We start from the raw sequence: 55,675 nt of genomic DNA, 5'->3' as shown, positions 1-55,675 counted from the left end.
CCTGGTCGTCCGCGCCGCCGGCGGACGGCCCGAAGCGTTCCAGCCGGACGGCGGGGAACCGCTCCTGCACCGCCGCCATCAGCCCCTGCGGACCGCAGCAGTACACCAGCGCGCCGTCCGGCACCGTCAGCGCGTCCAGGTCCGGGCGGCCGTCCTCGTCCTCGGCGACGACCGTGACCCGCTCGTCCCCGGCCAGTTCCGCCACGAACGGCATCGACGCCCGGCTCCGCCCGCAGTACAGCAGCCGCCACCGCGCGCCCGGCGGCAGGGCCCGCACCATCGACAGGATCGGCGTGATGCCGATGCCGCCCGCGACGAAGACGTAGGAGTCGGCCCCGGCGAGCGGGAAACGGTTGCGCGGCCCGCGCACCTCCAGCTCCATGCCCTCGGTCACCCGCTCGTGCACCTCGCGGGAACCGCCGCGCCCGTCCGCGACCAGCCGGGCGGCGATCGTGTACGACGAGGCGTCCGCCGGGTCCCCGCACAGCGAGTACTGCCGGACCAGTCCCGATGGCAGCACCACGTCGAGGTGCGCGCCGGGCTCCCAGCCCGGCAACCGCTCGCCCTCCAGGCGCAGTTGCACGACACCGTCCGCGACCGTCTCGCGCGCGGCGACCCGCAGCCGCAGCGCCCGCGAGCGCGGCCGTCCGGAGGTCGGCGGGTCCAGGGCCGGCATGGGCCACAGCGGGGAGGCCTCGATGCGGCGTCGCACGGCCCGGTGGACGAGCAGCGCGGCGCCCGCGAGCGCGACGGCGGTCCGCAGCCGCGGCATCACCGGGCCCCGTTCTCTGCGTGCTCCGCGGCCAGCGCGGCGGGGGAGGAGGCGAGGTAGGCGACCGCCTGGGCGGTGGAGCCCTCCTGGGAGGGGTGGTAGTCGCGGCTCAGGTACCTCGGGATGGACCGGAGCATGTCGCCGGTGGCGGGCAGCGTGCCGTGCCGGCCGGCCCGGTGGAAGTCCCGGAACCGGGCGCGGCCGTCCGTGAGCGTCGGGTCGTTGGCCATGAAGAAGCGGGCGCCGCGCTGCCACAGGAACACGATCGCCGTGAACGCCGTCGCCCAGGTCCGCACCCGCCGCCGGTAGCCGCCGTCCAGGTGCTGGAACAGGTCGAAGGCGACCGACCGGTGTTCGACCTCCTCGGCGCCGTGCCAGCGCAGCAGGTCCAGCATGGTCGGATCGGCGCCGCGCCGGTCCAGTTCGCCGGCGTTGAGCACCCAGTCGCCGAGGAAGGCGGTGTAGTGCTCGATGGCCGCGATCAGCGCGACCCGTTCGAGGAGCCACCAGCGCCGGGCCCGGCCGGGCGGCAGCGTGCGGTCGCCCAGCAGCTTCTCGAAGAACCAGTCCACCTGCGCGGTGTACGGCGTCGGGTCGAGTCCCAGTTCCTTGAGGTGGGGCAGGACCTCGTCGTGGGCCTGGGAGTGCATCGCCTCCTGCCCGATGAACCCGACCACGTCGGCGCGCAGCCGTTCGTCGCGGATCAGCGGCAGCACCTGCTTGTAGACGTGCACGAACCAGCGCTCACCGGCGGGCAGCAGCAGGTGCAGCACGTTGATGGTGTGGGTGGCGAGCGGGTCGCCGGGCACCCAGTGCAGCGGGGTGTCCTGCCAGGCGAAGGACACGTTGCGGGCCGTGAGCGTGATGTGCTCGGACGCCACCGGGTGCGGCTGCTTGTTGGACATGGCGTCAATGTACTGACGGGTAAGCGGTGTGAGAAGACCTCTGGCGGTGCTTGTTTACGAATGTGTCAGCAAGGATCGGCGGCCGGACCGGGGACGGAGCGGCCGGGAACCCTCAGCGCAGGCCGCTGATCCCGCTCCCGTCCGCCAGCGTCCCCGTCAGGTCGGCCCGCGCCCCCTGCTCGGCCCTGGCCGTGAGCAGCGCGCCCTGGGCCGACGCGGTGACCCCGCCGGTGGCCCGCACCGACGCCGTGTCACGGCCGCCCGCGGCCAGCAGGTACCAGTGCCCGGCCCCGGACTTCCACAGCACCCCGGCCAGCACGTGCGGATCCCGCGGACCGCACGCCGTCACGTCGGACCCCTTCGCCGCCACCGCGCCGTACCGGCTGCCCGGTGTCCGGAACTGGGCCAGCGACACCGCGCCGTCGCCCCGCCAGGTCTCCGCGCGCGTGCACACCCAGGACCCGGAGCCGCTCCCGTCCGGCAGCGGCTGCTCCGCGAACGCCCAGGCGTTGACGGTGCGCACCCCCGCGGACCGCTCCGCGGACAGCGAGCAGGCGAACGGCGCCCAGTCCCGCAGCGCCCGCGCGCCCGAGGCGTCCTCGGTGTGTCCGGGCCGGCCCGAGGTGAGCAGGGCGGGCACCAGCTCGCCCAGATCGGTGGCGAGGTGCACGCCCTGCGCGTCGGTCAGCTGGAGCACGTTCCACGACGTGCACGACCCCTGCTGGAGCGCGGAGCCCGCCAGCGGAGCGGCCACCCCGTCCGTCAGTCCGAGGTCCATCGCGCCCGAGGTCGGCTTCAGCAGGTCCCGTTCCGCCACCTTGGTCACCCAGGGCGCCGTCAGGTAGCGGGTGTTGCCGTCGGAACGGCCGAGGACCAGCGCGTCCGCCTCGGCGCCGGACGCCCCGTCGACGCGGGCGAAGTCCAGGGCCGCGCCCGCGGTGCCGTCCTTCGGCTCCGCGTACCGGGCGATGCGCAGACCGTCGTAGAAGATCACCACCCGGGCGGCGTCGACGTCGCCCGCGTACAGCAGCTGGGGCGGTCCCGCCGGGCCGCCGGTCTGGGTGCCCGGGGTCGCCGAGACGCGGACGGTCCCGCCGGGGCGGGCCCAGACCGCGAGCGCCCGGCGCAGCAGCGCGGTGTCGCCGATGAGGGCGCCGCGGGCGGGCCAGGCGGAGAAGTCGGTGCGGGCGGCGGTCTTCCAGGCGCCGGCCGGCACCCTCGTGAGCTGGGCCGGGTCCAGGGCGGCCTGGGCGGCCGGGTTCTGCGCGTACACCGGCGCCGCCGCGCCGTCCGCGCCCCAGCCGCCGCCCGGCAGCGTGACCAGCGCCCCGCACACCGCGAGCGCGGCGGCGGCGGCGAGCGCGGCCTTGGTGTGCCGGCGGCGCCGCATCAGGTCGGTGGGCCGGGCCTGCAGGGCGCAGGGGTCGAACTCGGCGGAGTCGAGCAGCGGGTACTCGGCCGGTACGCCGTTGGCGTCGGCCAGCGCGCCGTCCGCGTGCTCGACGCCGACGGTCCGCAGGATCCTGCGGACGTCGCCGTCGGGGAGCTGTTCGAGCCCGCGCAGGGCGTAGGCGGCGCGGGCCGGGCCGGACAGGGCGGCGAGGCGCTGGTCCAGGGCGAGTTCGTCGGGGCCGCCGGAGCGCGGGAACAGCCGCAGGCCCCACACCTGGGGGAACAGGGACGGCAGCTGGGCGCGCCTGGGCCAGGCCGTGAGCTTCAGGGGCCGGCCCGCCTCCAGCGCCGTACGCACCACTTCGAGGCGGACCAGGGCGTATCCGGGGTCGGTGTTCCGGCCGGGGGTCTGGGCCGGGATCACCGGGGCGGGCCTGCGCCCGCGGGGCAGGGCCCGCTGGACCAGGGCGTGTGCGGTCAGGACGCGGCGGCCCCGGGGCAGGCCGGGGGGCAGTACCAGGTAGGCGAGCCGGACCAGACGCGGGTAGTGCTCGACGAGCGCGGCCTCGGCCTGCTCGACATCGACGGCCGGACCCGGGGCTCCGGTGGAGGCGGCTGCGTGACGCTGGGCTACATCCTGTGACTGCACGTCCTGGTGAACGAGCGAACCGTTGGTAGGTCACCGCCACACGGGTGACCGGGGCATCCTGGACCCCCGTTCGATTTGAGCGTCTCGCGCTCCGCGGCCGTATCGAAGGGGAGGGCCCCGAAGGCATGTCCGGGGCCGGCGACGCGACCGGAGGAACAGATGAGGGTGACCCGACCGATGCTCGCCGTGGCCGGCGCGGCGGCCGTACTGGCGCTGGCGGGCTGCGGCTCAGGTGACAGCACCGCGGAGGCGAGGATCCCGGTGGCCGCCACCGGCAGCCTGGAGAGCCTGGCCGCCAAGGTGAAGTGCGCGCCGGACATGCAGATCGACTCCGACGAGGTCCGCCAGGCCATCTGCAAGACCTCCGCGGGCAAGTTCGTCTTCGCCACCTTCGCCACCGACCGCGGCCAGCGCGAGTGGATCAACGACGCCAAGGACTACGGCGGTTTCTACCTCGTCGGCCGCAAGTGGGTAGCCGTCGGCGACGACGTGGTGGTCAAGACGCTGCAGACCACGCTGGGCGGCGAGGAGGAGATCGGCACCGACCACAGCAAGCACACCGGCTGAGACGGCGGGCACACGAAAGCGGGCGGTGGGAGAATCCCACCGCCCGCTTCCGTGCTATCGGCTGTCGGCTACCTGCCGCTCACTGGCAGCGGCGGCCGGAGTTGATGCAGTTGGCGATCTTCGCCGCCAGGTTGTTCTTGGTGACGCTGATGAAGTCGTCGTGGTCGGTCGCCGCCTTGTGCAGCTGCTCCGGGAAACCGTCCACCGCGTAGGCGTTCTTCACCTGGCCGTTCTGCAGGGTCGGCGGGGTGATCTTGTAGACCAGGCGCATCGTCAGCTGCGGGATGGCCTTGAAGCCGTTGCCGCAGACACCGCTCGCCGGGTCCGCGAAGGCCACGTGCGTACGGTGGTTGGCGCTGTCGATGTTGGTGCCGTCCCAGCAGCTCTGGAAGGCGAACGTCCGGACCACGTTGCTGCCCCGCGGGCAGATCGGGTACTGCTCGGTCAGCTGGACCTTGTTCTCGAAGCCGGTGCAGCTCCAGTGCGCGTTGGCGTTGGCCAGACCGTTGGTCGTGGTCTTGGCGTCACCGGTGATGATGCGCAGGAACTGCGGCATCGCGACGACCTTGGCGGCCGGGCTGCCGACGTACTTGATCTCGGCCGACTGCGGGGTCAGGATCTTGCCGACGTTGCCTTCCTTGCCACCGCCGTCCGAGTTCTGGTCGAAGTCCTGCGAGCCGTCCTGCACGCGCACGACCGGCCAGTAGTACGACGACAGGTCGCTCTGGTTCTGGCAGGAGCTCGGCGCCGCCAGCATCGAGTCGTTGGTGGCGAAGGCGTTGACCTTCTGGTTGCCGACGTAGTCGTGCAGGTGGTGCGCGCCGTTGGCCACGCCGGGCGCCACGATGACGTTGTCGGTGTTGTGGTTCTTGTTGGCGTTCACGCCGCAGCGGGTGGTGAAGGTGCCCGTCGAGGCGGTGCGCTGCTTCTGCGGCTTGGCCAGGACGTTCGGCGCGACCCTCGTGATGTCCACGAAGTCGGCCGCGACCGGGCCGTTGCCCGCCTGCCCGCCGATGTTGGCCGGCGCGCTGGCGCTGGCACTCGGCGCCGCGGTGGCCTGGCCGCCGTTGTTCTGGCCGCCGTTGTTCTGACCGCCGTTGTTCTGGCCGCCGTTGTTGTTGCCACCGCCGGCGGTGGTCTGGTTGGCGGCCTGGGTGGTGCAGGCGGCGAGCTGGGCCAGCGAGCTGTCGAACCTGCCGCCGACCCGGGTGATGTCGATCCGGATCCGGTCGATCGTGGCCGCCCGCTTCTCCTTCAGGGGGCCGACGATCGCGTTCTGCACGAAGTTCGCGTCGTTCGCCTGGGCCTGCCGGGTGGAGGCGAGACGGGCGTAGGCCTCGGTGATCTGCTTGTCGAGCTTCGCCAGTTCCATCGCCACCCCCTGCCTGGCCTTCCACGGCACGTTGGTCAGCTTCTGACCGACGTCCGGGCAGGAGATCGTCGCGACCGACGAGGCGGCGGCCTTGGTGTAGTTCTGGGCCGAGTTGTTCGACTCATGCGCAGAAGCGTTCATCTGTGCCCAAAGCAGCCCGCCCCCACCGAGCACTAGGGCCGCCGATGCGGCTATGGCCTTGGTGGCCAGCGGCGTACGGCGTTTGCGTGTGTTGCGTCCCATGGAACTCCTCTGACTTCCTTGGCGGGGCAGCATCGAGGCGCCCGACAGGAGTGAAGCGGCGCCCTCTCATACGCAGGCCGCCTCAGTGGTGTTCAGCCGTCTCATGAATTCATCAGAGACTTGTTACCGACTTGGGTCACAACTGCCGTTTGAGCAGGGCGACTTCTGGAAAATCAGCGGTCGCGGTCCAGATACGCGAGCACCGCCAGGACGCGCCGATTGTCATCGTCCGACACTTCGAGTCCCAGTTTGGTGAAGATGTTGGAGGTGTGCTTGGCGATGGCCCGTTCCGTCACCACGAGCTGGCCGGCGATCGCCGCGTTCGAACGGCCCTGCGCCATCAGCTCCATGACCTCCAGCTCCCGTCGTGTCAAGGCCTCCAGGGGCCGGTCGCCGGCCCGCCGGGACAGCAGCTGCTGGATCACCTGCGGATCCATCGCCGTACCGCCCGCCGCGACCCGCCGCACCGCGTCCACGAACTGCTCGGCGTCGAACACCCGGTCCTTCAGCAGATACCCCACCCCGCCGCTGCCGTCGGCCAGCAGCTCCCGCGCGTACAGCTGCTCCACGTGCTGGGAGAGCACCAGCACCGGCAGCCCCGGCCGGTCCCGGCGCGCGGTGAGCGCGCACTGCAGCCCCTCGTCGGTGTGCGTGGGCGGCAGCCGTACGTCGACCACGGCCACGTCCGGTTCCAGTTCGGCCAGGGCGCGGGCGAGTTCGGGGCCGGTCTCGACGGCGGCGGCGATCTCGAAGCCGTAGGCCTCCAGCAGCCGCACCAGCCCGTCGCGGAGCAGGAACAGGTCTTCGGCTAGGACAACGCGCACGGAATCTCCATGGTGACCATGGTGGGACCGCCCGCGGGGCTGCTGACGGCCAGGACGCCGTCGAATGTACCGAGCCGCCGCTCCACGCCGGCCAGGCCCGACCCGGCGCCGATCACCGCGCCGCCCCTGCCGTGGTCGGTGACCGAGATCCGCAGCATGCCCGTGCCGTCCGGGACGTGGTGCACGTCCACCCAGATCCGGTCGGCGCCGGAGTGCTTGACCGCGTTGGTCAGCACCTCGCTCACCGCGAAGTACGCGGCCGACTCCACCGGCGCGTCCGCCCGGCCGGGCAGGTCCACCGTCACCTCCGTGGGCACCGGCAGCCGCAGCGCCAACGCCCGTACGGCGTCCCCGAGTCCGCGCTCGGCGAGCACCGGCGGATGGATGCCCCGCACCAGGTCGCGCAGCTCGCCCAGGGCCTCCACGGACGCCTGCCGGGTCCGCGCGAGCAACTGCCGCGCCTGCTCGGGGTCCTTGTCCAGCAGCATCTCGACGGTCCCCAGGTCCATGCCCATGGCGACCAGCCGGGCCTGCGCGCCGTCGTGCAGGTCCCGCTCGATGCGCCGCAGTTCGGCCGCCGAGGTGTCCACCGCGTCCTTGCGGGTCTCGGTCAGCACCCGCACCCGCTCGGTGAGTTCGCCCTGGCCGGGCGCGAGGACCGCGCGGGTGAGCCTGAAGTGCGCGGTCAGCAGGGCCGGCGCCCAGCGGTATCCGGCGACGAGGATGACCGCGCCGAGCCCGGCGGCGGCGAACGCGGTGCCCTGACCGGTGACCGGCACGAAGCCGTACCAGTAGCCGTCCCCCAGCACCCGCCACAGCCCGGCGGCCACCGCGAACCCCTGCACCGGATAGAACACGAGCAGCGCCGGCAGCAGCGCGGTCGCGAACCCGGCCGTCATGTCCGCGAGCAGCCACAGCACGTCCCGCCCGACCTGCGGGTCCCGGAGCAGCGCGAGGGTGCGGGTCCACGGGTTGGCGCTCGCGGGCAGCGGCCGGTACGCGGACCTGATCCGCATCCCGCACCACTCGTCGGCGAGCCGCCGCCGCACGTCGGCCACCTCCCGCACGCCGCCAAGGACCGCCGGGGTGGTGAGGATGCCGAGGCCGGCCGGGATCAGCGCGACGGAGACCGCCGTCAGGACGAAGCAGATGATCGAGAGCGCCGGCATCACCAGCGCCAGCACCAGCCCCCGCACGGCGGCAAGCACGACCTCCCGCGTCCTGTCACGGAAGCCCCCGCTGTTCGTGTTCGTCGTCATGGCGCCAGTCTCTCCGACCCCCGCGCCACGGGTCACTGGCCCAAGGCCCCGTCCCGGGGGGTGGTGCCAGGTACACCCCCGGGGACCGCCGTGACCCGTCAGGGGCGCGGCGAACCGCGCGGCGGACCCGCACCGGGCCGCGGATCGGTCACGGCCCCTCCGCCGGCAGGCCGAGCACCCTCGCCTCGACGACGGGGTCCAGCCCGACGGCCGGCCAGTCCGGTCGCGTCGGCGCCTCGCCGCCGGTCTCGCGCAGCCACCGCCAGGTGTCCGCCACGGTCTCCTCGGCGGACCGGCACACCAGTCCCGTCCCGACCGCCCGCTCCACGTCCACGCGGTGCAGCGCGTCGTACGACTCGCTGCCCGGCGGCAGCCACACCGGCAGCTGGACCCACGGTTCGATCCCGGCGGCGAGGATCACGTCGGGGTCGGTCCAGCGCAGCTCCGCGGCCGAGCCGGTGACCCGGCGGCAGGCCTTCAGGAGCGCGCCCATCGTGGTCCGCCCGGCCGGCCCGACCAGGTTGTACGGCCCCGACAGGTCCCGCTCGACCGCGCTCAGCGTCCACTCGGCGAGATCACGCGCGTCCACGAACTGGACGGGCAGGTCGCGCGGGCCCGGTGCCAGCACCGGGCCGCCCCGGGCGATCCGGTTGAGCCACCACGGCAGCCGGCCGACGTTCTCGTACGGTCCGAGGATCAGCCCCGCCCGTACCAGCAGCGAGCCGTCCGCGCCGAAGGACTCCACGGCGGCCAGCTCGCCGCCGCGCTTGTCCCGTGCGTAGTCGGTCTGCCCGGCGTCCGGCGCGGCCCCGGTCACCAGGGCCGCGTCCTCGGCGGAGTCCGCGGGGCGCGGCCACGCGTAGACCGAGCAGCTCGACACGTACGCGTACCGTCCGGCGCGGCCGCGCAGCAGCCGTGCCGTCTCGCGCACCGCGCGGGGCGCGGCCGACCAGGTGTCGACGACCGCGTCCCACGTGGTGCCGTCGGCGAGCGCGGCGAGACCGCCGGGCACGGTCCGGTCTCCGGTCAGGGCCCGTACGCCCGGCGGGGGCCGGTGCCGTCCCCGGTTGAGGACGGTCACCTCCCAGCCGCGTCCCAGCGCCGCCGCCACCACGGCCCGCCCCACGAACTCCGAACCACCCAGCACCAGAAGTCTCATGCCGGTGATCGTGCCCGGAAGCGGCGCCAGGGGGAACGGGACTCTGCCGAGGGCAGAGCCGTCCGTCAGCGGCCGGCCGGCGGGGTGTACTTGTAGCCGACCCGGCGGACAGTCTGGATGGTCCTGCGGTGCTCCGCGCCGAGCTTGCGGCGCAGCCGGGCGACATGGACGTCGACGGTACGGCCGTCGCCGACGTGGCCGTAGCCCCAGACCGTGGTGACCAGCTGGTCGCGGGTGTGCACCCGGTTGGGGTGCGCGACCAGGTGGGCGAGCAGCTCGAACTCCAGGTAGGTGAGGTCGAGTTCGCGCCCGTCGACCTGTGCGGTGCGCTGCACGGGGTCGACGGTGACCAGCGGCCGGGTGCCGTCCGCGGCCGGGGCGCCGGGCAGGTCGGCCTCGTCCTCGGCGTCCGGCACCGCGACCGGCAGGAACGGCGGCCGCTGGTCCGCCGGGACCAGCACCAGGTAGCCGATCATCGGAGGCCGGCCCGGGAGGGCGGGCAGGGTGTGCTGCGGGGCGGGCAGCCAGGTGGCGCCCGGCGGCAGGAAGTCCGTCATGTCCACCACCTCGTCCCGGTCGACGGCACGCAGCCGGTGCCGGGCGGCGGAGGGGGCGGAGGCGGGGGAGAGGGAAGGAGTGGTCGCCATGAGACGTCAGCTCTTTCGCGCGAGGAGTTCGTCGGTCGGGACGACGGCCGCGATTCGTGGTCGGGCGCGCCGGGACGTTCTGCGTTCCGCGCTGGCCGAAGGCCGGGGTGTACGGCTTTAGAGGGCCCGCGCGTTCCTCACGCGGCAACACACCCGGTCGAAGTCGTGGTGCTGACGGGAAGGCCAGAAGGGCTCGAGGTCATGGCGCCCCGTCGCGCTGCACCTCTGATAGCCGGCCATGCGCCCATTGAAGCAGACACGGCCCGGAAACAGGACCCTCCTCTCACTGCTTGGACGCCTCCGTGACGGGATCCCGACCCCGCCCGTCTCAGCCGACCAGGCGTTTGTGCCAGGTCAGTGAGGTGAGTTCGATCGCCTTGGCCGGATCGCCGTCCCACACTGCGGACAGCCCGGCGGCGGTGAGGGCGGCGGTCACCTCGCGGCCGACCGCGGCGGTCGTCTCCGCGGAGCCGTCGAAGCCGCCGTAGTGGAGGCTCAGGCCGTGGCCCTCGGCGGCAGAGCGGGTGCTCTGTCGGTGGAAGAAGACGAAGCCCCGGGCGCCGCCCGCGTCCTCGGCCTCGGCGCCGATCTCCGCCGTGCCGCAGGACCGGCAGCAGGTGAAGTCCTCGCGGGCGACGACGCCTTCGCGCTCCAGCGCGGTGAACGCCCGGCTCAGCCGCTCCGGGTCGGTCGGCCCGGTCCAGGCCCGCTGCTCGGCCACCCGGGCCACCCAGAGCCGCTCCACGAGCTCGCGGGCCTGGGCCGCGGAGAGGGGTGCGGTGTCGTCCGGGCCCTCGTCCGCCATCAGTTCGACGGTCTCCCGGACCAGCCCGTCGATGCCCAGGTAACCGTCCCGCAGCAGGGCGCGCACCAGGTTCTCGGCGCGGGCCGCCACGTCGGCCGGGAGCGCGGGGGCCGGTGCGGTCGGCGGCAGCGGGACCGGTTCCCAGGCGATACCCGCGTCCCAGCCGTCGTCCCGGCGCGCCCAGCCGGCCAGCAGCCGGGCCACCCGGTCCGGGTCGTCGAGGTTCGTACCGGCGAACTCGTCGGCACCGCGCCGGTGTTCGAGGCGGTAGTCGCCGTCCTCCTCGTGCCAGACCTGCGCGAACTCCCGCGGCAGGTCCCGGACGCGCTGGACGACCAGGAAGCGGTTGCCGGCCGGGCCGAGCCCGCGCACCGCCTCGCGCAGCCCGTCCGGCGTGCTCCACAGATACCTCCGCCCGTCTTCCGTACGGGCGTTGACGGCGAGCTGCTCCTCGGTCTCCACGCGCCCACCATGACACGCGCCGCCGACAACGCCGTGGGGGGCGTCCACCGCCGGCGGTGGACGCCCCCCACGAGAACCGCGCGGATCAGACCTGGGCGGCCTTCTCCAGGGCGGTGCAGCAGGTGTCGACGATCAGCCGGGTCACCAGGTACGGGTCGACGTTGGCGTTCGGACGGCGGTCCTCGATGTAGCCCTTGCCGTCCTTCTCGACCTGCCACGGGATGCGGACCGAGGCGCCGCGGTTGGAGACGCCGTAGGAGTACTCGTTCCACGGGGCGGTCTCGTGCAGGCCGGTCAGGCGGTCGTCGATGCCGGCGCCGTAGTTCTTGACGTGGTCGAGCGGCTTGGAGCCCTCGCCGAGCGACTCGCACGCGGTGATGATCGCGTCGTAGCCTTCGCGCATCGCCTTGGTGGAGAAGTTGGTGTGCGCGCCGGCGCCGTTCCAGTCGCCCTTGACCGGCTTGGGGTCGAGGGTGGCGGAGATGCCGAAGTCCTCGGCGGTGCGGTAGAGCAGCCAGCGGGCCACCCACAGGTGGTCGGAGACCTCCAGCGGGGAGACCGGGCCGACCTGGAACTCCCACTGGCCGGGCATGACCTCGGCGTTGATGCCGGAGATCGCCAGGCCCGCCTTGAGGCAGTTGTCCAGGTGGGCCTCGACGATCTCGCGGCCGAAGATCTCGTCGGCGCCGACACCGCAGTAGTAGCCGCCCTGCGGGGCCGGGAAGCCGCCCTCGGGGAAGCCCAGCGGACGGGCGCCGTCGAAGAAGGTGTACTCCTGCTCGATGCCGAAGATCGGCTCCTGCGCGGCGAACTTCCCGGCGACCTCGGCCAGCGCGGCGCGGGTGTTGGAGGAGTGCGGGGTGAAGTCGATGTCCAGGACCTCGCACAGGACGAGGACGTCGTCGCCGCCGCGGATCGGGTCCGGGCAGGTGAAGACCGGCTTCAGTACACGGTCCGAGGAGTGCCCCTCGGCCTGGTTCGTGGAGGACCCGTCGAAGCCCCAGATCGGCAGCGCGTCGAGACCGGCGGGGGCGCCCGCGATGATCTTCGTCTTCGAACGCAGCTTGGCCGTCGGCTCGGTGCCGTCGATCCAGATGTACTCAGCCTTGAAGGTCACGGGCCACATCCTTCGGGTGGGTCGGGCGCACTTGCGGGTGCAGCGGCGCTACGGCACTGGGGCGCCTCGGTGTTGCCCGGCAGCCTGTCAACAGGCGATTTCCCGATCATTGCTCGAATGTGAACCCGGTGTTACCTGGCGGTTCTGTGGTGCGGCTCACGTTGTGAGGCGCGGTCCGGCGGGGTACGGAGCCCATTTCGGGCGCCGTGCGCGGCCCCGGTGCGGCGGCCGCCGGCTTTCCCTCCGTGAAAGCCGGCGGCCGGGCCGCGTCCCGCCGCGCCGGTCAGCCGACCTTCTGGATCAGCGCCCGGCGGATGAGGAACTTGCCGGGCTCCCTGACCTGTTCGAAGGCGGCGTTGTTGAGCAGCACGCAACTGCCCGACACCGAGGTGACCTTCACCGTCGTGGACTTGTTGTTGTCCAGGTTGGTGACCTTCAGCGTGGTTCCCGCGGGGAACTGGTTGCTGGAGGCGGCCGGGGCGCCGGCCTCGCCGGACAGCGTGACGGTGGAGCCGTTGCAGACCTGCTGGCCCGCGGCCGCGGCGCCGCCCTGGGCGTTCCCGGCGGCCGCGCCCTTCGAGGGCGCCGCCGGTGCGGCCTGCTGGCCGTTCTGGCCCGTCTGACCGGTCTGGCCCGTCTGCGCGCCGCCCGCCGCCTGGGAGCCCTGAGCCGACTCCCCAACGGCGCAGCCGGACGCCTGCTGCTGGACCTTGATCTGTGCGATCACCGCTTCACGGTTGCTGATCCGGGCCGCCGACTGGGCGTCCGGGTTCGCCTTCTGGTCCGCGATGAACTTCTGGTTGTTGCCGAGCGCGGTGGCCAGTCCCGAGCAGACGGTCGAGTCCGCGGCCGACGACAGCGTCCTGGCGTTCTGCGGGGACTGCGCGGCGTTCGAGGTGGACGCCAGGACGAAGGCCCCGCCGCCGGCCACGGCAGCGGCGCCGACCAGCAGGGCGATCGACTTCTTGGCGCCGAGAGTTCTCCTACGCGACATGCGCGCCTCCTGGGAGGGGTGGGGGAACGTACGCCGCTATGTACGAGATACCGAACGGAGTTACTCAACGGTTACCGGAGTCACCGAAGTAACCTGCGTCACAAGGGAGTTGAGACCCGCTCCGCTCTCGTCACCGCCGGCCCCTGACCGGGGCCTCCCGGACCGCCCCGTCGCGCGGCCGACACCGGCCATGTTCGATTTTTCCGGTGCCTCACGCGCACCACCCGAAACCACCGAACCAGACCCGCAATATCCGCTCCTACCTGCTGTTTTGACGGACCGTTCAGGACCTCCGATTGTCAGTGGCGGCCGGTACACTGGAAGCAGTGTTCGAGAGAGTCGCCGGAGTGTCCGGTGGCCCTCTGACCGCGACAGGAGGATGCCTGTGCCCGCTGCCGCTCTGAAGCCGAAGCCGTTGCCGACCCAGTCCACCGCGAAGCGTGCCGTCCTGCTCGACTCGCCCTACGCGCCGGCGGAGAAGCGCCCGCTGCCGGCCGGGCGGCCCCGCGACTGGTACGTCACGCACAACCGCCGCCTCAAGGCCATGCGCCTGGCCATCGCCCTGCTCGACTCCGGCGTCTACCTGCCCAGCCAGGCACGTGACGAGACGATCCGGAGCACGGCGCTGAGCGTCGGCATCCATCCGCCGTCGGACACCACCTGCCACATGGTGCGGGCGCTGATGCGGTACTCCCGGTGACCCGGTGACCCGGTGACCCCGTGCGCCGGGGCGGCCGTCAGGCCCGGCCCCGGCGCCTTCACCGCCGTGACGGCCGCCGTCCCCGCCGACTGCTCCAGGCCGCCGCGGGCATCTTCCCCGGCCGGACGACCGGGTCCAGGGCCGCGCCCACTGTCGGCGCCGCGCGAGCGACCCCGCGGACACCGACGCGATGGACCCGAAGGGCCCGTGCGGGTACGCCGCCCTCGGCGCGGCGGTCACCGCGGGCCTCTCGATGGCGCCCCCCGGGAGCCCGAACCGGTCCCGGCGCCGCGGCCGCTCCCGAAAAGCGGATGCACGCCGAGTGACCGGATCCCTACGCTGGAGATCCGTTCCGGAGCGGTCCGCCACCGCTTTCCGAAGAGCCGACCGCGCTCGCGGACTCGGGGCTACTCTGCTACGCACCGACGGACGGCCGCCCGTCCCCCGCGTGCCGTCGGACCCGTCGACCGCTCACACACCCACGCCACGGAGGCCCGTCATGGGCACCATCGTCCTCTCCGGGACCGTCGTCCTGGTCATCCTCGGATTCGGGAACCACAACTGGTGGCTCGCCGCCGTCGCCCTGCTCTTCCTGTACGTCCACTACGGGCGCGGCTCGTCGTCGGCATCCTCGTCGGGCGGAGCGCCCGGCGCGGGCGGGGGAACACCCGACGACTATCGGACTTACCGCGACCGCCGCGACCGGCAGGCCAGGTGGGAGCGCCGCTACCGGCGCGAGCGGCCGCTGGAGTTCCGGCGCCAGGAGCGCACCAAGGGCTCGTAGGAACCCGCGCGGACGCGCCGGCCGGTCAGAGGCCGGGCGCACCCCACACCGGGAACCAGCGGCCGAGGTCCGGTTCGGTCCGCAGGTCGTCGGCGAGAGCCGCCTTCACCTGCAACTCCAGCGCGCTGTCGCGCTGTTCACCCGAGCCCAGCGGCGCGAAGGGATAGAACGTGCCCCTCTTGTAGAGGTACACGAGCGCGAGCCGGCGCCCGCGCTCGTCCTCGAAGGAGGCCAGGGAGCACAGCAGTTGCGGGCCGAAGCCGTTGACCTCCATCGAACTGTTCACCGCGTGCAGGTCGTTGACCAGCTGCGGAAGCTGGTCGGGCGGGCGCCGTGAGACCAGCCAGGAGTAGCCGTAGGAGTCCAGGGAGAGTTCGACCGGCACGCCGCCGCGCTCGGTGTCGGCGTCCAGGAGCGCCTGCACCTCGCGGTGGGTCTGCTCGAAGGCGGCGCCCTCCACGGTGGCGAAGCACACCGCGCCCAGCCCGGTGGGCCGGAACCCGGCGGCCGCCTCCAGGGTCACTGCCGCCGACGGCAGCGCGAACAACGCGTCGAGGTCGGGGGCGACGGGCCTGGTGCGGCCGAGCAGGATGTCCAGGAACCCCATGCTCACCCGGCCTTTCCGGGCGTCGCCGCCTCACCCAGTTCCGCGGAGATCCGCCCGAGCTGCTCAAGGCGCTGCTCCAGGGGCGGGTGGGTGGAGAAGAAGCGCTCGATGCCGGGCTCCTTGCCGGTGGCCGGGGTGAAGTAGAAGGCGTTGAAGGCCTGGGCGGTCCGCAGGTCCTTGGTCGGGATCCGGGCGATGTCACCGGAGACCTTGGTGAGCGCGGACGCCAGCGCCGAGGGCCGCCCGGTGAGCTGGGCCGCCGCCCGGTCAGCGGCCAGTTCCCGGTACCGGCTCAGCGCCCTGATCAGCAGGAAGCTGATCGCGTACACGGCCGCGGAGACCCCGATGACGGCGGCGAGGACGGCGGCCGTGTTCTGGTCCCGGCGGCCCCCGCCGAAGATCTGCGAGTAGAACGCGAACCGCACGACCAGCCCCGCGATCACCCCGAGGAAGGACGCGACCGTGATCACGGCGACGTCCTTGTGCGCCACGTGCGACAGCTCGTGCGCGAGCACTCCCTCCAGCTCGGCCGGCTCCAGCCGCCGCAGCAGACCCGTGGTCACGCAGACCACCGCGTGATCGGGATTGCGTCCGGTCGCGAACGCGTTCGGCATGTCCATCTCGGACACGGCGACCACGGGCTTGGGCATGTCTGCGATGGCGCACAGCCGGTCCACCACCGCGTGCAGCTCGGGATACTCCTCGCGCTCCACGACCCGCCCGCGCATGGCGAACATCGCGATCCGGTCGGAGAACCAGAACTGCGCCACGAACATCGCGCCCACCAGCACCACGACCAGCAGCCACGACTTCAGCAACACGATCAACGCGGCCACGAAGCCCACGTACAGCAATCCGAGCAGGAACAGCGTGACCGTCATCCGCACGGTCAGCCGCCGGTCGCTCCGGAAGCGGCTCTGCATCTGCCATCACCCCGCAGTCAGGCACTCGTCCCGCTGTCCAGTGTGCACCTGCCGGCGCCCATGGAACGGTTGCGAACGTCCCCAGTGGCGGCAAAAGGTCGCTCCCTAGTACGGCGACCGCGTCTGCAGGTAGCCCAGCACGACGATCACCGCCGCCACGCACCCCAGCACCAGCGCCGTCGACACCCAGGACGACCGCCGCGGTGCCGCCGGTCCCGGATCCGGCCGGAACGGCACCGGGCCGGGCGGGTTCTCCCGCCACCGGGCGGCCAGCATGCGCGCCCGCGCGGACGGCTCCTTCCGCTCCGCCTCGGCGGCCCACCGGAAGTCGAACTCCCGCTCCTCGTCACCCTGACCGGACATCCCGCATCCCCCCGTGTCGAACGCCAGTACCGACGCACGATACGACGGCGCCCCCGTCCCGAGAAACGGGAACGGGGGCGTCCGTGGCCGGAAGGGGCGCCTGTCACACGTCGAAGAATTGATGTTGCGGTGGTGCTACCTCGGAGCCCTCTTCGCAGGGTCACTCTGACCAGCCGGAACGTCGTCATTGCCTGTCGTTGTTGGTCGCCGTCGGCCACCCAGGGACGGCCCCACCCAGGCGGCCCGGAGGAGCCCTCGCAGCGTCGTGCGACCGGGCCAGCACTGACCTGCACTGGTACGGATGATCGCGTTAATCCGCTGCCCTACCGTCCCTCCACAGAGCATGCTTGGGTACTGCCAACGCTCTAGGCGTCGGGCAGAGGCGCTCCCCATGCCCGCTCAGTGAGTTCACCCCAAACACCCGGCGCAACCGTTCGAGGGTCGACGGCTTCGCTGGTTGCTGTGCTCTCGTACGTTCCGTCCGGTTGCTCCGACCTGTCATAGTCCTTGACCCAGAAGACACGCCGGATGAACTTGCCTGGTACGTCACCAGCCGGGGCGTCAGGGCGAAGGACTGCGTAGCCGACGCGGCGGCCACTTCCAGTCCACGGGACAGGCCGCCGTCGAGACGAGACGGACAGTTCGACCGACTGCCTGACGTAGTCGAACCCCTCAACCTCTTCTGTCCAAACGATGCCGTCCTCGTGCTCGAGAGCCCTGGGGTTCTCGCTCATCGTCCCTCCCACAGACTTGGGGCCAGAGTCACAGTGTGGCCGCAGCCAGATGGAGGACCACCTACTTCCGACCCCTCTGTATCGGCGTCGAGCCGCCCTGCGGCCAGCGGATACCGGATGTGCTGAGCATCTGGGACGGGCGCCGTGGACACGCGATCAGCTCCGGCAAAAAGGATCAACATTGCGGCGTGCTCCCGATGTCCAATCAAGCAGCAGGGCGCCGGCGACGACGTCATCCCCGAGCGCGTGCCGGGGGAGCGGTTCAAGCAGTCGCGTGAGCACGGTATGCGCGCGTTGCGGCACTACTACGCATCGGTCTTGCTGGACTCGGGGGAGAACATCAAGGCCTTGGCCGAGTACCTCGGTCACTCCGACCCGGGATTCACGCTCCGGACGTACACGCACCTCATGCCGAACAGCCAGGATCGGGCTCGCAAAGCCATTGATGCCGCATTCGGCGCGCCCGTCGCGGACGGCCGCCCCGATGAGGGCGAGGCGCTGTCCTAGGTTCTGTCCGGCGGAATCAAGGACCCGAGCCTCGTCAGCAATGGCACAGCAGTCGAACGATGATGCAGTCCTCACGGAGCCCATCGAGGTAGGCAGTGGTTTGTCGGGCGTAAGCGGCCGAGGGCTCCTCACCGGGCAGGACGTTCGTGAACGGTCCTGGCCGGTCTTCCTCGATCCACTGCCCGTCCAGGGTGAGCAGGGCGGTAGTGGCAAGGGCCCACGACGCCGCCCTCTCCAAGTCCGGTTGGATGTCCCGGGTGAAGTGGGAGATCGGGTCACTTTCAGGCCCCAATACCCACAGGCCCAGGTTCGGATAGCGCTCCCAGGCAGAACGGTGGTTCAACGCACGTACCAATGGCTGGGCATGGTGGTCTGCGACTGCCTGCTCGCGGGGATAGCTTTCCGAATTCGCACGGTGCCGTTCCAGGAACGTGCTCAGCGGCTCGGCCGAAGGATGGTCAGCGACGAGACGTGCGAAGTCCTGCTGCTCGGCCTGCCACCGGGCTCGGGCCTCGTCGACGGCTCTGGCCTTGGTGGCTTCGAAGTCAAGCAGGCCCCGCGGTCCGCCGTCGCAGCGCAGTGGCCGGCGCGCACGCGGTTGGCCGGCCGGATAGGTCGGCTCGTGGATCAGCCGCGGATCGCCATCGAACTCCGGCCTGACGGCGAAACCGTCCTCGTCATCGGCATCGATGTGCCACCAGTCCCATTCACCGTTCGGGTTCCACTCGCCATCAGGGAGGTTGATGTTGAACGGCGCCATCCCGGCGTCCAGCGCCGCGCGCAAGTCCCCGAGGGCGGTCGGGGGCAGGCACACGTTCAGGTAGAACTTGCTCACGACCACCCCTGTGCTCACTGATCAGTAGGCGGTGATCTTAAGGGTGCGGTTCGCCGCTGTCCTGTGGTTTGCTCCGCCGCCGGTCGAACAGGGGCGGCAAGCGGCGGCAGCCCCGAAACAGGCCGTCGGCCGTGCCCTTCCGGAGAGGAAGAGCACGGCCGACGGCCCACACACGGCCCAGGGGAGCGGATACTCGCTCTGACCTGGGGCGATATCACACGTCGAAGTACAGCTCGAACTCGTGCGGGTGCGGGCGCAGCTGCAGCGGGGCGATCTCGTTGGTGCGCTTGAAGTCGATCCACGTCTCGATCAGGTCGGGCGTGAAGACGTCACCGGCGAGCAGGAACTCGTGGTCGCGCTCCAGGGAGTCCAGGACGGCCGGGAGGGAGGTCGGGACCTGGGCGACGTTCGCGTGCTCCTCGGGAGCCAGCTCGTAGAGGTCCTTGTCGATCGGCTCGGCCGGCTCGATCTTGTTCTTGATGCCGTCCAGGCCCGCGAGGAGCAGCGCCGAGAAGGCGAGGTACGGGTTGCCGGAGGAGTCGGGCGCGCGGAACTCGACGCGCTTGGCCTTCGGGTTGGAGCCCGTGATCGGGATACGCATCGCGGCCGAGCGGTTGCGCTGCGAGTACACCAGGTTGATCGGCGCCTCGAAGCCCGGGACCAGACGGTGGTACGAGTTCACCGTCGGGTTGGTGAAGGCCAGCAGCGACGGGGCGTGGCGCAGGATGCCGCCGATGTAGTAGCGGGCGGTGTCCGACAGGCCCGCGTAGCCGGCCTCGTCGTAGAACAGCGGGTCGCCGCCCGCCCACAGCGACTGGTGCACGTGCATGCCCGAGCCGTTGTCGCCGAAGATCGGCTTCGGCATGAAGGTCGCGGTCTTGCCGTTGCGCCAGGCCACGTTCTTCACGATGTACTTGAAGAGCTGCAGGTCGTCGGCGGCGGCGAGCAGCGTGTTGAACTTGTAGTTGATCTCCGCCTGGCCGGCGGTGCCCACCTCGTGGTGCTGGCGCTCGACCTTCAGGCCCTGCTTGTCCAGCTCCAGGGAGATCTCGGCGCGCAGGTCGGCGAAGTGGTCGACCGGCGGGACCGGGAAGTAGCCGCCCTTGTAGCGGACCTTGTACCCGCGGTTGTCCTCCAGGGCGCCGGTGTTCCAGGCACCCGCCTCGGAGTCGATGTGGTAGAAGGACTCGTTCGCGGTGGTCGCGAAGCGCACGGAGTCGAAGACGTAGAACTCCGCCTCGGGACCGAAGTACGCGGTGTCGGCGATACCGGTGGACGCCAGGTACGCCTCCGCCTTCTTCGCCACGTTGCGCGGGTCACGGGAGTACTGCTCGCCCGTGATCGGGTCGTGGATGAAGAAGTTGATGTTGAGGGTCTTGTCGCGGCGGAAGGGGTCCACCCGAGCCGTCGACAGGTCGGCGCGCAGCGCCATGTCGGACTCGTGGATCGCCTGGAAACCGCGGATCGAGGATCCGTCGAAGGCGAGCTCGTCGTCCGGGTCGAACGCCTCGACGGGCACCGTGAAGTGCTGCATGACGCCCGGCAGGTCGCAGAACCGGACGTCGACGAACTTGACGTCCTCGTCCGCGATGAACTTCTTGGCCTCGTCGGCGTTCTGGAACATCCACTCCTCCTACTCCCAGCCGTTCCCGTGCCGGGGGGTAGCTCGTTCGTGCGGCCAGTGCGGTGGCACACGCTGTCCCCGACCCTAGGGACGGGTGATTTCTCGGGCGTGACCCGATTGTTTCGCTGAAGTTAACCGGCCTCGTTCCACCGTAGCCCCGTGTACCCCGCCGGGCCCCGGCCGACCGTCCGGGCAGTACCGTGTCCGGGTGGACAACAGGCAAGCAATGGGATCGTGGCTCTCCGGGCCCCGCGCGGCCATGGAAGAGGCCGGGGCGGAGTTCGGGTACCGGGGCGAGCAGCTGGGTCTGCCGGAGGACGGGCCGGGTTCGATCGCCCGTCCCGGACGGCGGCTCGGCGCGCTGGCCGTGGACTGGGGCCTGTGCGTCCTGATCGCATACGGCCTGATCACCGACGGCTACAGCCCGGCCACCGGCAACTGGGCGCTGCTCGTCTTCCTCGTCCTCGGCGTGCTGACCGTCGGTACGCTCGGCTTCACGCCGGGTAAGCGGCTGTTCGGGCTGCGGGTGGTCGGCGTCGGCACGGGCCGGGTGCAGCCGCTGCGCGCGCTGGCCCGCACGGTGCTGCTGTGCCTCGCGATCCCGGCGCTGGTCTGGGACCGGGACGGCAGGGGACTGCACGACCGGCTGGCGAGGACCGTCGAGGTCCGGATGTAGGTGCGGGCCGGCAGGCGGGGTCCGGCTCACCTCGTCCGCAGCAGCCGGGACAGCACGTCCCGCAGCTCTCCCTCCGGATCCGGCACGGCGCCGTCCGCGCGCCAGGCCACGAATCCGTCCGGCCGCACCAGGACCGCGCCGTCCGCCGTCGTCCCGTAGGCCGTCGCCCAGTCGGCGTCCGCCGCGACCGGCACGAGATCGGCCCCGGTCCCCGCCGCCCCGATCCGGTACGTGTCCAGCCGGAGCCGCTCCGTGTCCGCGATCCGGCGGGCGGCCGCGTGCCAGGCGGCGCCCGCCGCGGAACCCGCGTCGCTGAGCAGCACCATCGACCGCTCGTACAGGTCGAGCGTGGAGATCCGCCCGTCCGCCCGGCGCAGCCACAGATGCGGCGACCGGCTGCCCGGCTGCCCGGTCAGGTTCATCCCATCGGGTACGACCGGCTGGCCGGGTTCGGCGCCGGTGACCGCGCCCTTCGGGTAGCGGTAGCCGAGGACGATGTTGAGGATCCCGCCGCGGCTGCCGGCCCCGATGCCGGGTGCGGGCGCGAACCCGGGGTGGCTGTGCTCCACCGAGCGGGCCGAGGCGCGGGCGCTGGTGGCGATGGCGACCGGGCGGCGCTCGGCGTCGTAGGACTCCAGCAGCCCGGGTCCGGCCCAGCCGTCCAGGACGGCCGCCAGCTTCCACGCCAGGTTGTGCGCGTCCTGGATGCCGGTGTTGGAGCCGAACGCGCCGGTCGGGGACATCTCGTGCGCGGAGTCGCCGGCCAGGAAGACCCGCCGGTCGGCATACCGTTCGGCGACCCGTTCGGCGGCCCGCCAGGAGGCGCGGCCGGTGACCTCGACGTCCAGGTCGGGGACGCCGACCGCGCGGCGGATGTGCCGGGTGAGCCGCTCCTCGGTGAACTCGTCGAGGGTTTCCCCGCGTTCGGGGTGCCAGGGGGCGTGGAAGACCCAGCGCTCCTTGTTGTCGACGGGCAGCAGCGCGCCGTCCGCGTCCGGGTCGGTGAGGTAGCAGCAGATGAACCGGCGGTCCCCGACGGTCCGGGCGAGCAGCTTGGAGCGGAAGGTGATGCTCACGTTGGCGAACAGGTCGCCGGGACCCGTCTGGCCGATGCCGAGCCGGCCCCGCACCGGGCTGCGCGGTCCGTCGGCGGCGACCAGGTACTGCGCGCGGACGGTGTACATCCGGTCGGAGTCACGGTCGCGGACGTACGCCGTCACTCCTTCGGGGTCCTGCTCGAAGGACTCCAGCTCGTGGAAGTAACGCAGGTCGCCGGTGAGGGACTCGGCCGACCGGCGCAGTACCGGCTCCAGGTCGTTCTGGCTGCACAGGCACCAGCCCGTGGGGCTGAACCGGGCCAGTCCGCCGCCCGGGTCGATCTCCCGGAACAGCCAGTCGCCGGCGTCGCCGGCCAGCGTCGGGGCCTGCAGGATCCCGTGGTTGTCGGCGAGCAGGGAGGCGGCGGCCTTGATGCCGGGCTCGATGCCGGCCTTCCGGAACAGCTCCATCGTCCGCACGTTGTTGCCCCGGCCGCGCGGATGGACCGAGGTCCCGGAGTGCCGTTCGACCAGCATGTGCCGCACGCCTAGACGGCCCAGGAACAGGGACATGGACAGGCCCACGAGGGAGCCGCCCACGACGAGGACGGGGACCTGGTGATCGGTTCTGTGCTGCATCGCGGACTCCAGGAGCGGGTGGCGGCGCGTCAGGTGCGTTGCAACCTCCATGCCCCTTCCGCGCCCCTTTCGGAGGGGTTCGGCGCGCTCAATCACCCACCTGGTTCACGCGAGTCGCGCGCTTCGGAGGACCGGCACAGGATCAAGAAGCGCTGACGCCGCGTCATCGGCGAAGGCGTAGGCCGCTGCCCCCGTGAAGGAGATGTGCGAAGCATGACGACGATCTCGGAAAAGGTTTCGGAAAAGACGACCCGCCCGGTGTCGAAACGGGTCTCCCAGACCGTCTTCGACGGCTCCCGCCTCCGGGTCGTCCTGCTCGTGGACGTCTTCGACGGCGCGCAGCAGCAGTTCCTGGAGGCGTACGAGCAGCTGTGCAGCCAGGTCGCCAAGGTGCCCGGTCACGTCAGCGACCAGCTCTGCCAGTCGATCGAGAACCCCTCCCAGTGGCTGATCACCAGCGAGTGGGAGAGCGCCCCGCCGTTCCTCGCCTGGGTGAACAGCGAGGAGCACGTGGACATGGTCAGGCCGCTGCACAGCTGCGTGCGTGACACCCGTTCGCTCCGCTTCCATGTGGTCCGCGAGACCGGCGGCCCGTCGGCGGAGGCCGAGCGGATCCTGCAGGACGGCCCCCGGGTGGGCGACGGCGTGATCCGCCACGCGCTCACCTTCACGGTCCGGCCGGGCAGCGAGGAGAAGGTCGCCGCGCTGCTGTCGGACTACGCCTCGCCGGAGCCGAAGGTCGACGACTCCACCCGCCTGTGCCGCACCTCGCTGTTCATGCACGGCAACCGGGTGGTCCGCGCCATCGAGGTGCGCGGCGACCTGATGGCCGCCCTGCGCTACGTCGCGCAGCAGCCCGAGGTGCGGGCCGTCGAGGAGGCCATCAACCCCTACCTGGAGCAGGACCGTGACCTGAACGACCAGGAGTCCGCACGGATCTTCTTCACCCGGGCGGCGCTGCCGGCCGTGCACCACGTCGTCGCCGAGGAACTGGTCGACGGCGACCGCCACGCGCTGTACTACCCGGCCCGTCCGGGCTGCGGGATGCGGCTCGCCGAGCTGCTGGCCCAGCACGACGAGGCCGCGGCCGAGGACTCCGCGAGCCCGGTGCTGCACAGCACGGTCTTCCAGCGCGACGACGTCGTCGTACGGCTGGTCGAGCAGCGGGCCGGCACCCCCGTGGACGCCGACCCGGCCCACGCGCTGACCGCCCTGCTGGACGGCGACGTGGTGCGGATGCACCTCCTCACCGACCGCCGTTCGCCCGACGCCTGACCCCACCACCGCAGGATCACCCTCACGGAGGAACGTAGAGATGAAGCCCATTCCCAAGGTCGTGGACCTCAGCGAGATCGAGCCCAACACGCGGCGCGGCGGTGACCTGCGCGCCATGCTCACCCCGGCCACGGTCGGTTCCACCAGCGGTTTCATGGGTGTGGCCATCGTGCAGCCGGGCGACCGCATCGCCGAGCACTACCACCCGTACTCCGAGGAGTTCGTGTACGTGGTCTGCGGCGAGATGGAGGTCGACCTGGACGGCGAACCGCACCCGCTGCGGCCCGAGCAGGGACTGATGATCCCCATGAACATGCGCCACCGCTTCCGCAACGTGGGCAGCGCCGAGGCCCGGATGGTCTTCCACCTCGGCCCGCTGGCGCCGCGCCCGAGCCTGGGCCACGTCGACACGGAGGAGACGGAAGCCGCCGTCACCGTGGGGCAGGTCCGGTCGTGACCCGGCGCGTGGCGGTTACGGGCATAGGCATCGTGGCTCCGGGGGGTGTGGGCGTACCGGCGTTCTGGGACTTGCTCGCCTCCGGCCGGACCGCGACGCGCGGCATCACCTTCTTCGACCCCTCCGGCCTCAGGTCGCGGATCGCCGCCGAGTGCGACTTCGACCCGGTGGCGCACGGCCTGAACGCCGGAGAGATCGAGCGGGCGGACCGTTACATACAGTTCGCCCTGGTCGCCGGTGACGAGGCGGTCCGGGACTCCGGTCTCGACCTGGGCCGGGAGAACCCCTGGCGGGTCGGGGTGTCCCTGGGCACCGCCGTGGGCGGCACCACCCGCCTGGAGCACGACTACGTCCTGGTCAGCGCCGGCGGCCAGAACTGGGACGTGGACCACCGGCAGGCCCAGCCCCAGCTGCACCGGGCGTTCTCGCCGAGCACGCTCGCCTCCGCGGTGGCGGAACGTTTCGGCGCGCAGGGTCCGGTACAGACCGTCTCCACCGGCTGCACCTCAGGCCTGGACGCCGTCGGCTACGCCTTCCACACCGTGCAGGAGGGCCGCGCGGACATCTGCATCGCGGGTGCCTCGGACTCCCCGATCTCCCCGATCACCATGGCCTGCTTCGACGCGATCAAGGCCACCTCCCCGAACAACGACGATCCCGAGCACGCCTCGCGGCCGTTCGACAACCGCCGGGACGGGTTCGTCATGGGCGAGGGCGGCGCGGTGCTCGTCCTGGAGGAGCTGGAGCACGCCAAGGCCCGTGGCGCGCACATCTACTGCCAGCTCGACGGCTACGCCACCTTCGGCAACGCCTACCACATGACCGGTCTCACCAGTGAAGGCCTGGAGATGGCCCGTGCCATCGAGACCGCTCTGGACCACGCCCGCCTCGACCCCACCGCCATCGACTACGTCAACGCGCACGGCTCCGGTACCCGGCAGAACGACCGCCACGAGACCGCTGCCGTCAAGAAGGCGCTCGGGCACCACGCGTACAGCACGCCCATGAGCTCCATCAAGTCCATGGTCGGCCACTCGCTCGGCGCCATCGGTGCGATCGAGATCGTCGCCTGCGTGCTGGCCCTGGCCAACCAGGTCGTCCCGCCCACCGCCAACTACGAGACCCCCGACCCCGAATGCGACCTCGACTACGTGCCACGGGTCGCCCGTGAACGGTCCCTCGGCGGTGTCCTGTCCGTGGGCAGCGGGTTCGGCGGCTTCCAGTCCGCGGTGATCCTGACCCGGCAGAGAGGACGGACACGATGAGCGAACCGCGTTCTCGGCGGGCCGCCGTCACCGGCATCGGTGTCGTCGCGCCCAACGGAACCAGCACCGAGACCTTCTGGAAATCCGTCCAGGAGGGACGCAACGTCCTCGGCACGGTGACCCGCGACGGCTGCGACCACCTGCCCATGAAGGTGGCCGGCGAAGTCCGCGACTTCGATCCGGAGGCCGCCGTCGAGGAACGCCTCATCGTCCAGACCGACCGCTTCACGCACTTCGCGATGGCCGCGGCCGACCTGGCCCTGGAGGACGCCCGGCTCGGCCGCGGCGACACCGACGGCTCGCCGTTCGACGTCGGCGTGGTCACCGCGGCCGGCTCCGGCGGCGGCGAGTTCGGCCAGCGCGAGCTCCAGCGACTGTGGGGCAAGGGCAGCCGGTTCGTCGGCCCCTACCAGTCCATCGCCTGGTTCTACGCGGCCAGCACCGGCCAGATCTCCATCCGGCGCGGCTTCAAGGGACCCTGCTCGGTGGTCGCCGCCGACGAGGCCGGCGGCCTGGACGCCCTGGCGCACGCCGCCCGCGCGGTGCGACGCGGCACCGACGTCATCGTGGCCGGCTCCACCGAGGCGCCCATAGCTCCGTACTCGATGGTCTGCCAGCTCGGCTACGAGGAACTCAGCCGGGAGACCGACCCGTCCCGCGCCTACCGCCCGTTCACCGAACAGGCCTGCGGGTTCGTGCCGGCCGAGGGCGGCGCCATGCTCGTCGTGGAGGACACCGGGTCGGCCCGCAGACGCGGGCTGCCGGTCCGGGCCACCCTCGACGGACACGCCTCGACCTTCACCGGGGCCTCGCGCTGGGCCGAGTCGAGGGACGGGCTCGCCCAGGCGATCCGCGGCGCCCTCGCCGAGGCCGGGTGCGCTCCCGAGGAGGTCGACGTGGTCTTCGCCGACGCCCTCGGCGTGCCGGAGGCCGACCGGGCGGAGGCGCTGGCCATCACCGACGCGCTCGGCGCGCACGGCAGGCGGGTGCCCGTCACCGCGCCCAAGACCGGGATCGGCCGGGGGTACTGCGCGGCCCCCGTCCTGGACACCGCCGCGGCGGTGCTCGCCATGGAACACGGCTTGATCCCGCCGACTCCGGGTGTCCACGACATCTGCCACGACCTCGATCTCGTGACCGGCAGCGCCCGCGCCGCCGCACCGCGCACGGCGCTGGTCCTCAGCCGGGGCCTCATGGGGTCGAACTCGGCACTCGTGCTGCGTCACGGCGCGGCCGGGTGAGCCGGAGAAGAAACAGCTGCCCAGCAGCGAAGAAGGAGGAGTCCCATGTCCATCACCGTGGACGAACTGTCCGAACTCATGAAGAAGGCCGCCGGAGTCACCGTCGCCCCGGCCGACCTCCAGGACCGGGCCGACAGCGGCTTCGACGTCCTCGGCGTCGACTCGCTCGGCCTGCTCGGCATCGTCGGCGAGCTGGAGAACCGGCACGGCGTGCCCATGCCGGTGGACGCCGAGCGGTGCAAGACCCCCCGCCAGTTCCTCGACCTCGTCAACAGCGCCATGCCCGCGGGAGCCTGACATGACCGGACACACCCAGAACGAGATCACCATCGCCGCGCCCGTCGACCTGGTCTGGGACATGACCAACGACGTGGCCAACTGGCCCCAGCTGTTCAGCGAGTACGCCGCCGCCGACATCCTCGAGCAGGAGGGGAACAAGGTCACCTTCCGGCTGACCATGCACCCCGACGAGAACGGCAAGGTGTGGAGCTGGGTCTCCGAGCGCGAGACCGACCGCCGCGCCCTGCGGGTCAAGGCCCGCCGGGTCGAGACCGGCCCGTTCGCGCACATGGACATCGTCTGGCAGTACGAGGAGGTCCCCGCCGGAACCCGGATGGTCTGGACCCAGGACTTCGCGATGAAGCCGGACGCCCCGGTCGACGACGACTGGATGACCGACAACATCAACCGGAACTCCAAGGTCCAGATGGCCCTGATCCGGGACAGGATCGAGAAGGCGGCCACCGGCCGTCGCCCCGACCCGGCCCTGGCCGACTGAACGGAGGGACACCGTGCACCAGGCCCTGATCGTCGCCCGTATGGCACCGGGCTCCGCGCCCGACATCGCGAAGGTCTTCGCGGAGTCCGACCGGGGAGAGCTGCCGCACCTCGTCGGGGTCACCCGGCGCAGCCTCTTCCAGTTCGGCGATGTGTACATGCACCTCGTCGAGTCCGAGCGCGAGCCGGGACCGGCCATCGCCAAGGTCACCTCGCACCCTGAGTTCAGGGACATCAGCGACCGTCTCACGGCGTACGTCAGCGCGTACGACCCGGAGACCTGGCGGTCCCCGAAGGACGCCATGGCACAGCGCTTCTACCTCTGGGAGCGCGACGGCGGGGCGTGAACCGCTCACCGCCGCAAGCCAACGGTGCCGGACCCGCGCAGAACGCGGGCCCGGCACCGGCGTGTTCCGGGGCCTGCCTCAGGCGGGCACCGTGCAGTCGAAGGCGTGCAGGTACGGGTTGACCGGACGGATGTCGTTGACGCTCAGACCCGCTTCGGTCAGCCGGCGCACCATGCTGTCGGTGGTGTGCTTGGCCCCGCCGACGTTCAGGAGCAGCAGCAGGTCCATCGCGGTGCTGAACCGCATCGACGGGGTGTCGTCGACCAGGTTCTCGATCACCACGATCCGCGCCCCCGGGCCGCCCGCCGCGACCACGTTGGCCAGCAGCTGCGCGGTGGACTCGTCGTCCCACTCCAGGATGTTCTTGATGATGTAGACGTCCGCGTCGACCGGCACGGCCTCCCGGATGTCGCCCGGCACGATCCGCGCCCGGTCCTCCAGGTCGCCGCCCGCGCGCAGCCGCGGCAGGGCCTTCTCCACCACCTTCGGCAGATCCAGCAGGTAGCCCTTCATCGCCGGGTACTTGTCCAGCAGGCAGGCCACCACGTGCCCCTGGCCGCCGCCCAGGTCCGCGACCGACCGGCTGTGGGACAGGTCGAGCAGGGCCGCGACCTCACGGGCCGACTGCTCGCTGGAGGTGGTCATCGCCCGGTTGAAGACGTCCGCCGACTCCGGGGCGTCCTCGTTCAGGTAGACGAAGAACTCCTTGCCGTAGAGGTCCTCGATGACGTTGCGGCCGCTGCGCACGGCCTCGTCGAGCTTCGGCCAGGCGTCCCAGGTCCACGGCTCGGTGCACCACAGGGCGATGTACCGCAGGCTGTGCGGGTCGTCCTCGCACAGCAGCCGGGAGGTCTCGGTGTGCGCGAACGTGCCGTCCGGGCGCTCGGCGAAGACGCCGTAGCAGGACAGCGCGCGCAGCAGCCGGCGCAGCGGCTTCGGGTCGGTCTTCACCGTGGACGCGAGGGTCTCCACGGTCATCGGGGCGTCCCCGAGCGCGTCGGCGACGCGCAGCCGGGCTGCCGCGCGGACGGCGGCGGCACAGGCCGCCCCGAACACGAGCTCGCGCAGCCGCATCGAGGGCGGCGGTGCGTCGTCCCGCGCCGGGTCCTTCGGTGCCGGGAGATCGCGTGCTGGTGCGGTCATGTGCCGCTTCCTTCCGTCTGGGGTGGGTACGGCCGTCAGGTCAGCACAGACCGGCGGGCTTGGACTTCTTGCAGGTGTTGGTGGTGAAGGTGTTGCCGTGCTTGGCCGCTTCCTGGTTGACCAGGTCGGCGGGGGAGTTGTCCGAGAGCTTGTTGCGAGTGATCTGGTTCTTCTCGCTGGTGGCGCCCACGAAGCTCTTGACGATCACGACACCGCCGGACATCGGGGACTTGCCCGAGTTGCCGGTGACCGTGTTGCCGGTGACGAGCGTGTCCTCGGTGCCGGTCAGGACGATGCCGGAGCCCTGCAGGAAGGAGAGCCGAGCGGTCTTCTTGCAGTACTTGTTGTTCTTCACGAACTGGTTGTCGGCGATCACGATGCGACCGGCCTTCGGCTTGTTCTCGTCGCCGACGACGAACAGGCCGGCGCAGTTGCCGGTGACCGAGTTGTCGGAGACGGTGAGGTTGCGCAGCCGCCGCACGGTGACGCCGATCCGGTTCTTCTCCAGCAGGTTGTGCTCGACCACCGTGCCGTCGGTGTCGGGGGAGCCCTGCTCCGCGGTGACCGTGTTGGCCAGGAAGAGGCCCGCGTCGCCGTTGTCCCGGGCCACGTTGTTGCGGTAGACGCTGTGCACGGCGCGCTCTTCGGCGATGCCCCACTGGCCGTTCTTGACGGCGGCCACGGAGTGCACGTTCAGGTTGGCGGTGCCGACCGCCATGAGGCCGTTGCGGGCGAACCCGGTCACGGTCAGGTGGGCGACGGTGACGTTCTCGACGGGCCCGTTCTTGGCGCCGACCACGCAGATGCCGTCGCCCCGCTGGGCGCAGGACTGCTCGGCGGCCTTGCCCGGCATCGCCTTCCCGGCCTTCTTGGCCGGCTGGAGCACGGTCTGCGGACCCATGCCGCGCAGGGTCAGGTCGGGCGTGCTCACCCGGACGCTCTCGTGGTAGGTGCCGGCCAGCACCAGGACCGTGTCGCCGGGCTGGGCGGCGTCGACCGCCTTCTGGATGGACTCGCCCGGGTGCACCTGGAGCACGCGATGCGTGGCGGTCGCCGGGGCGGCGCCGAGGAGGGAGCCGCACAGGGCGGCGCTGCACGCGAGGTATGTGATATGGCGTTTTGTCACATGAGGAAGGTTAGGAGTAGATCACCCGATAAAAGGCTGGATGCTCCGTTCGGCGGCGTGTCCCGCGGGGCGGCCGTGCGGGGGAACGACGAAGGCGCGGTGGTCGCCTGTGCGACCACCGCGCCCCGGGTTCGTGCGCGCGTGCCTACCGCCCGCGCTGACCGCCCTTGGGCATCCGCATGCCCTTCGGCATCGGACCCTTCGGCAGCGGCATGTTGCTCATCAGGTCACCCATCGCCCGCAGCCGGTCGTTGGTGACCGTGACCTGCGGGCCGGTCAGCACGCGCGGGAACTTGAGCATCGTGGTGCGCAGCTTCTTCAGCTCGACCTGGCCCTCGCCCGTGCCCACGATCACGTCGTGCACCGGGACGTCGGCCACGATCCGGGCCATCTTCTTCTTCTCGGCGGCCAGCAGGGTCTTCACCCGGTTCGGGTTGCCCTCGGCCACCAGGACGATGCCGGCCTTGCCGACGGCCCGGTGGACCACGTCCTGGCTGCGGTTCATCGCCACCGCCGGTGTCGTCGTCCAGCCCCGCCCGATGTTGTCCAGGACGGCCGCCGCGGCGCCGGGCTGGCCCTCCATCTGACCGAAGGCCGCCCGCTCGGCCCGGCGGCCGAAGACGATGGCCGTCGCGAGGAAGGCGAGCAGCAGGCCCAGGATGCCCAGATAGACCGGATGGCCGATCAGGAATCCGATCACGAGGAAGACGGCAAGGGTGCCGAGACCGACACCCGCGAGTACAAGACCGATCACCTTGTCGGCCTTGCGGGTCATCTTGTACGTCAGGACGATCTGCTTCAGCCGTCCCGCATTCGCAGCGTCCGCTGCGGGTTCCTTCCTCGCCATGCCCCGAAGTCTACGTGGCCCCGGGAGTGCCTTCGACGGCAGTGCCCGCACAAGGGCCGGAACGGGCGCTCAGGGGCGCCCGGCGACCTGCTCCAGGAAGAGCTGCGCCTCGACCCGGTCCTTGGCGCGACGGCGGTCCTCCAGCACGGAGGTCCAGGCGTTCTGACGGGCGGTGCGCTGGCCGCCGCTCATCAGGAGGGACTCGACGGCGCGCAGCGCGTCGGTGAAGGACGGGATGGCGGTGGCGCGGACGGGCGCGGCCTGCATGGTGAAGGTCCCCCCTCGGAGTGGGTGTACGTGCTGTGATTCCAGGGTCACTGTTCGGTGTTACCAGGGCGTGACCGACCGGTCAAACACCAATGAAACCTTGATACGCGGGCCCCGCACGCCGACGCGGTCCTGACGGGCGTCCTCATCAGCGAGGACGGTCAGGACCGCGGTCATTCGGTCATTACTGGCCGGTAGTAACTTGTGCGTGAGTTCACACGGCCTGGGCGGCCACGACGGAGCCGCCCTGGTGCGGGGCGCCCGTCTCGCGCAGGTCCATCGCCATCCGGTAGAGCCGGCCGGCCCGGTAGGAGGAGCGGACCAGCGGCCCGGACATCACCCCGGAGAAGCCGATCTGCTCGGCCTCCTCCTTCAGCTCCACGAACTCCTGCGGCTTGACCCAGCGCTCCACGGGGTGGTGCCGCACGCTCGGGCGCAGGTACTGCGTGATGGTGATCAGCTCGCAGCCGGCCTCGTGCAGCTGGCGCAGCGCCTCGGAGACCTCCTCGCGGGTCTCGCCCATGCCGAGGATCAGGTTGGACTTGGTGACCAGGCCGAAGTCGCGGGCCTCGGTGATGACCTTCAGCGAACGCTCGTAGCGGAAGCCGGGACGGATCCGCTTGAAGATCCGCGGCACCGTCTCGACGTTGTGCGCGAACACCTCGGGACGGGACTCGAAGACCTCGCGCAGCAGCTCCGGGACGGCGTTGAAGTCCGGGGCGAGCAGCTCGACCTTGGTGCGGCCGGCCTCGCGTCCCGCCGTCTGCGCGTGGATCTGGCGCACGGTCTCGGCGTACAGCCAGGCGCCGCCGTCCTCCAGGTCGTCGCGGGCGACGCCGGTGATGGTGGCGTAGTTCAGGTCCATGGTGACCACGGACTCGCCCACGCGGCGCGGCTCGTCACGGTCCAGGGCCTCGGGCTTGCCGGTGTCGATCTGGCAGAAGTCGCACCGCCGGGTGCACTGGTCGCCGCCGATGAGGAAGGTCGCCTCGCGGTCCTCCCAGCACTCGTAGATGTTCGGGCAGCCGGCTTCCTGGCAGACCGTGTGCAGGCCCTCGCTCTTCACGAGGTTCTGCATCTTCGTGTACTCGGGACCCATTTTCGCCCGGGTCTTGATCCACTCGGGCTTGCGCTCGATGGGGGTCTGGGCGTTCCTGACCTCCAGGCGCAGCATCTTGCGTCCGTCGGGTGAGACTGCGGACACGTCGGCTCCCTGTAACTTCGATTCCTCGGCGTACACCAGGGTACGCCCGTGATTGCTGGGCCCTTCCGTGAAGGCCAACCCCTCGGCCGCAGGGCGCATTCCCCCCGCGGCCGACGGCCTCCCGGTCAGGCCGAGGTCTTCTCGATCTCGCGCGGCTTGAGGTCCGCGTGCTCCAGGACGTCCTTCAGGTGGCGCTCCACCACCGGCAGCACCTCCTCGATCGTCACGTCCCGGCCCAGCTCGGCGGCGAGGGACGCGACCCCGGCGTCCCGGATGCCGCACGGGATGATCCGGTCGAACCACTTGTTGTCCGGATTCACGTTCAGCGCGAAGCCGTGCATCGTGACGCCCTTGGCCACCCGGATGCCGATGGCGGCGATCTTGCGGTCCTCACGGCGCTGTCCGGCGTTGGAGGGCGCGTACTCCGGGCCGTCGAGGCGGGGGTCGAACTCCTCGTCGTGCAGCCGCGGGTCGAAGTCCAGGGACAGCCCGCCGAGCGCCGGCCGCTGCTCGACCGGATCGCCGAGCACCCACACCCCGCTGCGTCCCTCGACCCGGCTGGTCTCCAGGCCGAACTCGGCGCACACCCGGATCAGCGCCTCCTCCAGGCGCCGCACGTGCGCGACCACGTCCACCGGGCGCGGGAGCTTCTGGATCGGGTAGCCCACCAGCTGGCCGGGGCCGTGCCAGGTGATCTTGCCGCCGCGGTCCACGTCGATGACCGGAGTGCCGTCCAGCGGCCGTTCGTCGTCCGCGGTGCGGCGGCCCGCCGTGTAGACCGGGGGGTGTTCGAGCAGCAGGACCGTGTCGGGCGTCTCGTCGGCGAACCGCGCGGCGTGCACCCGGCGCTGCTCGTCCCAGGCCTCCTGGTACTCGACGGCGTCCGCGCCGAACCCCATGCGGACGAACCGCAACTCACTCACGGCAAGCGCCTCCCTCGGGCGATGGGCTGTCAGGCACATAACGCGCCCAAGCCACTGTACGTCCGCCCGTCACGCGTCAGCCCTGGGGTCAATCCTCACACGATCGGATGAATGAAGGTCGAAAGGTGCGATCGGCTGCTCACTCTCCGCTACATTCGCGCCGTCCATGAGCACCAAAAGGGCTGCTCACCGGCAATCCGGGCACAAGCCACCGAGCTGAGCCAGAAGGCAGGAGACCGCACTCCAGATGACCGACCGACCCGCGCAGCGCACTCCCAACCGCCAGCTCGCCGCGCTCATCGCAGAAGCAGGATTCTCCAACGCGGGTCTGGCCCGTCGGGTCGACCAGCTCGGTCTCGAACACGGGCTGGACCTCAGATACGACAAGACGTCGGTCACCCGGTGGCTGCGCGGCCAGCAGCCCCGGGGCACCACACCCGCCCTCATCGCCGAGGTCTTCACCCGGCGCCTCGGCCGCCGGCTCACCGCCCAGGACCTGGGCCTGGACGCCTGCGCCCCGGTCTACGCCGGGCTGGAGTTCGCCGCCACCCCCGAGGAGGCCGTCGACATCGTCAGCGGGCTGTGGCGCAAGGACTCCGGCAGCCAGGCCGAACTCCGCAAGATCGCGTTCACCCCGGCCGGGCTCGTGGTGCCCAGCCGGGACTGGCTGATCGGCCGCGCCGACGACCGGGTGGCCCGCGGCGAACCGGCGGCGCTGCCGCGGGTCCCGGCGCAGGCCAGGCCCACCGTCGTGCCCAAGCAGGCGGCCGCGGCCGGACGCCCGCGCGGCCAGGCCGAGCGCGGCCCAGGCCAGCGGGTCACCGGCGGGGACATCGCCGCCCTGCGCTCGGTCGGCGAACTCTTCCGCACCCTCGACGACGCCTACGGCGGCGGGCACGCCCGGCAGGCCCTGGTGCGCTACCTGGAGCACGAGTGCGAGCCGCTGCTGCGCGGCACGTACGGCGAGCAGACCGGCCGCAAGCTGTTCGCCGCCGCCGCCGACCTGACCCGGCTCGCGGGCTGGACGTCGTACGACATCGCCGCGCACGGGCTCGCCCAGCGCTACTTCGTCCAGTCCCTGCGCCTGGCCCAGGCGGCCGGGGACCGCTCCTACGGCTCCTACGTCCTGGTCACCATGAGCCGCCAGGCCGTCTACCTCGGCCACGGCCGGGAGGCGGTGCAGCTGGCGCGGGTGGCCCAGCAGGGCGTGGGCACCAGCGCCCCGCCGGTCGTGCAGGCGCTCCTGCACGCGGCCGAGGCGCGGGCGCACGGGGTCCTCGGCGAGGTGCGGGCGTGCACCGGCGCACTGGTCCGGGCCGAGCGCGCCCTGGAGGTGGCCCGCCCCGGCGACGACGTCCCGCCGTGGGCCCGCTTCTTCGACGAGGCGCAGCTCGCCGACGAACTCGGCCACTGCCACCGGGACCTCCAGCAGTTCCGGGCGGCCGCGCAGCACGCCGAGCGCTCGCTGCAACTGCGTGCGCCCTCCTTCGCGCGCAGCCGCCTGTTCTGCCGTGTCGTCCTCGCCACGGCCCGCCTCGGCCTCGGCGAACTCGACCAGGCGTGCGCGCTCGGTGCGGAGGCGGCCTCCGCCGCGGCGGAGATGCGGTCGGTCCGTGCGATCGAGTACGTCAGGGACTTCGAGCGGCGGCTGGAGCCGTACAAGGACGCGGCACCGGTGAAGGGGTACCGGGAGAAGGTCGCCGCACTGGCCTGACGGGCCGCTGCGGGGTGCCGCGGCCCGCCGAGGCGGTGATCGGTCACGCCGGTTCCGGTCCGTTGCCGGGTGCGGCGCCGTCGTGGCCGATCGCGCAGTTCCCCGCGCCCCTTACGGGGCGCTCGGCCGGGACTTCTTTGCTAGGCCGCTCGGCGCTGGGTCGGCTCTGCGGTGTGCAGGGAGCCGGAGACGCCCAGGTCGGTCAGGATCGACGCCGTCGCCCGGTGGGCGGAGTGCAGGGCTCCCTGGATGGTGCTGGTGTCCCGGTGGTCGCCGCAGACGTAGAGGCCGGCCAGCAGGCGGACCGGGCGGCGGAGGTCGTGCGGGGGACGCATCGCCGGGATCGCCTCCCGCGTGTGGTGGACGGCCAGGGTCTCCCAGCGGTGCGTGGAGGTGCCGTAGAGCCGGGAGAGGTGCGTGCGCACCGCCGTGTCGATGTCGGCGGGCGGCGGGCCGAGCACCGTCGAGGAGATCAGCGCGCGGCCCTGCGGAGCGCGGCTCGGGTCGACGCCGCTGACGACGTAGGTGTGGGAGACGGGGCCGCCCCGGTCCGCGTCGAGGAGGAGCGAGGACCCGGTCGTGAGCGTGGCCGGCTCGTCCGTCGTGTGGTGGACCACCGTGACCTCGTGGAAGTCCGGCACGCGCAGCCCCGGCAGCAGCGCGGCCGCGGCCCGTGCGTCCGTCGCCAGCAGGACCGCCCGGCAGCGGATCTCGCCGTGCTCGGCGGTCGTCACGGACGTCGTCGAGACCGCGGTGACCCGGACGCCCGTGTGGACCGTGCCGGGCGGCAGGGCGCGGGCGAGGAGCTCGGGGAGGACCTCGGCGCCGCCCTCCGGCACGCACAGCCGCCCGCTCGCGAAGGACCTCAGGGCGAGGTCCGCGCACCGGCTGGACGTGGAGAGCTCCGGGTCGCAGAGCAGGGCCGCGAGCAGCGGGCGCAGGAAGCCGTCGACCGTGCGAGCCGGTATCCCGCGCTCCGCGAGGGCGCGCCCGGCCGGGAGTTCGGGACGGGCGAGGATGCGGTTCACCGGGGTGGTGGCGATCCGGCCCAGCGCCGCGCCCAGCCGGGCCTGGTCGACCGCGCCGCCCATCGGTGCGGCGCCGCGCGCCGGCGACACCGCCGAGCCGTTCCTGGGGGCGCTTGCCAGGGCGCGCACGGCGTACAGTGCGCCCCTCGCGCTTCCTCCACCCGCCGGGGCGCCGGCCCGGTGCCGGCGCCCGTCGCGATGCAGCAGCACGCCGGGCGCGAACCGGCGCAGAACCAGGGCGTCCAGTCCGGGTCCCGACCGTAGCTCCGGATAGGACGTGGACAGGAGCTGCCCCATCCGGTCGAGCCGGAAGCCGTCGACCTTCTCGGTCGACATGCGGCCGCCGACGTAGGGGGCGGCCTCCAGGACCGCGGTCGTTACTCCTGCGCTGTTCAGCCGATGAGCCGCGGAGAGTCCGGCGACGCCGGCTCCCACGATGACGACGTCCGCCTGGTACGCGGGCTCAAGCACGAGGCCCCTCCTCGATTGCGCGTCCGGTGGAGACGTGATGCCCCCAACCGGCTCCGGGGATACCCGAGTTCGGGTCGAGGTTAGGACGGTGATCGGTCAAGGGCAGTCGCGCATGAACAGGGCACGGTCGCACACCGGTCGCATACGGTCACGCAGGTGGTCAGGCCGCACGGATCGCGTCCTCGATGCCCGGGAACGCGAAGGTGAACCCCGACTCCAGCAGCCGCTTGGGCACCACGCGTTGACTGCCCAGCACGTCCCCGGCCATCTCGCCGAGCGCCACCTGGAGCGCCGCGGCGGGCACCGGGAACAGGGCCGGGCGGTGCAGCACCCGGGCCATGGCCGCGGTGATCTCACGGTTCGTCAGGGGCTCCGGCGCCGTGAGGTTGAAGGGCCCCTCCAGGCCGTCGGTGTCCAGCAGGAACCTGATCGCGGCCACCTCGTCGTGCAGCGCGATGAACGACCAGTACTGCCGCCCGTCGCCCAGCCGGCCGCCGAGCCCCGCCTTGAACAGCGGGAACAGCCGGCCCCACGCCCCGCCGCCGCGGGCCACCACCAGTCCCGTGCGCACGAACACCGTCCGGACGCCGGCCTCCCTGGCCGGGGCCGCCGCCTCCTCCCACTCCACGCACAGCGACGGCAGGAAACCGTCCCCGGCCGGGGCGTCCTCGTCGACGGCCCGGTCGCCCGTCTCGCCGTAGAAACCCATCGCGCTGCCGCTCACGAACACCCGCGGCGGCTCGTCCAGGGCGGCCACCGCCTTCGCGAGCGCCGCCGTGCCGAGGACCCGGCTGTCCCGGATCCGCCGCTTGTAGGCGTCCGTCCAGCGGCGGTCGCCGATCCCGGCCCCGGCGAGGTTCACCACCGCGTCGCAGCCGGCCAGTCCGGCCGTGTCGACGTACTGCCCCTCGGGGTCCCAGCAGACCTCGCCGGGGCCGTCGGCCGCGCGCCGCACCAGGCGCACCACCTCGTGCCCGTCGGCCCGCAGGGAGTCCACCAGGGCCTTGCCGATCAGACCGGACGCGCCGGCCACCGCGATACGAGAGCGTTCCATGGGTCCAGCATGGCCGCAGCGGCGCCGGAAAACACCCGGGACCCGGGGGCCGCCGGACTTAGGGTGACCACATGCCGGAACCGTACATACGCACCGCCCTGCCCGACGACGACCAGGAACTGCGCGCACTGGACGGCGCCACCTGGTCGTACCAGCACGCCGTACTGCCCGAGCCGCAGCCGCCGTACGACCCCTTCTTCGACGAGCGGCACGCCCCCGAGGACACCCTGGTCGCCGAGGTGGACCGGCGCATCGTCGGCTACATCCGCCTCGGGTTCGCCTACAACGTGGCCTCCAACGCGCACGTCCGGCAGATCCAGGGCCTCGCCGTCGCCGAGGAGGCCCGCGGCCGCGGGGTCGCCAGGGCGCTGCTGCGGGCGGTGATGGCGGAGGCCCGCCGGCGCGGCGCCAGCCGGATCCGGCTCGGTGTCCTCGGGCACAACGGCCCGGCCCGCAGGCTCTACGAGTCCGAGGGCTTCGCCGTCGAGGGCGTGCTGCCGGGGGAGTTCCTGCTCGGCGGCGAGTACGTCGACGACGTGATCATGGGCCGGGCGCTGTGACGGTCAGGACGTGATCAGCTCGCCGGTGTCCACCGGCGCCGTCGCCCCCGCCCCGCGGGTGGCGTCCGAGGCCACCTCGTCGGCCGTCAGGACGTATCCCGTCTCGTCGTCCGACGTGGAGCGGGCGAAGACCACGCCGTACACCTCGCCGCGGGTGGTCAGCAGCGGCCCGCCGGAGTTGCCGGGGCGGACCGTGGAGCGGACCGAGTAGATCTCCCGGGTCACGGTGGCGTCGTTGTAGATGTTCCGGCCGGTGGCCGGCACCCGGGCGGCCACCGTGGCCGCCTGCAGGTTCAGATCGCCGTCCTGCGGATAGCCGGCGACCACCGCCGAGTCGCCGCGGGCCGCACCGGTGTCGAACCGCAGCAGCGGCGCCCGCAGCTGCGGCACGTACAGCACCGCCACGTCGCGGTCCGGGTCGAAGAGCACGACCTGCGCCTCGTACGACGTCCCGACCCCGCCGATCCGTACGCTCGGGTCGGAGATGCCGGCGACCACGTGGGCGTTGGTCATCACGTGCTCCGGCGCGTACACGAACCCGCTGCCCTCGCGGCCCTGGCTGCCCGAGACGCCCTCGATCTTGACCGTGCTGCGCTTGGCCGCCTCGGTGGCGGCGGCGGTGACGCTGTCGCCCGTGGGTCTGGCGACCCGGGCCGTCGACTCGTTCTCGAACGGGTTGAAGACCTGCGGGAAGCCGGCCTCCGTGAGCGCGGAGGTGGCCCGCGCGAACCAGGCGGGCGTGGTGTCCGGCATGGTGTCCTGCACCGCGCCGAGCAGCCGGGAGCCCTGGATCGCCTGCGCCACCGCGGGGGACGAGGACGCGCCGAGCACGCTGGCCGCCACCCAGGCCACGATCAGGACCGCCACCGAGTTCGCCGCCGCGCCGCCGATCCCGTCGGCCACCCGCAGCGGCCCCTGGTCCAGCTCGCGGCGCAGCCGCAGCGCCAGCCGCCCGGCCAGCTCGTGCCCGACCACCCCGGGCACCAGCACCGTCAGCACCGCGACCACCGTCGCCGTCGCGGTCCCGCGGGTGACCAGGTCCATCACCCACGGCAGCGCCCACACGCCGATGACGGCGCCGCCCACGAACCCGGCCAGCGACACGCAGCCGGCCACCAGCCCGCGCCGGTAACCGGACGCCGCGTAGACGAGGACCACCAGTACGAGCACCAGGTCGAGCAGGTCCACGGAGCCGCCTTTCTCTCGGTGCCCTCTTCATACGGCCGGGACAGGTCCATTGATCAGTTCCCGCGCGCGGGAACCTCGGGAACCGGCCACGCGTGCGTGTACCCACTGAAACGCCTTAGACCGGGACGATGGTTCCACCAGGTGGCACAGCACACATCGCGGACGCGGTGGATCAACCCGAGAGTGGGTGCCATGCGTGTCTTCCCCAGAGCCGGGCGGCGCACCCGGATCGCCGTCCTGGCGCTGCTCGGCTGCGTGCCCGGCCTCGCCGCCGCCCTCGTGGTGGTGCTGTGCGCCCCGGGCGCCGACCACTCCGTCGCCGTCCACCTGGCAGCGCCCGCGCCCGCCAGCCCCGAGGGCCGGTTCCGGGCGCCCCGGCCGCCCATCGTGCCGCGCTCGGTCTGGCTGGACGCCACCGTCCGCCGCACCCAGCCGCCGCCGCGCTACGACGACAAGGTGGTCGCCGTCTTCGTGCACCACACCGACTCGCCCAACGGCTACTCCTGCGCCCAGGTGCCCGAGATCATCCGGCGCCTGTACAGCGGCCAGACCGGTGACCGGGCCTGGGACGACATCGGCTACAACTTCCTCGTCGACCGCTGCGGCACCATCTACGAGGGCCGGGCGGGCGGCACCGAACGGGCGGTCGTCGGCGCGCACACGCAGGGCTTCAACCACCGCACCGCAGGCATCGCCGCCCTCGGCACCTTCACCGCCGGGGTGCCCGTGCCGCGCGCCATGGCCGACTCGATCGCCGCCGTCGCCGCCTGGAAACTCGGCCTGGCCGACGTCGACCCGCGCACCAGCGCCCGGCTGGTCTCCAGCAACGGGCGCAGTAGGTACCGGCTGGGCACCGTCGTCGCGCTGCCCGCCGTGGCCGCCCATCAGGACGGCTACCGCACCAACTGCCCCGGCGCCGCGCTCATCGACCGCCTCCCGGAGATCAGGGAGGCCGCGGCCCGCCTCCAGGGCAGGGCCCCGCAGGCACCGCCGCCCACGGCAGCCCGGCCGACCGCTCCCACGGCGCCCGCGGCGACCGCCCCCACGGCCCCGCCGCCGGGTACCGCGACGGCGACCGCGCCGGGCACCGCCGTGGCGATCCCACCGGGCACCGCCACGGCACCCCCGTCCGGACCTGCCGCCGTGACCCCGTCCGGAGGAACCGCCGTGTCCGAAGGCCCCGCCGCGTCCGGAGGCCCCGTCGGGACGCCGGCCCCGACGGCCCCGGGCGCGCTCCGCAAGGCGCCGCCCCTGCCCGGCCCCCTCGAAGCACCCCGCAAGCCCTGAGGACACCCGTGGACCCGTCCGCGAGCGCGTCCACAGGAACGCCACAGGCGGCACGCAGGCCGCCGCGATCCCCGCGCCCCGGCGTCATGGACGACACGGACCGACGGAGGCGGGGACCATGGACAGCAGGCGCGGCGAAGCCCGTGCGCACAGCAAGGGGAGCGCGCGGAAGGACGGTCGGACCAGGTCGGCGCGCGGGCCGTGGGCCGTGGCGTGCGCGGTCGTGACGGTCGTCCTCGGCCCGGCCGCGGTCACCGCGTCCGCCCTCGACCGGGCCGGCGCGGCGCCGCTGCACCACGCGGTCGCCGCGCGGCCCGGCCTCACTCCTTGAAGCGGTCCCAGAGCCTGGGGAAGCGTTCCGCGAGGGCGCGTTCGTTCTCGAAGTCGACCGGTGCGCCGTCCGGTTCGCTGGGCGCGGGGGCGATGCCGAGGTCCGGGGCCACGGTCCCGGTGAGCTGCTCGTACGCCTCGTCCGCCGCGTAGCCGAGTTCCTCGCCGTCGCCGTCGATCTCCTCGTCGAAGTCGCCCAGCAGCTCCGCCAGCCCGTCCGGGTCGTGCAGGGCGCCCTCGAAGACCTCCCGGCCCTGGCCGATCAGCCAGCACCGGAAGAAGTCGAACGCGTCGTCGCTGGCCCCGTCGAGCAGCACCCACGCCGCGCCCCACAGATCCCAGCTGTAGGCACGGTTGTAGCGGGCCTCGAAGTGACGGGCGAAGTCCAGCACCATGTCCGGGTCCAGCTGGAGCAGCCGGTCCACGAGCAGGTCCGCCTGGTCCTCCGGGTCACCCTCGGCGGCCGCGCGGGTGCTGTCGACCAGCTCCCAGAACTCCGTCTCGTCCATCACGGGTCCAGCATCGTGCCTGTGCGCCGGGGGCGCACGCGGAGTGACGCGGATTGTTATCCGGCGTCGCCCGCCGGCGGGTACAGCCCCGCCAGCCGCCGGGCGTCCGCCGCGAAACGGGCCCGCAGCCCCGGCGGCGCGAGCACCTCCGCCTCCGGTCCGAGCGCGGTGAGCTGACCGTGCGCGACCTCCTCGCTCTCCACCGGAAGGGTCACCGTCACCCACCCCCGCGCGTCCGGGGCACCCGCGCCCGCGAGCGCCTGCCGCGCGGTGACCGGATCGACGGTGTACGCCAGCCTGCGCAGGCCGACTGCCGACAGCCGCACCACCGCCTCGGCATGCAGGATGGACCGCGCGAACTGCTCCGCCCGCCGGTCCCAGAACCCCGGCAGGTCGAACTCCTCGTCCCGCGCGAACCGCTCCTGGCCCGCCTCGACCGAGGTGAACCGGTCGATCCGGTACACCCGGTAGGAGTCGGTCTCCGCGACCCGCGCGCACAGGTACCAGACGCCGGCCTTCAGCACGAGCCCGTACGGCTCCAGTTCCCGCCGCACCTCCGACTCGCCGCGCCGGTAGCGCGCGACCACCCGGCGGTCGTCCCACACCGCGTCGGCGAGCGCAGGCAGCAGCGCGGGCGTCGCGGGCTCCGCGAACCAGCCCGGCGCATCCAGATGGAACCGCTGGGCCGCGGTCCGGGAGGCGTCGCGCAGCGAGGGCATCAGCGCGGCGGACACCTTCAGCCGGGCGGCACTGGCCGCGTCCGCCAGCCCCATGTCCCGCAGCGCCCCGGGCACCCCGCTCAGGAACAGCGCCTCCGCCTCGCTGCGCCCGAGCCCCGTCAGCCCCGTCCGGTAGCCGCCGACCAGCCGGTACCCGCCCGCCCGGCCCCGGTCCGCGTAGACCGGCACCCCCGCCTCCGACAGGGCCTGCGCGTCGCGCATCACGGTCCGCTCGGACACCTCCAGCTCGGCGGCCAGTTCACCGGCGGTCATCGCGGACCGGGACTGGAGCAGGAGCACCATCTTGATGAGTCGGGCGGCGCGCATGACCTCATCATGCCGGGGCCCGCGGGCGGACCGGGCCCGGTCACGGCGAAGGGGCACGGCCGCGGCCGTGCCCCTTCCTCCGCACCGGATCCCGGTGGTGCCTACAGCCCGTACTTCTCCCGGGCCTCCTTCACCGCGGTCGCCTTGACCTCGCCGCGCCTGGCCAGCTGGGCCAGGGCCGCGACGACGACCGACTCGGCGTCGACGCCGAAGTGGCGGCGGGCCGCGTCCCGGGTGTCGGAGAGACCGAAGCCGTCGGCGCCCAGGGAGGAGTAGTCCTGCTCGACCCACTGCGCGATCTGGTCCGGGACCTGGCGCATGTAGTCGGAGACGGCCAGCACCGGACCCTCGGCGCCCTGCAGCGCCCGGCGGACGAACGGGATCCGCTCCTCGCCGCGCAGCAGGGCCGCGTCCGCCGCCATGGCGTCACGGCGCAGCTCCGTCCAGGAGGTGGCGGACCAGACGTCGGCCGCCACGCCCCACTCCTCGGCGAGCAGCCGCTGCGCCTTCAGCGCCCAGTGGATCGCCGTGCCGGAGCCGAGCAGCTGGATGCGCGGGGCGTTGGCCACCACCGTCAGCCCGGCCGACTCCGCGGTGTTGAAGCGGTACAGGCCCTTGACGATGCCCTCGTCGACGCCGGGCCCGGCCGGCTTCGCGGGCTGCGGCAGCGGCTCGTTGTAGACGGTCAGGTAGTAGAAGACGTCCTGGTCCTCGCCCGGGGCGGCCTCGCCGTACATGCGGCGCAGACCGTCCTTGACGATCGCCGCGATCTCGTAGGCGAATGCCGGGTCGTAGGAGAGCGCGGCCGGGTTGGTCGCGGCGATGACCGGGGAGTGGCCGTCGGCGTGCTGCAGGCCCTCGCCCGTCAGCGTGGTGCGGCCGGCGGTCGCGCCGACCAGGAAGCCGCGGCCGAGCTGGTCGCCGAGCTGCCACATCTGGTCGGCGGTGCGCTGCCAGCCGAACATCGAGTAGAAGATGTAGAACGGGATCATCGCCTCGCCGTGCGTCGCGTACGCGGTGGACGCGGCGATGAAGTCGGCCATCGAACCGGCCTCGGTGATCCCCTCGTTGAGGATCTGGCCGTTCTTGGCCTCCTTGTAGTACATCAGCTGGTCGCGGTCGACCGGCTCGTACGTCTGGCCCTTGGGGGAGTAGATCCCGAGCGACGGGAACAGGCTCTCCATGCCGAAGGTGCGCGCCTCGTCGGGGACGATCGGCACCCAGCGGCGGCCCGTCTCCTTGTCGCGGACCAGGTCCTTGACGAGCCGGACGAAGGCCATCGTGGTCGCCACGTTCTGCGAGCCGGAGCCCTTGTCGAAGGAGGCGAAGGCCTTGTCGGCGGGGGCCGGCAGCGGGGCCAGGGCGTGGGTGCGGCGGGCCGGGGCCGGGCCGCCGAGGGCCGCGCGGCGCTCCTGGAGGTAGCGCACCTCGGGGGAGTCGGCGCCGGGGTGGCCGTAGGGCACCTGGCCGTCGGCGAAGGCGCTGTCCGCGATGGGCAGTTCGAGCAGGTCGCGCATCGTCTTGAACTCGTCCACCGTGAGCTTCTTCATCTGGTGGTTGGCGTTCTTCGACGCGAAGCCGCTGCCGAGGGTGTGGCCCTTGACGGTCTGGGCGAGGATCACGGTCGGGGCGCCCTTGTGGGCCAGCGCCGCCTTGTAGGCCGCGAACACCTTGCGCGCCTCGTGACCGCCGCGGGAGAGGTGGAAGCACTCGGTGATCTTGTCGTCGCTCAGCAGCTTCGCCATCTCGGCGAGCGCCGGGTCCTTGCCGAAGAAGTCGGCGCGGATGTAGGCGGCGTCGCGGGTCTGGTACGTCTGCACCTGCGCGTCGGGTACCTCGCGCAGGCGGCGTACCAGCGCGCCGGTGGTGTCGAGCGCGAACAGCTCGTCCCAGGCGTTGCCCCACAGCGACTTGACGACGTTCCAGCCGGCGCCGCGGAACTGGGCCTCCAGCTCCTGCACGATCTTGAAGTTGGCGCGCACCGGGCCGTCGAGGCGCTGCAGGTTGCAGTTGATGACGAAGGTCAGGTTGTCCAGGCCCTCGCGGGAGGCGAGTGCGAGGGCGGCCGTGGACTCCGGCTCGTCCATCTCGCCGTCACCGAGGAACGCCCACACGTGCGAGGACGAGACGTCCTTGATGCCGCGCGCGGTCAGGTACCGGTTGAAGCGGGCCTGGTAGATCGCCGAGAGCGGGCCGAGGCCCATGCTGACGGTCGGGAACTCCCACAGCCAGGGCAGCCGGCGCGGGTGCGGGTACGACGGGAGGCCGTTGCCGCCGGACTCCTGGCGGAAGTGGTCGAGGTGCGCCTCGGTCAGGCGGCCGTCGAGGAAGGCGCGGGCGTAGATGCCCGGGGAGGCGTGGCCCTGGATGTAGAGCTGGTCGCCGCTCCCGTCGCCCTCCTTGCCCTTGAAGAAGTGGTTGAAGCCGGTCTCGTAGAGCCAGGCCGCGGAGGCGAAGGTGGCGATGTGGCCGCCGACGCCGTGCTTGCTGCCGCGGGTGACCATCGCGGCCGCGTTCCAGCGGTTCCACGCGGTGATCTTCCGCTCCATCTCCTCGTCGCCGGGGATCGCCGCCTCGGCGCCGGTGGGGATGGTGTTGACGTAGTCGGTCTCGAGGAGCTTCGGCAGCGCGATGCCGCCCGCCTCGGCGCGCTCCAGCGTGCGTCGCATCAGGTACGCGGCACGGTGCGGCCCGGCCTCCCTGGTCACGGCGTCCAGTGAGGCCCGCCATTCGGCGGTCTCCTCCGGATCCCGGTCGGGGAGCTGGTCGAGCGCGCTCGGCTGGATGGCGTTGGGGTCGGTCATGTCGCCGCCTTCCTCAGTCGAAGGGGGTTCCCTCATCGGCAAGGGTTCGGGGGTGCCCTAGGTCTTTGGCAGGACAGGGCGGCGGGCCCGGGTGCGGGCCCGTCGGCGACAATAACTCCCTGATCGATGATCGATCAAAGGGTTCAGGGGCAAAACTTCTCGAAATGAAGAAAGTCGGCACGGCGTGCCTCCGGCCATGGCACCCGGTGACGTGATCGGATCGGCGTTTACGCAGGTGAGGCGGTGTGTGAGCGGGGGGCCGCTCGTGTGTCGGCCCGGGTGCCGCGGCACTCACCGTGACACATCGGCGGCTCAGGGCCGGGGGGCGCAGCCGAGGACGTGGGCCTTCACGATCTCCGGGATCCTCGGGTCGCGGCGCCGGAAGGCGGCCACCAGCTCCTCGTGCTCCTCGGCGTAGGACTGCTGCACCGTGCCCAGCCAGCGGATCGACAGCGCCGTGAACACCTCGATGCCCAGGCCCTCCCAGGTGTGCAGCAGCACCGAGTTGCCGGCCGCCCGCACCAGCTCGCGGTGGAAGCCGACCGTGTGCCGGACCTGCCCCGTGCCGTCGGCGTTCCTGTCGGCCTCGTACAGCGCCGTGACGTGCGGTTCGAGCGCCGAGCAGTCCGCCGCCAGCCGGTCGGCCGCCAGCTCCGCCGCGATCGCCTCCAGGCCCGCCCGCACCGGGTAGCTCTCCTCCAGGTCGGCCGCCGTCAGGTTCCGCACCCGCACGCCCTTGTTCGGCGCGGACTCGATCAGCCGCAGCGACTCCAGCTCCCGCAGGGCCTCGCGCACCGGCGTCTGGCTGACCTCCAGTTCGGTGGCGATCCGCCGCTCCACGATCCGCTCGCCCGGCTTCCAGCGCCCGCTGACGATTCCCTCCACGATGTGCTCGCGGATCTGTTCGCGCAGCGAGTGGACGACGGGCGCGGTCATGGGAGCTCCTTAAGGGCGTTGACGTTTAGACAATACGGCCGGACCGCCTGTCGGGAGAGGCGCACGGGGGCGCTTTCGCGCAGGTGAGACGAGACTTACACGCTGCCCGCCGGACGGGATCCGTAAAGCCCGGGACCCGGTGCGACCGGCGCGGGCCGGCCGCCGCCGGGGTGCGCGAAGACGCTCCTGGGCTGCGGTGATCCCGGCCCGCCGAAGGCCGTGCCCGGCGGTCCAAAGCCCCGGGAACACGACGGTGCCCCGCCCGGATCAGTCCGGACGGGGCACCGTGGAACCCGAAGGGGATCAGAGACCGAGCTCGACCTCGAACTCGCCGGCCTCCAGGATCGCCTTGACGGCCGTCAGGTAGCGGGCCGCGTCGGCGCCGTCCACCAGGCGGTGGTCGTAGGACAGGGTCAGGTACGTCATGTCGCGGACGCCGATGACCGTGCCCTCCTCCGTCTCGATGACGGCCGGACGCTTGACCGTGGCACCGATGCCGAGGATCGCGACCTGGTTCGGCGGCACGATGATCGTGTCGAACAGCGCGCCGCGCGAGCCGGTGTTGGAGATGGTGAAGGTCGCGCCGGACAGCTCGTCCGGGGTGATCTTGTTGGCGCGGACCTTGCCGGCCAGATCGGCCGTGGCCTTGGCGATACCGGCGATGTTGAGGTCGCCGGCGTGCTTGATGACCGGGGTCATCAGGCCCTTCTCCGAGTCCACCGCGATACCGACGTTCTCGGTGTCGAAGTAGGTGATCGTGCCCTCTTCGACGTTGATCCGGGCGTTGATGGCCGGGTGGGCCTTCAGCGCCTGGGCCGCCGCCTTCACGAAGAACGGCATCGGGGAGAGCTTGACGCCCTCGCGCGCGGCGAAGGAGTCCTTGGCCTGGGCACGCAGCCGCATCAGGCGCGTGACGTCGACCTCGACGACCGAGGACAGCTGCGCCTGCTCGTGCAGCGCCTTGACCATGTTGTCGCCGATGACCTTGCGGATGCGGGGCATCTTGACGGTCTGGCCACGCAGCGGGGAGACCTCCAGCGCGGGGGTCTTCTTCGCGGCGGCGGCGGCCGGGGCGGCGGCCGCGGGAGCCGGAGCGGCGGCCTTGGCGGCCTCCGCGGCGGCGAGCACGTCCTGCTTGCGGATACGGCCGCCGACACCCGTGCCCTTGACGGCACCCAGGTCGACGCCGTTCTCGGCGGCGAGCTTGCGCACCAGCGGGGTGACGTAGGCGCCCTCGTCCGCCGGGGACGCGGCGGCCGGAGCCGCGGCCGGGGTGACCGGAGCCGGAGCGGCCGGCGCGGGGGCCGGGGCGGCCGGAGCCGGAGCGGCGGCGGCCGGGGCCGGAGCCGCCGGGGCCGGGGTGGGCTCGGGAGCGGGCGCCGGGGCCGCGGGGGCGGCCGGGGCGGGCGCCGGGGTCTCGGCGGCGGGCGCCGGAGCCGGGGCGGCGGGGGCCGGAGCGGCCGCCGGAGCGGCACCCGGGGCACCGATGACGGCGAGCTTGGCGCCGACCTCGGCGGTCTCGTCCTCGCCGACCACGATCTCCAGCAGCACACCGGCGACCGGGGCGGGGATCTCGGTGTCGACCTTGTCGGTGGAGACCTCGAGCAGCGGCTCGTCCTCCGCGACCTCCTCGCCGACCGACTTCAGCCAGCGGGTGACGGTGCCCTCGGTGACGGACTCACCGAGCGCGGGCAGCACCACGTCCGTGCCCGAGGCGCCACCGGCCGGCGCCTCGGCGGCGGGGGCCGGGGCGGGAGCGGCCGGGGCCTCGGCCGCGGGGGCCTCGGCGGCGGGGGCCGGAGCCGGGGTCGGCTCGGCGGCCGGGGCCGGAGCGGCGGGGGCGGGCGCGCCGGTGCCGTCGTCGATGATCGCCAGCTCGGCGCCCACCTCGACGGTCTCGTCCTCGGCGACCTTGATCGAGGCCAGCACGCCCGAGGCGGGGGCCGGGATCTCGGTGTCGACCTTGTCGGTCGAGACCTCGAGCAGCGGCTCGTCGGCCTCGACGCGCTCACCCTCGGCCTTCAGCCAGCGGGTGACGGTGCCCTCGGTGACGCTCTCGCCGAGCGCCGGAAGGGTTACGGAAACCGCCATGGTTTCGGTTGCTCCTTACGAAATTGCGGAAGTCTGAGTCGTCGCGTGTGTCGACCGAGGGTCAGTCGTGCGAGTGCAGCGGCTTGCCGGCCAGGGCCAGGTGGGCCTCGCCCATCGCCTCGTTCTGCGTCGGGTGGGCGTGGATGAGCTGGGCGACCTCGGCGGGCAGCGCCTCCCAGTTGTAGATCAGCTGGGCCTCGCCGACCTGCTCGCCCATGCGGTCGCCGACCATGTGGACGCCGACCACGGCACCGTCCTTCACCTGGACGAGCTTGATCTCGCCCGCGGTGTTGAGGATCTTGCTCTTGCCGTTGCCCGCCAGGTTGTACTTCAGGGCGACGACCTTGTCCGCGCCGTAGATCTCCTTGGCCTTGGCCTCGGTGATACCCACGGAGGCGACCTCCGGGTGGCAGTACGTGACCCGGGGGACACCGTCGTAGTCGATCGGGACGGTCTTCAGACCCGCCAGACGCTCCGCCACCAGGATGCCCTCGGCGAAGCCGACGTGCGCGAGCTGGAGGGTCGGGACCAGGTCACCGACGGCGGAGACGGTCGGGACGTTCGTGCGCATGTACTCGTCGACCAGGACGTAGCCGCGGTCCATCGCGACGCCCTGCTCCTCGTAGCCGAGGCCGGCCGAGACCGGGCCGCGGCCGACGGCGACGAGCAGCACCTCGGCCTCGAACTCCTTGCCGTCGGCGAGGGTGACCTTGACGCCGTCGGCGGTGTACTCGGCCTTCGAGAAGAAGGTGCCCAGGCTGAACTTGATGCCGCGCTTGCGGAACGCGCGCTCGAGAAGCTTGGAGGAGTTCTCGTCCTCGACCGGCACGAGGTGCTTGAGGCCCTCGACGACGGTGACGTCGGAACCGAAGGACTTCCAGGCGGAGGCGAACTCGACGCCGATGACCCCGCCGCCCAGGATGATCGCGGACTTCGGCACGCGGTCCAGGACGAGGGCGTGGTCGGAGGAGATGATGCGGTTGCCGTCGATCTCCAGGCCGGGCAGCGACTTCGGCACGGAGCCGGTCGCGAGGAGGACGTGGCGGCCCTGGATGCGCTGGCCGTTCACGTCGACGGAGGTCGGGGAGGACAGCCGTCCCGTGCCCTCGATGTACGTCACCTTGCGGGACGCGATCAGACCCTGCAGGCCCTTGTACAGACCGGCGATCACGCCGTCCTTGTACTTGTGCACGGCCGGCACGTCGATGCCCTCGAAGGTGGCCTTGACACCGAACTGCTCGCTCTCGCGGGCCTGGTCGGCGATCTCGCCCGCGTGCAGCAGGGCCTTGGTGGGGATGCAACCCCGGTGCAGGCAGGTACCGCCGACCTTGTCCTTCTCGATCAGGGCGACGTCCAGGCCCAGCTGCGCCCCGCGCAGGGCCGCGGCGTAACCGCCACTACCACCGCCGAGGATCACTAGGTCGAAAACGGTGCTGGCGTCGTTCGCCACGTCACGTCCTCCATGCATGTGCGCCGTACGCCGGTCAACGGTGACCGCGCGGCGGCTGGTGTCCGGCCGCTCTTCTTCGGCCCTGTGGTGGGGGCCCTGTCCTGCCGAGCCCCATCTTCGCACTTGTCTGCGGTGAACGAGACGCCGGGCCGGGGTGTGAGACACCACACGCGACGCCCCCCGAGGGGCGCGGGGAACCGTGCGGGAGACCCCCGCCGGCCCGCACCCGCCCCGCGACGGAACGGACCGGGACGGTGGGCGACGGGACCCCGCCCTACCCGCGTGCGAGGTCCCGTCCCACAAAAGCCGACGTCAGCCGAGGTCGCCCTCGGCGGTCAGCTCCGCCAGCCGCACCAGCGTCCGCACCGCGGACCCCGTGCCGCCCTTGGGCGTGTAACCGAACGCGCCGCCCTCGTTGAACGCGGGCCCGGCGATGTCCAGGTGCGCCCAGGTGATCCCCTCGCCCACGAACTCCCGCAGGAACAGACCGGCGACCAGGCCGCCGCCCATGCGCTCGCCCATGTTCGCGATGTCCGCGGTGGGGGAGTCCATGCCCTTGCGCAGGTGCTCCGGCAGCGGCATCGGCCACGCCGGCTCGCCGACCTCCTCGGCGGCCTCGTGGATCGCCGAGCGGAACGCGTCGTCGTTGGCCATGATCCCGAACGTGCGGCTGCCCAGCGCCAGCATCATCGCGCCGGTCAGCGTCGCCACGTCGACGATCGCGTCCGGGTTCTCCGCCGACGCCGCCCACAGCGCGTCGGCCAGCACCAGCCGGCCCTCGGCGTCCGTGTTCAGGACCTCGACCGTCTTGCCGCTGTACATGCGCAGCACGTCACCGGGGCGCACGGCCGAGCCGGACGGCATGTTCTCGGCGAGCGCCAGCCACCCGGTCACGTTGACCTCGAGGCCGAGCCGCGCGGCCGAGACGACGGCCGCGAAGACCGCCGCGGCGCCGCTCATGTCGCACTTCATCGTCTCGTTGTGCCCGGCCGGCTTGAGCGAGATGCCGCCCGAGTCGTAGGTGATGCCCTTGCCGACGAAGGCGAGGTGCTTGTCGGCGCCGGGGCTCGTGTACGACAGCTTCACCAGGCGCGGGGTCGCGGCCGAGCCGCCGCCGACGCCGAGGATGCCGCCGTAGCCGTCCTTGGCGAGCGCCTTGTCGTCCAGGACCTGGATCTTGAGGCCGTGCTCCTTGGCCGCGCGCTGCGCGATCGCGGCGAACGCGGCCGGAGTGAGGTCGTTCGGCGGGGTGTTGATCAGGTCGCGGGCGCGGTTCAGCTCCTCGGAGACCGCGGTGGCGCGGGCCAGGGCCGCCTTGTGGGCCGCGTCCCGCGGCTTGCCGCCGAGCAGCGTGGCCTCGGCGAGCGGCGCCTTGTCGGCCTTCGCCTTGGCGGTGGAGCCGTTGTCCTTGTAGACGTCGAAGGAGTAGGCGCCGAGCAGCACGCCCTCGGCGATCGCGCCGACGGCCGCCGCGTCCTCGACGGGCAGCGCGAAGGCCGCCTTCTTCGCGCCGCCCAGGGTGCGGGCGGCGACACCGGCCGCCCGGCGCAGCGCCTCGGCGCCGTAACCGGTGCCGTCGTCGGGCACGGTGCCCAGGCCGACCGCGATGACGAGCGCGGACTTGAAACCTGCCGGGGCGGGCAGCTTGGTCAGTTCGCCCTCGGCACCCGAGGCACCGAGGGTCTCCAGGACGCCGGCGAGCTTGCCGTCGTAGGCGTTGTCCACGGCCTCGGCGCCCGGTGCTACGACCGGGCCCTTGGCGCCCTTGGCGACACCGATCACGATCGCGTCGGCCCGGAGGCCGGGCGCCGCTGAGGTGCTGAGAGTGAGAGCAGTCACGGTGGTGAAATCTCGCTTCCGATGTTGAGTTGCAGTGGCCGAGTGGGTGGGTCGACCGGGCCCGGGAAGCGACCCTAGGCAGTGGCCTCGGGTCGCGTTGTCACCGGGGCCTTCACCCTGTCGGCGAACACCCGGGACGAGACTACGCGTGTGCCTGCGTTCGCTCATTCCTTCGGGTGTTCACCTAGGGGTGGCGTCAAGGCCACTTCCGGCCCGGGAGGCGTCCGCGCGGGGCGCGTTCAGCCCCCGATGCAGAGCACCACGAGCGCGGTGGTCGCCGCCGTCTCGGCGAGACATCCGAAGACGTCCCCCGTCACTCCGCCGAACCGCCGCCGGCACAGCCGCAGCAGCACGTCCGTCGCCGCCTCCGCCGCCACCACCGCGAGCAGCGCCCGCAGACTGTCGCCCGGTCCCACCAGCGCCCCGGCCCCCGCCGCCGCCACCATCACCACGACGGTGGCCGCCGACGCCCAGGCCTTCGGCACCACCCCGGCCACCGCCGCCCCCAGCCCCTCGGGCCGGGCGGCGGGCACACCGCGCACCGCGGCCAGGGTCATGGCCAGCCGGGCCACCGCCGCCGCGACGACCGCGGTCAGCAGCCCCCGCTGCCACGAGCCGCCGAAGGCCTGGGCCAGCGCGGCCACCTGGCCGAGCAGGACGAGCACGAGCGTGATCACACCGAACGGCCCGATGTCCGACTGCTTCATGATGCGCAGCGCTTCCTCGGCGGGCTTGCCGCTGCCGAGGGCGTCGGCGGTGTCGGCGAGCCCGTCCAGGTGCAGCCCCCGGGTCAGCACGGCCGGTACCGCCACCGCGGCCACCGCGGCCACCAGCGCACTCGCCCCGGCCAGCACCAGCAGCGCGCCGACCGCACCCGCGCAGAGCCCGACGGCGAGTCCGGCCAGCGGTGCGAGCAGCATGCCGCCGCGGGCGGCCTCGCGGTCCCAGCGGGTCACCTGCACGGGGAACACGGTCAGCGTGCCGAAGGCGAAGCGGAGGCCGTCACGCCAGGAAGTCGCAGAGGTCGCAGCCACCGGCGCAGGCTACCCGGTGGTCGGCGGGGCCCTTCCCACGGCCGGGGATAAAGTGCGCACATGGGACATTGGCTGGAGCGGAACATCGTCGAGCCGGGCAAACTGCCCCTGCTGCTCGCGCTGGCCGCCTTCGTCCTGACCTTCGTGATCACACGGGTCATCACCCGGCTGATCCGCGCCGGGAAGGGCCCGTTCGGCAACGTGAAGGCGGGCGGGCTGCACATCCACCACGTGGTCCCGGGCGTCGTCCTCGTCGTCATCGGCGGGTTCGGCGCCGTCGCCGGGGGCCGGCAGGGCTTCGGCGCCGCCCTCGCCGCGGTCGTCTTCGGCGTCGGCGCAGGGCTGGTCCTCGACGAGTTCGCGCTGATCCTGCACCTGGACGACGTCTACTGGACCGAGGAGGGCCGGCAGAGCGTCGAGGTCGTCGTCATCACCGCCGCGATGGTCGGACTGCTGCTCGCCGGGTTCTCGCCGTTCGGCGTCAACGACATCTCGGCCGACGAACTCCAGGACCGCGGCGCCGTCATCGCCAACGTCGTGGCGAACTTCTTCTTCTCGCTCGTCGCCCTGAGCAAGGGCAAGACGCGGCTCGCGATCTTCGGCGCGGTCGTGCCGTTCGTGGGCCTCGTCGGCGCGGTCCGGCTGGCCCGGCCCGGCTCGCCCTGGGCCCGCCGCTTCTACCCCGGCCGCCCGCGCGCCCGCGCCAGGGCCGAACTGCGCGCCTACCACCACGACCGCCGGTGGGCCCGGTTGAGCAGAACCCTTCAGGACTGGATCGGCGGCAAGCCCGACCGCCCGGAACCGGCCCGGCTGCCCGGCCGCCGCTGACGCCGGCGGCGGGCCAGCCGCCGCGCCGCGACCACCGTCGCGCCCAGCGCCAGCACGCTCGCGATCGCCGCCAGGTGCTCCTTGCCCGCGAGGTTGTCCTTCAGCACGACCTCGGCCACCATCGCCGCCGCCACCACGCCCACGGTGGCGTACGCGCCGTACCGCCATCCCAGCACCACCGCGAGCCCGACGACCGCGGCCGAGGGGCCGGTGTCCACCACCCACGCGTCCGAGGCGGGCAGCCCCAGCGGATGCCGCGGTCCCAGCGCGATGCCGGCGCGGGCGTACAGGGTGCCGGCGAGGGTCGCGACGTACGCGACGGTGAGCGTCCGCCACCAGCCCAGGCACACCTCCGCGATGCCGAACACGACCAGGATCTGCGCCAGCGCGCCCCACACCGGCAGGTCCAGCGCCGGCACGAACAGCGACAGCGGAGTGCGCCGCAGGGCCGTCCAGAGCGGATCCGCCGCGCGGACGCTGCCGACGTCCTGCACGAACCGGTAGCCCCACGACTGGTTCTGGACGAACTGCAGCAGCGCCGTCAGGCAGACCGCCGCCACCGACATCGGCACCGCCCGCAGCCGCCGCTTCGCCAGCGGGCCGCGCACGGTGGCGTACAGCAGACCCCACTCGGCACGGGCCCAGCGGGCGAGCGGCCTCATCCGGCGGTCCTCATCCGCGCGCGTCCCGGTCGGTGTCCAGGTGCCGCCGGCGCAGCCGCCCCGCGAGCACCGGCACCGCCGGCACGGCCCCCAGGAACCCCTCCGCGCGCGCCGACGCGAGGCCGATGCGCGGCAGGTCCGCGGTCTTCTCGAAGAGCAGGAACCGCGGTTCCCAGATCGGGCGGTACTTCGCGTTGGCCCGGTACAGCGACTCGATCTGCCACCACCGGGAGAAGAAGCTCAGCAGGGACCTCCACAGCCGCAGCACCGGTCCGGCGCCGAGCCGCGCACCGCGTTCGAAGACCGACCGGAACATCGCGAAGTTGAGCGAGACCTGCGTGATCCGGATCTCCCCGGCCCGCCGCAGCAGCTCGATGACCATGAACTCCATCAGCCCGTTGTCGGAGTCCCGGTCCCGCCGCATCAGGTCGAGGGAGAGCCCGCCGGGTCCCCACGGCACGAACGACAGCAGCGCCCGCAGCCGGCCGTCCCCGTCCGTGCACTCCAGCATCACGCACCGCCCGTCCCGGCCGTCGCCGAGCCGTCCCAGCGCCATGCTGAACCCGCGCTCGGTGGCGCCGTCCCGCCAGTCGTCGGCGCGGCGCAGCAGGTGCGCCATCTCGTCGGCGGGGATGTCCTCGTGGCGGCGGACCCGCACCGAGTAGCCCGCGCGGCCGACCCGGTTGTGGGCCTGCCGGACGGTCCGCATGGCCCGTCCCTCCAGCGTGAACTCGGCGACGTCGACGATCGCCTCGTCGCCGAGTTCCAGCGCGTCCAGCCCGTGCCGCGCGTAGACGGTCCCGGCCTCCTCGCCCGCCCCCATCACCGCCGGGATCCAGCCGTGCGCCCTGGCCTCCTCCAGCCACGGCACGATCGCGCCCGGCCAGGCCTCCGGATCCCCGATCGGGTCCCCGGACGCGAGGCTGACCCCGCCCACCACCCGGTAGGCCACCGCCGCCTTCCCGGTCGGCGACCACACGACGCTCTTCTCCCGGCGCAGCGCGAAGTACCCGAGCGAGTCCCGTTCGCCGTGCCGCTCCAGCAGCTCCCGCAGCCGCTTCTCGTCGTCCTCGGTGAGCGGGTCGACGGCACGGCGGGAGCGGAACGCGGCGTACAGGACGGCGAGGACGAGCAGCGTGCTCAGCACGTTGACGGAGACGTTCACCCAGTTGGGCGGCGCGATGTACGGGAACCGGGACGGGTCGGCGGAGACCGAGACCAGGCGCAGGGTGCCGTAGTGCCAGCGTTCCGCGAACGTCGAACGGGCCGCGTGCGGAGCCTGGTTGGTGACGGTCACCAGGAGGGCGGCGAGCAGCGAGGCGAGCAGGCCGCCGCCGACGGCGACGGTCGCGGCGAGCCGCGGGTTCGCCCGGTCG

53 protein-coding genes and 1 pseudogene (2 of these 54 running past the window's edge) are annotated in these 55,675 nt (G+C 72.4%); 17 read left to right on the top strand and 37 right to left on the bottom strand.

Going from position 1 to position 55,675, the window contains the following annotated elements; all coding sequences use genetic code 11:
• The 3 genes from ACIQOE_RS02375 to ACIQOE_RS02365 all read right to left on the bottom strand — a co-directional run.
• Window positions 1-772 carry the 5' portion of a PDR/VanB family oxidoreductase gene (locus ACIQOE_RS02375; protein ID WP_365561874.1) on the bottom strand. Its footprint begins 257 nt before the window's first position, so the window shows 772 of its 1,029 coding nt (coding positions 1-772); its start codon is at window positions 770-772; its stop codon lies off the left edge, out of view.
• Complete coding sequence (locus ACIQOE_RS02370; RefSeq protein WP_351325736.1) at window positions 772-1,677, bottom strand: metal-dependent hydrolase; 906 nt, start codon at window positions 1,675-1,677, stop codon at window positions 772-774. Before ACIQOE_RS02370 ends, ACIQOE_RS02375 begins: the two co-directional genes overlap by 1 nt.
• 112 nt (window positions 1,678-1,789) lie before the next feature.
• Complete coding sequence (locus ACIQOE_RS02365; RefSeq protein WP_401409080.1) at window positions 1,790-3,718, bottom strand: hypothetical protein; 1,929 nt, start codon at window positions 3,716-3,718, stop codon at window positions 1,790-1,792.
• 159 nt (window positions 3,719-3,877) lie between these two features.
• Between ACIQOE_RS02365 and ACIQOE_RS02360 the strand changes: the two genes are divergently transcribed.
• Window positions 3,878-4,285 (top strand): hypothetical protein, encoded by a 408-nt coding sequence (locus ACIQOE_RS02360; RefSeq protein WP_351941683.1) that lies wholly within the window; start codon window positions 3,878-3,880, stop codon window positions 4,283-4,285.
• A 79-nt stretch (window positions 4,286-4,364) separates the two neighbouring features.
• Here ACIQOE_RS02360 and ACIQOE_RS02355 read toward each other — a convergent pair whose 3' ends face one another.
• From ACIQOE_RS02355 to ACIQOE_RS02320, 8 genes are all read right to left on the bottom strand, one after another.
• Window positions 4,365-5,900, bottom strand: coding sequence for a DUF1996 domain-containing protein (locus ACIQOE_RS02355; RefSeq protein ID WP_401409077.1), 1,536 nt, complete (start codon window positions 5,898-5,900; stop codon window positions 4,365-4,367).
• A 173-nt stretch (window positions 5,901-6,073) separates the two neighbouring features.
• On the bottom strand, window positions 6,074-6,724 hold the full coding sequence (locus tag ACIQOE_RS02350) for a response regulator transcription factor (protein WP_351325743.1): 651 nt from the start codon (window positions 6,722-6,724) through the stop codon (window positions 6,074-6,076).
• Window positions 6,709-7,983, bottom strand: a complete 1,275-nt coding sequence (locus ACIQOE_RS02345; protein WP_365569885.1) for a sensor domain-containing protein — start codon at window positions 7,981-7,983, stop codon at window positions 6,709-6,711. The genes ACIQOE_RS02350 and ACIQOE_RS02345 overlap by 16 nt, the downstream gene beginning before the upstream one ends.
• 148 nt (window positions 7,984-8,131) lie before the next feature.
• On the bottom strand, window positions 8,132-9,142 hold the full coding sequence (locus tag ACIQOE_RS02340) for an NAD-dependent epimerase/dehydratase family protein (RefSeq protein WP_401409073.1): 1,011 nt from the start codon (window positions 9,140-9,142) through the stop codon (window positions 8,132-8,134).
• 65 nt (window positions 9,143-9,207) lie between these two features.
• The gene (locus ACIQOE_RS02335; protein ID WP_365569891.1) at window positions 9,208-9,789 is read right to left on the bottom strand and encodes a winged helix-turn-helix domain-containing protein; all 582 of its coding nucleotides are present in this window, start codon (window positions 9,787-9,789) and stop codon (window positions 9,208-9,210) included.
• A gap of 328 nt (window positions 9,790-10,117) precedes the next feature.
• Window positions 10,118-11,056 carry a DUF6891 domain-containing protein gene (locus ACIQOE_RS02330; RefSeq protein ID WP_401409070.1) on the bottom strand — a complete coding sequence of 313 codons (939 nt, stop codon included), beginning with the start codon at window positions 11,054-11,056 and terminating at the stop codon, window positions 10,118-10,120.
• Window positions 11,057-11,141: 85 nt separating this feature from the next.
• A complete protein-coding gene (gene glnII, locus ACIQOE_RS02325) occupies window positions 11,142-12,173 on the bottom strand; it encodes a glutamine synthetase (RefSeq protein WP_351325371.1) in 1,032 nt (343 codons plus the stop codon).
• Window positions 12,174-12,456: 283 nt separating this feature from the next.
• Window positions 12,457-13,167, bottom strand: a complete 711-nt coding sequence (locus ACIQOE_RS02320) for a hypothetical protein (protein WP_401409066.1) — start codon at window positions 13,165-13,167, stop codon at window positions 12,457-12,459.
• A gap of 385 nt (window positions 13,168-13,552) precedes the next feature.
• On the opposite strand from ACIQOE_RS02320, the gene ACIQOE_RS02315 reads away from it, so the two are divergent.
• Together ACIQOE_RS02315 and ACIQOE_RS02310 are read left to right on the top strand one after the other, a co-directional pair.
• Window positions 13,553-13,867, top strand: coding sequence for a hypothetical protein (locus ACIQOE_RS02315; RefSeq protein ID WP_351325367.1), 315 nt, complete (start codon window positions 13,553-13,555; stop codon window positions 13,865-13,867).
• A 499-nt stretch (window positions 13,868-14,366) separates the two neighbouring features.
• A complete protein-coding gene (locus ACIQOE_RS02310) occupies window positions 14,367-14,651 on the top strand; it encodes a hypothetical protein (protein WP_351325365.1) in 285 nt (94 codons plus the stop codon).
• 25 nt (window positions 14,652-14,676) lie between these two features.
• Here ACIQOE_RS02310 and ACIQOE_RS02305 read toward each other — a convergent pair whose 3' ends face one another.
• The 4 genes from ACIQOE_RS02305 to ACIQOE_RS02290 all read right to left on the bottom strand — a co-directional run bounded on the left by ACIQOE_RS02305 (window position 14,677) and on the right by ACIQOE_RS02290 (window position 17,278).
• Window positions 14,677-15,258, bottom strand: a complete 582-nt coding sequence (locus ACIQOE_RS02305) for a hypothetical protein (RefSeq protein WP_351325393.1) — start codon at window positions 15,256-15,258, stop codon at window positions 14,677-14,679.
• Window positions 15,259-15,260: 2 nt separating this feature from the next.
• Complete coding sequence (htpX, locus tag ACIQOE_RS02300) at window positions 15,261-16,181, bottom strand: zinc metalloprotease HtpX (RefSeq protein WP_362169695.1); 921 nt, start codon at window positions 16,179-16,181, stop codon at window positions 15,261-15,263.
• A gap of 105 nt (window positions 16,182-16,286) precedes the next feature.
• A complete protein-coding gene (locus tag ACIQOE_RS02295; RefSeq protein WP_351325361.1) occupies window positions 16,287-16,544 on the bottom strand; it encodes a hypothetical protein in 258 nt (85 codons plus the stop codon).
• Window positions 16,545-16,909: 365 nt separating this feature from the next.
• Window positions 16,910-17,278: a DUF6009 family protein gene (locus tag ACIQOE_RS02290; protein WP_365569909.1), complete on the bottom strand. Its 369-nt coding sequence runs from the start codon at window positions 17,276-17,278 to the stop codon at window positions 16,910-16,912.
• A gap of 231 nt (window positions 17,279-17,509) precedes the next feature.
• Between ACIQOE_RS02290 and ACIQOE_RS02285 the strand changes: the two are divergent.
• Window positions 17,510-17,785, top strand: a pseudogene (locus tag ACIQOE_RS02285) (tyrosine-type recombinase/integrase); the annotation flags it as partial.
• 34 nt (window positions 17,786-17,819) lie between these two features.
• Here the strand turns inward: ACIQOE_RS02285 and ACIQOE_RS02280 are convergent.
• Entirely contained in the window at window positions 17,820-18,620 is an 801-nt protein-coding gene (locus tag ACIQOE_RS02280) for a hypothetical protein (protein WP_401409060.1), read from the bottom strand.
• A 214-nt stretch (window positions 18,621-18,834) separates the two neighbouring features.
• On the bottom strand, window positions 18,835-20,244 hold the full coding sequence (gene glnA, locus ACIQOE_RS02275; RefSeq protein ID WP_351325359.1) for a type I glutamate--ammonia ligase: 1,410 nt from the start codon (window positions 20,242-20,244) through the stop codon (window positions 18,835-18,837).
• A 208-nt stretch (window positions 20,245-20,452) separates the two neighbouring features.
• Between glnA and ACIQOE_RS02270 the strand changes: the two genes are divergently transcribed.
• The gene (locus ACIQOE_RS02270; RefSeq protein WP_351325357.1) at window positions 20,453-20,920 is read left to right on the top strand and encodes an RDD family protein; all 468 of its coding nucleotides are present in this window, start codon (window positions 20,453-20,455) and stop codon (window positions 20,918-20,920) included.
• Window positions 20,921-20,946: 26 nt separating this feature from the next.
• Here the strand turns inward: ACIQOE_RS02270 and ACIQOE_RS02265 are convergent, their stop codons facing one another.
• Window positions 20,947-22,596, bottom strand: coding sequence for an FAD-dependent oxidoreductase (locus ACIQOE_RS02265; protein WP_401410076.1), 1,650 nt, complete (start codon window positions 22,594-22,596; stop codon window positions 20,947-20,949).
• Between the two features lie 213 nt (window positions 22,597-22,809).
• Between ACIQOE_RS02265 and ACIQOE_RS02260 the strand changes: the two genes are divergently transcribed.
• The 7 genes from ACIQOE_RS02260 to ACIQOE_RS02230 are packed head-to-tail and all read left to right on the top strand — an operon-like array spanning window position 22,810 to window position 27,958.
• Window positions 22,810-23,871 (top strand): SchA/CurD-like domain-containing protein, encoded by a 1,062-nt coding sequence (locus tag ACIQOE_RS02260; RefSeq protein WP_351325355.1) that lies wholly within the window; start codon window positions 22,810-22,812, stop codon window positions 23,869-23,871.
• Window positions 23,872-23,911: 40 nt separating this feature from the next.
• Window positions 23,912-24,328, top strand: a complete 417-nt coding sequence (locus ACIQOE_RS02255; RefSeq protein ID WP_351325353.1) for a cupin domain-containing protein — start codon at window positions 23,912-23,914, stop codon at window positions 24,326-24,328.
• The gene (locus ACIQOE_RS02250; RefSeq protein ID WP_351325351.1) at window positions 24,325-25,593 is read left to right on the top strand and encodes a beta-ketoacyl-[acyl-carrier-protein] synthase family protein; all 1,269 of its coding nucleotides are present in this window, start codon (window positions 24,325-24,327) and stop codon (window positions 25,591-25,593) included. Before ACIQOE_RS02255 ends, ACIQOE_RS02250 begins: the two co-directional genes overlap by 4 nt.
• On the top strand, window positions 25,590-26,834 hold the full coding sequence (locus tag ACIQOE_RS02245) for a ketosynthase chain-length factor (protein ID WP_351325349.1): 1,245 nt from the start codon (window positions 25,590-25,592) through the stop codon (window positions 26,832-26,834). Before ACIQOE_RS02250 ends, ACIQOE_RS02245 begins: the two co-directional genes overlap by 4 nt.
• A gap of 45 nt (window positions 26,835-26,879) precedes the next feature.
• Window positions 26,880-27,131: an acyl carrier protein gene (locus ACIQOE_RS02240; protein WP_351325347.1), complete on the top strand. Its 252-nt coding sequence runs from the start codon at window positions 26,880-26,882 to the stop codon at window positions 27,129-27,131.
• Between the two features lies 1 nt (window position 27,132).
• Window positions 27,133-27,612: an SRPBCC family protein gene (locus ACIQOE_RS02235; protein WP_351325345.1), complete on the top strand. Its 480-nt coding sequence runs from the start codon at window positions 27,133-27,135 to the stop codon at window positions 27,610-27,612.
• Window positions 27,613-27,625: 13 nt separating this feature from the next.
• Window positions 27,626-27,958 carry a TcmI family type II polyketide cyclase gene (locus ACIQOE_RS02230; protein WP_351325343.1) on the top strand — a complete coding sequence of 111 codons (333 nt, stop codon included), beginning with the start codon at window positions 27,626-27,628 and terminating at the stop codon, window positions 27,956-27,958.
• A 78-nt stretch (window positions 27,959-28,036) separates the two neighbouring features.
• On the opposite strand, the gene ACIQOE_RS02225 is transcribed toward ACIQOE_RS02230, so the two are convergent.
• From ACIQOE_RS02225 to lipB, 6 genes are all read right to left on the bottom strand, one after another.
• Complete coding sequence (locus ACIQOE_RS02225; RefSeq protein WP_401410074.1) at window positions 28,037-29,032, bottom strand: methyltransferase; 996 nt, start codon at window positions 29,030-29,032, stop codon at window positions 28,037-28,039.
• Window positions 29,033-29,141: 109 nt separating this feature from the next.
• On the bottom strand, window positions 29,142-30,227 hold the full coding sequence (locus ACIQOE_RS02220) for a NosD domain-containing protein (RefSeq protein WP_362169685.1): 1,086 nt from the start codon (window positions 30,225-30,227) through the stop codon (window positions 29,142-29,144).
• Between the two features lie 145 nt (window positions 30,228-30,372).
• On the bottom strand, window positions 30,373-31,074 hold the full coding sequence (locus ACIQOE_RS02215; protein ID WP_351325338.1) for a DUF4191 domain-containing protein: 702 nt from the start codon (window positions 31,072-31,074) through the stop codon (window positions 30,373-30,375).
• Between the two features lie 69 nt (window positions 31,075-31,143).
• Window positions 31,144-31,341, bottom strand: coding sequence for a hypothetical protein (locus ACIQOE_RS02210; protein ID WP_351325337.1), 198 nt, complete (start codon window positions 31,339-31,341; stop codon window positions 31,144-31,146).
• A gap of 214 nt (window positions 31,342-31,555) precedes the next feature.
• Window positions 31,556-32,545: a lipoyl synthase gene (gene lipA, locus ACIQOE_RS02205; RefSeq protein ID WP_365555155.1), complete on the bottom strand. Its 990-nt coding sequence runs from the start codon at window positions 32,543-32,545 to the stop codon at window positions 31,556-31,558.
• 125 nt (window positions 32,546-32,670) lie between these two features.
• Window positions 32,671-33,468 (bottom strand): lipoyl(octanoyl) transferase LipB, encoded by a 798-nt coding sequence (gene lipB, locus ACIQOE_RS02200; protein ID WP_351325334.1) that lies wholly within the window; start codon window positions 33,466-33,468, stop codon window positions 32,671-32,673.
• Window positions 33,469-33,715: 247 nt separating this feature from the next.
• On the opposite strand from lipB, the gene ACIQOE_RS02195 reads away from it, so the two are divergent.
• Complete coding sequence (locus tag ACIQOE_RS02195; RefSeq protein ID WP_363013882.1) at window positions 33,716-35,182, top strand: regulator; 1,467 nt, start codon at window positions 33,716-33,718, stop codon at window positions 35,180-35,182.
• A 140-nt stretch (window positions 35,183-35,322) separates the two neighbouring features.
• Here the strand turns inward: ACIQOE_RS02195 and ACIQOE_RS02190 are convergent, their stop codons facing one another.
• Both ACIQOE_RS02190 and ACIQOE_RS02185 read right to left on the bottom strand, forming a co-directional pair.
• Window positions 35,323-36,681, bottom strand: a complete 1,359-nt coding sequence (locus ACIQOE_RS02190) for an NAD(P)/FAD-dependent oxidoreductase (RefSeq protein ID WP_351325331.1) — start codon at window positions 36,679-36,681, stop codon at window positions 35,323-35,325.
• 160 nt (window positions 36,682-36,841) lie between these two features.
• Window positions 36,842-37,735: a TIGR01777 family oxidoreductase gene (locus ACIQOE_RS02185; protein ID WP_365555158.1), complete on the bottom strand. Its 894-nt coding sequence runs from the start codon at window positions 37,733-37,735 to the stop codon at window positions 36,842-36,844.
• 71 nt (window positions 37,736-37,806) lie between these two features.
• Between ACIQOE_RS02185 and ACIQOE_RS02180 the strand changes: the two genes are divergently transcribed.
• Window positions 37,807-38,295, top strand: coding sequence for a GNAT family N-acetyltransferase (locus tag ACIQOE_RS02180; RefSeq protein WP_351325327.1), 489 nt, complete (start codon window positions 37,807-37,809; stop codon window positions 38,293-38,295).
• A 3-nt stretch (window positions 38,296-38,298) separates the two neighbouring features.
• On the opposite strand, the gene ACIQOE_RS02175 is transcribed toward ACIQOE_RS02180, so the two are convergent.
• Window positions 38,299-39,483, bottom strand: a complete 1,185-nt coding sequence (locus ACIQOE_RS02175) for a MarP family serine protease (RefSeq protein WP_351325326.1) — start codon at window positions 39,481-39,483, stop codon at window positions 38,299-38,301.
• A gap of 192 nt (window positions 39,484-39,675) precedes the next feature.
• Between ACIQOE_RS02175 and ACIQOE_RS02170 the strand changes: the two genes are divergently transcribed.
• Both ACIQOE_RS02170 and ACIQOE_RS02165 read left to right on the top strand, forming a co-directional pair.
• Window positions 39,676-40,770: a peptidoglycan recognition protein gene (locus ACIQOE_RS02170; RefSeq protein WP_399008368.1), complete on the top strand. Its 1,095-nt coding sequence runs from the start codon at window positions 39,676-39,678 to the stop codon at window positions 40,768-40,770.
• A 118-nt stretch (window positions 40,771-40,888) separates the two neighbouring features.
• Window positions 40,889-41,101: a hypothetical protein gene (locus ACIQOE_RS02165; RefSeq protein WP_401409047.1), complete on the top strand. Its 213-nt coding sequence runs from the start codon at window positions 40,889-40,891 to the stop codon at window positions 41,099-41,101.
• Here ACIQOE_RS02165 and ACIQOE_RS02160 read toward each other — a convergent pair.
• From ACIQOE_RS02160 to ACIQOE_RS02125, 8 genes are all read right to left on the bottom strand, one after another.
• Window positions 41,091-41,609, bottom strand: coding sequence for a DUF4240 domain-containing protein (locus ACIQOE_RS02160; RefSeq protein WP_351325389.1), 519 nt, complete (start codon window positions 41,607-41,609; stop codon window positions 41,091-41,093). The two genes, ACIQOE_RS02165 and ACIQOE_RS02160, sit on opposite strands and share 11 nt — an antisense overlap.
• Before the next feature lie 56 nt (window positions 41,610-41,665).
• Window positions 41,666-42,655 carry a WYL domain-containing protein gene (locus tag ACIQOE_RS02155; RefSeq protein WP_365555162.1) on the bottom strand — a complete coding sequence of 330 codons (990 nt, stop codon included), beginning with the start codon at window positions 42,653-42,655 and terminating at the stop codon, window positions 41,666-41,668.
• A gap of 101 nt (window positions 42,656-42,756) precedes the next feature.
• Window positions 42,757-45,459, bottom strand: coding sequence for a pyruvate dehydrogenase (acetyl-transferring), homodimeric type (gene aceE / locus ACIQOE_RS02150; RefSeq protein WP_401409044.1), 2,703 nt, complete (start codon window positions 45,457-45,459; stop codon window positions 42,757-42,759).
• Window positions 45,460-45,771: 312 nt separating this feature from the next.
• Complete coding sequence (locus ACIQOE_RS02145) at window positions 45,772-46,395, bottom strand: GntR family transcriptional regulator (protein WP_351325320.1); 624 nt, start codon at window positions 46,393-46,395, stop codon at window positions 45,772-45,774.
• 303 nt (window positions 46,396-46,698) lie between these two features.
• Window positions 46,699-48,486: a 2-oxoglutarate dehydrogenase, E2 component, dihydrolipoamide succinyltransferase gene (sucB, locus tag ACIQOE_RS02140; RefSeq protein WP_401409040.1), complete on the bottom strand. Its 1,788-nt coding sequence runs from the start codon at window positions 48,484-48,486 to the stop codon at window positions 46,699-46,701.
• Window positions 48,487-48,547: 61 nt separating this feature from the next.
• Window positions 48,548-49,936 carry a dihydrolipoyl dehydrogenase gene (gene lpdA / locus ACIQOE_RS02135; RefSeq protein WP_351325316.1) on the bottom strand — a complete coding sequence of 463 codons (1,389 nt, stop codon included), beginning with the start codon at window positions 49,934-49,936 and terminating at the stop codon, window positions 48,548-48,550.
• A 312-nt stretch (window positions 49,937-50,248) separates the two neighbouring features.
• Window positions 50,249-51,775, bottom strand: coding sequence for a leucyl aminopeptidase (locus ACIQOE_RS02130; protein ID WP_365555167.1), 1,527 nt, complete (start codon window positions 51,773-51,775; stop codon window positions 50,249-50,251).
• A 239-nt stretch (window positions 51,776-52,014) separates the two neighbouring features.
• On the bottom strand, window positions 52,015-52,809 hold the full coding sequence (locus tag ACIQOE_RS02125) for an adenosylcobinamide-GDP ribazoletransferase (protein WP_351325313.1): 795 nt from the start codon (window positions 52,807-52,809) through the stop codon (window positions 52,015-52,017).
• Window positions 52,810-52,869: 60 nt separating this feature from the next.
• On the opposite strand from ACIQOE_RS02125, the gene ACIQOE_RS02120 reads away from it, so the two are divergent.
• The gene (locus ACIQOE_RS02120; RefSeq protein WP_351325311.1) at window positions 52,870-53,637 is read left to right on the top strand and encodes a hypothetical protein; all 768 of its coding nucleotides are present in this window, start codon (window positions 52,870-52,872) and stop codon (window positions 53,635-53,637) included.
• Here the strand turns inward: ACIQOE_RS02120 and ACIQOE_RS02115 are convergent.
• Window positions 53,574-54,299: a hypothetical protein gene (locus ACIQOE_RS02115; RefSeq protein WP_365569933.1), complete on the bottom strand. Its 726-nt coding sequence runs from the start codon at window positions 54,297-54,299 to the stop codon at window positions 53,574-53,576. The two genes, ACIQOE_RS02120 and ACIQOE_RS02115, sit on opposite strands and share 64 nt — an antisense overlap.
• 10 nt (window positions 54,300-54,309) lie before the next feature.
• A protein-coding gene (locus ACIQOE_RS02110) for a phosphatidylglycerol lysyltransferase domain-containing protein (protein WP_351325308.1) crosses the window boundary here: on the bottom strand, window positions 54,310-55,675 show its 3' portion. It continues 422 nt past the right edge of the window; only the last 1,366 of its 1,788 coding nucleotides appear in the window; its start codon lies beyond the right edge, outside the window — the gene reads right to left on this strand; the stop codon is at window positions 54,310-54,312.

It is taken from the genome of Streptomyces sp. NPDC091282 (assembly GCF_044757385.1).
GTDB lineage: Bacteria > Actinomycetota > Actinomycetes > Streptomycetales > Streptomycetaceae > Streptomyces > Streptomyces gramineus.
The sequence above is the reverse complement of the archived record's forward strand: the minus strand, read 5'-3'. Positions and strand labels throughout refer to the sequence as shown.

Bases quoted from the DNA above. Each gene is read 5' to 3' on its own strand.
- ACIQOE_RS02185 (WP_365555158.1), bottom strand. From the start codon at position 37,735: ATGGAACGCTCTCGTATCGCGGTGGCCGGCGCGTCCGGTCTGATCGGC.
- ACIQOE_RS02155 (WP_365555162.1), bottom strand. From the start codon at position 42,655: ATGCGCGCCGCCCGACTCATCAAGATGGTGCTCCTGCTCCAGTCCCGG.
- ACIQOE_RS02305 (WP_351325393.1), bottom strand. From the start codon at position 15,258: ATGGGGTTCCTGGACATCCTGCTCGGCCGCACCAGGCCCGTCGCCCCC.
- ACIQOE_RS02120 (WP_351325311.1), top strand. From the start codon at position 52,870: ATGGGACATTGGCTGGAGCGGAACATCGTCGAGCCGGGCAAACTGCCC.
- ACIQOE_RS02290 (WP_365569909.1), bottom strand. From the start codon at position 17,278: ATGAGCGAGAACCCCAGGGCTCTCGAGCACGAGGACGGCATCGTTTGG.
- sucB (WP_401409040.1), bottom strand. From the start codon at position 48,486: ATGGCGGTTTCCGTAACCCTTCCGGCGCTCGGCGAGAGCGTCACCGAG.
- ACIQOE_RS02255 (WP_351325353.1), top strand. From the start codon at position 23,912: ATGAAGCCCATTCCCAAGGTCGTGGACCTCAGCGAGATCGAGCCCAAC.
- ACIQOE_RS02160 (WP_351325389.1), bottom strand. From the start codon at position 41,609: ATGGACGAGACGGAGTTCTGGGAGCTGGTCGACAGCACCCGCGCGGCC.
- htpX (WP_362169695.1), bottom strand. From the start codon at position 16,181: ATGCAGAGCCGCTTCCGGAGCGACCGGCGGCTGACCGTGCGGATGACG.
- ACIQOE_RS02355 (WP_401409077.1), bottom strand. From the start codon at position 5,900: ATGGGACGCAACACACGCAAACGCCGTACGCCGCTGGCCACCAAGGCC.
- aceE (WP_401409044.1), bottom strand. From the start codon at position 45,459: ATGACCGACCCCAACGCCATCCAGCCGAGCGCGCTCGACCAGCTCCCC.
- ACIQOE_RS02345 (WP_365569885.1), bottom strand. From the start codon at position 7,983: ATGACGACGAACACGAACAGCGGGGGCTTCCGTGACAGGACGCGGGAG.
- ACIQOE_RS02260 (WP_351325355.1), top strand. From the start codon at position 22,810: ATGACGACGATCTCGGAAAAGGTTTCGGAAAAGACGACCCGCCCGGTG.
- ACIQOE_RS02340 (WP_401409073.1), bottom strand. From the start codon at position 9,142: ATGAGACTTCTGGTGCTGGGTGGTTCGGAGTTCGTGGGGCGGGCCGTG.
- ACIQOE_RS02215 (WP_351325338.1), bottom strand. From the start codon at position 31,074: ATGGCGAGGAAGGAACCCGCAGCGGACGCTGCGAATGCGGGACGGCTG.
- ACIQOE_RS02180 (WP_351325327.1), top strand. From the start codon at position 37,807: ATGCCGGAACCGTACATACGCACCGCCCTGCCCGACGACGACCAGGAA.
- ACIQOE_RS02245 (WP_351325349.1), top strand. From the start codon at position 25,590: ATGAGCGAACCGCGTTCTCGGCGGGCCGCCGTCACCGGCATCGGTGTC.
- ACIQOE_RS02335 (WP_365569891.1), bottom strand. From the start codon at position 9,789: ATGGCGACCACTCCTTCCCTCTCCCCCGCCTCCGCCCCCTCCGCCGCC.
- ACIQOE_RS02235 (WP_351325345.1), top strand. From the start codon at position 27,133: ATGACCGGACACACCCAGAACGAGATCACCATCGCCGCGCCCGTCGAC.
- ACIQOE_RS02115 (WP_365569933.1), bottom strand. From the start codon at position 54,299: ATGAGGCCGCTCGCCCGCTGGGCCCGTGCCGAGTGGGGTCTGCTGTAC.
- ACIQOE_RS02165 (WP_401409047.1), top strand. From the start codon at position 40,889: ATGGACAGCAGGCGCGGCGAAGCCCGTGCGCACAGCAAGGGGAGCGCG.
- ACIQOE_RS02195 (WP_363013882.1), top strand. From the start codon at position 33,716: ATGACCGACCGACCCGCGCAGCGCACTCCCAACCGCCAGCTCGCCGCG.
- ACIQOE_RS02240 (WP_351325347.1), top strand. From the start codon at position 26,880: ATGTCCATCACCGTGGACGAACTGTCCGAACTCATGAAGAAGGCCGCC.
- ACIQOE_RS02145 (WP_351325320.1), bottom strand. From the start codon at position 46,395: ATGACCGCGCCCGTCGTCCACTCGCTGCGCGAACAGATCCGCGAGCAC.
- ACIQOE_RS02265 (WP_401410076.1), bottom strand. From the start codon at position 22,596: ATGCAGCACAGAACCGATCACCAGGTCCCCGTCCTCGTCGTGGGCGGC.
- ACIQOE_RS02320 (WP_401409066.1), bottom strand. From the start codon at position 13,167: ATGTCGCGTAGGAGAACTCTCGGCGCCAAGAAGTCGATCGCCCTGCTG.
- ACIQOE_RS02295 (WP_351325361.1), bottom strand. From the start codon at position 16,544: ATGTCCGGTCAGGGTGACGAGGAGCGGGAGTTCGACTTCCGGTGGGCC.
- ACIQOE_RS02360 (WP_351941683.1), top strand. From the start codon at position 3,878: ATGAGGGTGACCCGACCGATGCTCGCCGTGGCCGGCGCGGCGGCCGTA.
- ACIQOE_RS02370 (WP_351325736.1), bottom strand. From the start codon at position 1,677: ATGTCCAACAAGCAGCCGCACCCGGTGGCGTCCGAGCACATCACGCTC.
- ACIQOE_RS02310 (WP_351325365.1), top strand. From the start codon at position 14,367: ATGGGCACCATCGTCCTCTCCGGGACCGTCGTCCTGGTCATCCTCGGA.
- ACIQOE_RS02210 (WP_351325337.1), bottom strand. From the start codon at position 31,341: ATGCAGGCCGCGCCCGTCCGCGCCACCGCCATCCCGTCCTTCACCGAC.
- ACIQOE_RS02225 (WP_401410074.1), bottom strand. From the start codon at position 29,032: ATGCGGCTGCGCGAGCTCGTGTTCGGGGCGGCCTGTGCCGCCGCCGTC.
- ACIQOE_RS02170 (WP_399008368.1), top strand. From the start codon at position 39,676: ATGCGTGTCTTCCCCAGAGCCGGGCGGCGCACCCGGATCGCCGTCCTG.
- glnA (WP_351325359.1), bottom strand. From the start codon at position 20,244: ATGTTCCAGAACGCCGACGAGGCCAAGAAGTTCATCGCGGACGAGGAC.